This window comes from Methanomassiliicoccales archaeon, assembly GCA_013415695.1.
Taxonomy (GTDB): Archaea; Thermoplasmatota; Thermoplasmata; order Methanomassiliicoccales; family JAAEEP01; genus JAAEEP01.
In genome coordinates this window covers 1-57671 of sequence record JAAEEP010000011.1, presented here as the reverse complement: position 1 = coordinate 57671, position 57671 = coordinate 1, and the positions used below count along the sequence as shown (strand labels likewise).

The 57671-nt window shown below is 50.7% G+C and carries 54 protein-coding genes, 2 tRNA genes and 1 pseudogene (1 of these 57 running past the window's edge); 33 read left to right on the top strand and 24 right to left on the bottom strand.

The features are described from left to right. A protein-coding gene (locus GKC03_06660) for an NAD+ synthase (protein ID NYT12216.1) crosses the window boundary here: on the top strand, positions 1-348 show its final stretch. The gene continues 453 nt to the left of window position 1, outside the view; the window shows 348 of its 801 coding nt (coding positions 454-801); its start codon lies off the left edge, out of view; the stop codon is at positions 346-348. On the opposite strand, the gene GKC03_06655 is transcribed toward GKC03_06660, so the two are convergent. Then, a complete protein-coding gene (locus GKC03_06655; GenBank protein ID NYT12215.1) occupies positions 317-835 on the bottom strand; it encodes a hypothetical protein in 519 nt (172 codons plus the stop codon). The two genes, GKC03_06660 and GKC03_06655, sit on opposite strands and share 32 nt — an antisense overlap. A gap of 104 nt (positions 836-939) precedes the next feature. Between GKC03_06655 and GKC03_06650 the strand changes: the two genes are divergently transcribed. The 6 genes from GKC03_06650 (at position 940) to GKC03_06625 (ending at position 4447) form a co-directional block, all read left to right on the top strand. Further along, positions 940-1014 (top strand) — tRNA-Glu (locus tag GKC03_06650). A gap of 171 nt (positions 1015-1185) precedes the next feature. Further along, on the top strand, positions 1186-2118 hold the full coding sequence (locus GKC03_06645; protein NYT12214.1) for a zinc ABC transporter substrate-binding protein: 933 nt from the start codon (positions 1186-1188) through the stop codon (positions 2116-2118). Positions 2119-2157: 39 nt separating this feature from the next. Beyond that, the gene (locus tag GKC03_06640) at positions 2158-2940 is read left to right on the top strand and encodes a metal ABC transporter ATP-binding protein (protein ID NYT12213.1); all 783 of its coding nucleotides are present in this window, start codon (positions 2158-2160) and stop codon (positions 2938-2940) included. Further along, complete coding sequence (locus tag GKC03_06635; GenBank protein ID NYT12212.1) at positions 2933-3760, top strand: metal ABC transporter permease; 828 nt, start codon at positions 2933-2935, stop codon at positions 3758-3760. Before GKC03_06640 ends, GKC03_06635 begins: the two co-directional genes overlap by 8 nt. A 59-nt stretch (positions 3761-3819) precedes the next feature. Then, a complete protein-coding gene (locus GKC03_06630; protein ID NYT12211.1) occupies positions 3820-4203 on the top strand; it encodes a CopG family ribbon-helix-helix protein in 384 nt (127 codons plus the stop codon). A 100-nt stretch (positions 4204-4303) separates the two neighbouring features. Beyond that, a complete protein-coding gene (locus tag GKC03_06625; GenBank protein NYT12210.1) occupies positions 4304-4447 on the top strand; it encodes a hypothetical protein in 144 nt (47 codons plus the stop codon). Positions 4448-4477: 30 nt separating this feature from the next. Here GKC03_06625 and GKC03_06620 read toward each other — a convergent pair whose 3' ends face one another. Further along, entirely contained in the window at positions 4478-4942 is a 465-nt protein-coding gene (locus GKC03_06620; protein ID NYT12209.1) for an inorganic diphosphatase, read from the bottom strand. A 279-nt stretch (positions 4943-5221) separates the two neighbouring features. On the opposite strand from GKC03_06620, the gene GKC03_06615 reads away from it, so the two are divergent. Continuing rightward, positions 5222-6424, top strand: a complete 1203-nt coding sequence (locus GKC03_06615; GenBank protein NYT12208.1) for a cation:proton antiporter — start codon at positions 5222-5224, stop codon at positions 6422-6424. Positions 6425-6446: 22 nt separating this feature from the next. Here the strand turns inward: GKC03_06615 and GKC03_06610 are convergent, their stop codons facing one another. Continuing rightward, positions 6447-7400 (bottom strand): hydroxyacid dehydrogenase, encoded by a 954-nt coding sequence (locus GKC03_06610; protein NYT12207.1) that lies wholly within the window; start codon positions 7398-7400, stop codon positions 6447-6449. Positions 7401-7422: 22 nt separating this feature from the next. Beyond that, positions 7423-7653: an Lrp/AsnC family transcriptional regulator gene (locus GKC03_06605; protein ID NYT12206.1), complete on the bottom strand. Its 231-nt coding sequence runs from the start codon at positions 7651-7653 to the stop codon at positions 7423-7425. A 127-nt stretch (positions 7654-7780) separates the two neighbouring features. On the opposite strand from GKC03_06605, the gene GKC03_06600 reads away from it, so the two are divergent. The 5 genes from GKC03_06600 to GKC03_06580 all read left to right on the top strand — a co-directional run bounded on the left by GKC03_06600 (position 7781) and on the right by GKC03_06580 (position 14034). Continuing rightward, positions 7781-8680 carry a polysaccharide deacetylase gene (locus GKC03_06600; GenBank protein ID NYT12205.1) on the top strand — a complete coding sequence of 300 codons (900 nt, stop codon included), beginning with the start codon at positions 7781-7783 and terminating at the stop codon, positions 8678-8680. A 232-nt stretch (positions 8681-8912) separates the two neighbouring features. Next, positions 8913-10031 carry a glycerol dehydrogenase gene (locus GKC03_06595; protein ID NYT12204.1) on the top strand — a complete coding sequence of 373 codons (1119 nt, stop codon included), beginning with the start codon at positions 8913-8915 and terminating at the stop codon, positions 10029-10031. Between the two features lie 204 nt (positions 10032-10235). Then, positions 10236-11636 (top strand): FAD-binding oxidoreductase, encoded by a 1401-nt coding sequence (locus tag GKC03_06590; GenBank protein ID NYT12203.1) that lies wholly within the window; start codon positions 10236-10238, stop codon positions 11634-11636. Next, positions 11633-12730, top strand: coding sequence for a (Fe-S)-binding protein (locus GKC03_06585; protein NYT12202.1), 1098 nt, complete (start codon positions 11633-11635; stop codon positions 12728-12730). Before GKC03_06590 ends, GKC03_06585 begins: the two co-directional genes overlap by 4 nt. 149 nt (positions 12731-12879) lie before the next feature. After that, complete coding sequence (locus GKC03_06580; GenBank protein ID NYT12201.1) at positions 12880-14034, top strand: zinc-binding dehydrogenase; 1155 nt, start codon at positions 12880-12882, stop codon at positions 14032-14034. A 157-nt stretch (positions 14035-14191) separates the two neighbouring features. On the opposite strand, the gene GKC03_06575 is transcribed toward GKC03_06580, so the two are convergent. Both GKC03_06575 and GKC03_06570 read right to left on the bottom strand, forming a co-directional pair. Beyond that, positions 14192-14422: a hypothetical protein gene (locus tag GKC03_06575; GenBank protein ID NYT12200.1), complete on the bottom strand. Its 231-nt coding sequence runs from the start codon at positions 14420-14422 to the stop codon at positions 14192-14194. 383 nt (positions 14423-14805) lie between these two features. Continuing rightward, positions 14806-14970, bottom strand: a complete 165-nt coding sequence (locus GKC03_06570; protein NYT12199.1) for a preprotein translocase subunit Sec61beta — start codon at positions 14968-14970, stop codon at positions 14806-14808. Positions 14971-15155: 185 nt separating this feature from the next. On the opposite strand from GKC03_06570, the gene lysS reads away from it, so the two are divergent. Next, positions 15156-16703, top strand: a complete 1548-nt coding sequence (gene lysS, locus GKC03_06565; GenBank protein ID NYT12198.1) for a lysine--tRNA ligase — start codon at positions 15156-15158, stop codon at positions 16701-16703. Here the strand turns inward: lysS and GKC03_06560 are convergent. The 3 genes from GKC03_06560 to GKC03_06550 form a co-directional block, all read right to left on the bottom strand. Then, on the bottom strand, positions 16700-17794 hold the full coding sequence (locus tag GKC03_06560; GenBank protein ID NYT12197.1) for a DNA topoisomerase IV subunit A: 1095 nt from the start codon (positions 17792-17794) through the stop codon (positions 16700-16702). The two genes, lysS and GKC03_06560, sit on opposite strands and share 4 nt — an antisense overlap. Continuing rightward, positions 17787-19775, bottom strand: coding sequence for a DNA topoisomerase VI subunit B (locus GKC03_06555; GenBank protein NYT12196.1), 1989 nt, complete (start codon positions 19773-19775; stop codon positions 17787-17789). Before GKC03_06555 ends, GKC03_06560 begins: the two co-directional genes overlap by 8 nt. 98 nt (positions 19776-19873) lie before the next feature. Continuing rightward, entirely contained in the window at positions 19874-20893 is a 1020-nt protein-coding gene (locus tag GKC03_06550; protein NYT12195.1) for a hypothetical protein, read from the bottom strand. A gap of 105 nt (positions 20894-20998) precedes the next feature. On the opposite strand from GKC03_06550, the gene arcC reads away from it, so the two are divergent. From arcC to GKC03_06530, 4 genes are all read left to right on the top strand, one after another. Further along, positions 20999-21955, top strand: coding sequence for a carbamate kinase (arcC, locus tag GKC03_06545; protein ID NYT12194.1), 957 nt, complete (start codon positions 20999-21001; stop codon positions 21953-21955). After that, positions 21956-23071: a GTP-binding protein gene (locus tag GKC03_06540; protein ID NYT12193.1), complete on the top strand. Its 1116-nt coding sequence runs from the start codon at positions 21956-21958 to the stop codon at positions 23069-23071. Between the two features lie 88 nt (positions 23072-23159). After that, complete coding sequence (locus GKC03_06535; GenBank protein ID NYT12192.1) at positions 23160-24371, top strand: aminotransferase class I/II-fold pyridoxal phosphate-dependent enzyme; 1212 nt, start codon at positions 23160-23162, stop codon at positions 24369-24371. A gap of 71 nt (positions 24372-24442) precedes the next feature. Next, complete coding sequence (locus GKC03_06530; GenBank protein NYT12191.1) at positions 24443-25687, top strand: histidine--tRNA ligase; 1245 nt, start codon at positions 24443-24445, stop codon at positions 25685-25687. 1 nt (position 25688) lies between these two features. Here GKC03_06530 and GKC03_06525 read toward each other — a convergent pair whose 3' ends face one another. Both GKC03_06525 and GKC03_06520 read right to left on the bottom strand, forming a co-directional pair. After that, positions 25689-26120, bottom strand: a complete 432-nt coding sequence (locus tag GKC03_06525) for a ribonuclease HI family protein (protein ID NYT12190.1) — start codon at positions 26118-26120, stop codon at positions 25689-25691. Positions 26121-26182: 62 nt separating this feature from the next. Continuing rightward, positions 26183-26524, bottom strand: coding sequence for an aspartate 1-decarboxylase (locus GKC03_06520; protein NYT12189.1), 342 nt, complete (start codon positions 26522-26524; stop codon positions 26183-26185). A gap of 248 nt (positions 26525-26772) precedes the next feature. Between GKC03_06520 and GKC03_06515 the strand changes: the two genes are divergently transcribed. The 5 genes from GKC03_06515 to GKC03_06495 all read left to right on the top strand — a co-directional run bounded on the left by GKC03_06515 (position 26773) and on the right by GKC03_06495 (position 35334). Then, positions 26773-27693, top strand: a complete 921-nt coding sequence (locus GKC03_06515; protein ID NYT12188.1) for an ABC transporter substrate-binding protein — start codon at positions 26773-26775, stop codon at positions 27691-27693. Between the two features lie 79 nt (positions 27694-27772). Then, positions 27773-28813 carry an iron chelate uptake ABC transporter family permease subunit gene (locus GKC03_06510; protein NYT12187.1) on the top strand — a complete coding sequence of 347 codons (1041 nt, stop codon included), beginning with the start codon at positions 27773-27775 and terminating at the stop codon, positions 28811-28813. An 88-nt stretch (positions 28814-28901) separates the two neighbouring features. Next, positions 28902-29612, top strand: a complete 711-nt coding sequence (locus tag GKC03_06505) for an ABC transporter ATP-binding protein (GenBank protein NYT12186.1) — start codon at positions 28902-28904, stop codon at positions 29610-29612. 62 nt (positions 29613-29674) lie between these two features. Next, entirely contained in the window at positions 29675-30004 is a 330-nt protein-coding gene (locus GKC03_06500; GenBank protein ID NYT12185.1) for a hypothetical protein, read from the top strand. A gap of 62 nt (positions 30005-30066) precedes the next feature. After that, complete coding sequence (locus tag GKC03_06495; protein NYT12184.1) at positions 30067-35334, top strand: PKD domain-containing protein; 5268 nt, start codon at positions 30067-30069, stop codon at positions 35332-35334. A 13-nt stretch (positions 35335-35347) separates the two neighbouring features. Here the strand turns inward: GKC03_06495 and GKC03_06490 are convergent. After that, positions 35348-35444 (bottom strand) — tRNA-Asp (locus GKC03_06490). Between the two features lie 242 nt (positions 35445-35686). Here GKC03_06490 and GKC03_06485 point away from each other — a divergent pair. Further along, entirely contained in the window at positions 35687-36478 is a 792-nt protein-coding gene (locus tag GKC03_06485; GenBank protein NYT12183.1) for a CBS domain-containing protein, read from the top strand. A 43-nt stretch (positions 36479-36521) separates the two neighbouring features. Here GKC03_06485 and ppsA read toward each other — a convergent pair whose 3' ends face one another. Continuing rightward, positions 36522-38843, bottom strand: coding sequence for a phosphoenolpyruvate synthase (ppsA, locus tag GKC03_06480; protein NYT12182.1), 2322 nt, complete (start codon positions 38841-38843; stop codon positions 36522-36524). A gap of 350 nt (positions 38844-39193) precedes the next feature. On the opposite strand from ppsA, the gene GKC03_06475 reads away from it, so the two are divergent. The 5 genes from GKC03_06475 to GKC03_06455 all read left to right on the top strand — a co-directional run bounded on the left by GKC03_06475 (position 39194) and on the right by GKC03_06455 (position 42894). Beyond that, positions 39194-39754, top strand: a complete 561-nt coding sequence (locus GKC03_06475) for a pyruvate synthase (protein ID NYT12181.1) — start codon at positions 39194-39196, stop codon at positions 39752-39754. After that, complete coding sequence (locus GKC03_06470; GenBank protein NYT12180.1) at positions 39754-40035, top strand: 4Fe-4S dicluster domain-containing protein; 282 nt, start codon at positions 39754-39756, stop codon at positions 40033-40035. The genes GKC03_06475 and GKC03_06470 overlap by 1 nt, the downstream gene beginning before the upstream one ends. Beyond that, complete coding sequence (gene porA / locus GKC03_06465) at positions 40036-41196, top strand: pyruvate ferredoxin oxidoreductase (protein ID NYT12179.1); 1161 nt, start codon at positions 40036-40038, stop codon at positions 41194-41196. Then, positions 41193-42131 (top strand): pyruvate ferredoxin oxidoreductase, encoded by a 939-nt coding sequence (locus GKC03_06460; protein ID NYT12178.1) that lies wholly within the window; start codon positions 41193-41195, stop codon positions 42129-42131. The genes porA and GKC03_06460 overlap by 4 nt, the downstream gene beginning before the upstream one ends. 115 nt (positions 42132-42246) lie before the next feature. Beyond that, a complete protein-coding gene (locus GKC03_06455; GenBank protein ID NYT12177.1) occupies positions 42247-42894 on the top strand; it encodes a DUF1847 domain-containing protein in 648 nt (215 codons plus the stop codon). 32 nt (positions 42895-42926) lie between these two features. Here the strand turns inward: GKC03_06455 and GKC03_06450 are convergent, their stop codons facing one another. Then, a complete protein-coding gene (locus GKC03_06450) occupies positions 42927-43601 on the bottom strand; it encodes a radical SAM protein (protein ID NYT12176.1) in 675 nt (224 codons plus the stop codon). Positions 43602-43760: 159 nt separating this feature from the next. On the opposite strand from GKC03_06450, the gene GKC03_06445 reads away from it, so the two are divergent. Then, complete coding sequence (locus GKC03_06445) at positions 43761-44405, top strand: class I SAM-dependent methyltransferase (GenBank protein NYT12175.1); 645 nt, start codon at positions 43761-43763, stop codon at positions 44403-44405. On the opposite strand, the gene GKC03_06440 is transcribed toward GKC03_06445, so the two are convergent. The 5 genes from GKC03_06440 to GKC03_06420 form a co-directional block, all read right to left on the bottom strand. Next, a complete protein-coding gene (locus GKC03_06440) occupies positions 44380-44625 on the bottom strand; it encodes a HypC/HybG/HupF family hydrogenase formation chaperone (GenBank protein NYT12174.1) in 246 nt (81 codons plus the stop codon). The two genes, GKC03_06445 and GKC03_06440, sit on opposite strands and share 26 nt — an antisense overlap. A 9-nt stretch (positions 44626-44634) precedes the next feature. Continuing rightward, positions 44635-44991 (bottom strand): nascent polypeptide-associated complex protein, encoded by a 357-nt coding sequence (locus GKC03_06435; GenBank protein NYT12173.1) that lies wholly within the window; start codon positions 44989-44991, stop codon positions 44635-44637. Between the two features lie 98 nt (positions 44992-45089). Then, entirely contained in the window at positions 45090-46457 is a 1368-nt protein-coding gene (gene glnA, locus GKC03_06430) for a type I glutamate--ammonia ligase (GenBank protein ID NYT12172.1), read from the bottom strand. Positions 46458-46578: 121 nt separating this feature from the next. Continuing rightward, on the bottom strand, positions 46579-47904 hold the full coding sequence (glnA, locus tag GKC03_06425) for a type I glutamate--ammonia ligase (protein NYT12171.1): 1326 nt from the start codon (positions 47902-47904) through the stop codon (positions 46579-46581). Positions 47905-48082: 178 nt separating this feature from the next. Beyond that, a complete protein-coding gene (locus GKC03_06420) occupies positions 48083-49255 on the bottom strand; it encodes a hypothetical protein (GenBank protein NYT12170.1) in 1173 nt (390 codons plus the stop codon). Positions 49256-49427: 172 nt separating this feature from the next. Between GKC03_06420 and GKC03_06415 the strand changes: the two genes are divergently transcribed. After that, on the top strand, positions 49428-49898 hold the full coding sequence (locus GKC03_06415; protein ID NYT12169.1) for an Lrp/AsnC family transcriptional regulator: 471 nt from the start codon (positions 49428-49430) through the stop codon (positions 49896-49898). A 223-nt stretch (positions 49899-50121) separates the two neighbouring features. Further along, a complete protein-coding gene (aspS, locus tag GKC03_06410) occupies positions 50122-51984 on the top strand; it encodes an aspartate--tRNA ligase (GenBank protein NYT12168.1) in 1863 nt (620 codons plus the stop codon). Positions 51985-51986: 2 nt separating this feature from the next. Here the strand turns inward: aspS and gatB are convergent, their stop codons facing one another. From gatB to GKC03_06395, 3 genes are all read right to left on the bottom strand, one after another. Beyond that, positions 51987-53330, bottom strand: a complete 1344-nt coding sequence (gene gatB / locus GKC03_06405; GenBank protein NYT12167.1) for an Asp-tRNA(Asn)/Glu-tRNA(Gln) amidotransferase subunit GatB — start codon at positions 53328-53330, stop codon at positions 51987-51989. Next, complete coding sequence (gene gatA / locus GKC03_06400; protein NYT12166.1) at positions 53327-54568, bottom strand: Asp-tRNA(Asn)/Glu-tRNA(Gln) amidotransferase subunit GatA; 1242 nt, start codon at positions 54566-54568, stop codon at positions 53327-53329. The genes gatB and gatA overlap by 4 nt, the downstream gene beginning before the upstream one ends. Positions 54569-54657: 89 nt before the next feature. Further along, positions 54658-54930, bottom strand: coding sequence for an Asp-tRNA(Asn)/Glu-tRNA(Gln) amidotransferase GatCAB subunit C (locus tag GKC03_06395; GenBank protein ID NYT12165.1), 273 nt, complete (start codon positions 54928-54930; stop codon positions 54658-54660). A gap of 163 nt (positions 54931-55093) precedes the next feature. Between GKC03_06395 and GKC03_06390 the strand changes: the two genes are divergently transcribed. Then, positions 55094-55585, top strand: coding sequence for a tetratricopeptide repeat protein (locus GKC03_06390; GenBank protein ID NYT12164.1), 492 nt, complete (start codon positions 55094-55096; stop codon positions 55583-55585). Between the two features lie 276 nt (positions 55586-55861). Here the strand turns inward: GKC03_06390 and GKC03_06385 are convergent, their stop codons facing one another. Both GKC03_06385 and GKC03_06380 read right to left on the bottom strand, forming a co-directional pair. Beyond that, entirely contained in the window at positions 55862-56530 is a 669-nt protein-coding gene (locus GKC03_06385) for a phosphoglycolate phosphatase (GenBank protein NYT12163.1), read from the bottom strand. Positions 56531-56786: 256 nt separating this feature from the next. Next, positions 56787-57652, bottom strand: a pseudogene (locus GKC03_06380) (GTP cyclohydrolase I FolE2). Positions 57653-57671: the final 19 nt, after the last annotated feature.

The following is a 57671-nucleotide window of genomic DNA, read 5'->3' as shown; positions in this document are numbered from 1 at the left end:
GGTGGTTCCGATTTCCTACCCATTGGGGATCTCTATAAGAGCGAGGTAAGGGAGCTGGCCCGGAGGATAGGCATACCAGATCACATCGTGGAGAAGCCACCTTCGGCAGGACTCTGGGCAGGACAGACCGATGAGGGCGAGATGGGAGTTAGCTATGAGGATCTCGACAGGATTCTCCTTGGTTTTGAGCTGGGTCTTTCCAACCAAGAGATAGTGGAAAGGACCAGCATTGACCTGGAATTGGTCGAGAATGTCTGGAGTAAATATCTGGCAACCGTTCACAAGAGGAAGATGCCCCTCATCCCGAAAATCGGCATCAGGACCTTAGGGCTGGACTGGAGGGAGTGATCCCCCTTTCTTCCATCGCGTGGAGGAACCTGGCGTTATCGAGTGTGTCGAACACGACTCGATCCGCGGTCTTCCAAAGAGCCCACCCGAAACGTTGATCGCTTCTCAGTTGGATTTCGACAAGGTCATAGCGTCTCGTGGTGACATAGAGAACCTTTTCGAAGATCTTGAACCATATCCCGGTCCTTCTTGGACCGGAATCGATCCTTCTCACCGATTTTATGCATTCCAGAGGGATATTGGCCTTGAAATAGATACCCTGCTTCAGAACGATCTCATGATTTGAGAGCTGATGTGCGGTGAGTATTGGTGATATGGAGAATACGATTATCAGGACAATCACCAATCCGATCATGCCGGCAAGGAGCAGAAAGTCTACCCCCTGGATGGACAGCAGGACCAATGGAAGTATTATGATCAGCATGAGCAGTAGGAGTAGGTTGACCATGAACTGCTGTTTACTATAGGGGAATCTCTCGCTCTTCATCTCAAGAGTTGTATTCAAGGGGTTGCATATCCTTTTTCCGTGTCAGATATCAAATAGTAGATGGGAAAAAGGTTTATTAAAGAGGATTTGATTGCCGTGCCAAGGCTCCCGTAGTGTAGACCGGCCAATCATTCAGGCCTCTCGAGCCTGTGACTCGGGTTCAAATCCCGACGGGAGCACTATTTTTCTATCTTATACCAGTGCCATATGGGTGGCAATCTAGTTACTAGAATCGAGTTAATCTTATTCTTGAATTTTAATAAGATATTAAATTAAAATTATCATCATTTTAATAACATATAAGTATAACATTATTAAATAGTGAGAAATTGGATATCCGGTGGACCTAGATGAACGGTAAACAGTTCGGGGTGGTCCTAATTGGTGTAGTCATCGTTCTAGCTACATTAGGTGCTGCTTCGTTGGTGGCCTCCCCCGCAGATGATTCCATTGAGCTTAAGGTCGTGACCTCGTTCTATCCATTGGCGTACCTTGCTGAGAGAATAGGGGGGGAGAATGTGACTGTCAGCACGCTCATCCCATACAACATGGAGGTCCATTCCTGGTACCCATCAGCCTCGGACATTCTCCAAGCAGATATGGCTGATGTTTTCATCTACAACGGGGCAGGGCTGGAACCATGGATCGAGAACGAAATTATCCCCATAATTGACGACAATCCCAAGATCATCCTTGAAACCACTGCTGAGATAAATCTGGAGGAGGGCCACGAGGACGATCATCACGATCACGGTGGCCTGGACCCACACACCTGGATATCCCCGTTCTTGGCAAGAAAGCAGGCGGAGGCAATTTACCTGGCTTTTGTGGAGGCTGACGGTGCAAATGCCAGCTATTACGGTCAGAGGTGGGCCAACCTTGACTCGCTTTTACAGGAGATGGACGATCGATACCTTGATAGACTGGCATCAACTCAGTTCCACACAATCTTCGTCACACACACCGCATATAATTATCTTGCTGAACGATATGGATTCGAGCAAGAGGGGGTCTTGGGCATATCGGCAAATGAACAGCCAAGTCCAAGTACGATCGCAGACCTCGCTGACAGAATGGTGGATGAAGGGATATACACTCTGTTCCTTGATCCCGTCTTCTCCGATGACTATATCCAGACCCTCAAATCGGAGGTGGAAGACAGAACACTCATTTCCGTAGACGTCCTCAAGCTTTACTTGATGACCGGCCCAGCCGAAAGTATGGACTACATCGAACAGATGGAAGCCAACCTGGAAAACCTTGTTCAGGGGTTGGGTGGTTGATTTCACAAAGCAGTTCCGAAGAATGGATGAGGGGAATAAATGAGTGAGAAAGAGAGGATCATCGAAATCAGAAACCTTACCGTAACAAGGTCGAATTCAAAGGTAATCGAATCCGCTAATTTCACTGTAGAAAAATCCGATTATATCGGTATCTGCGGCCCAAATGGGGGTGGGAAGACAACCTTGCTCCTATCTATGCTCGGCGTTCTACCTCGACAGGATGGAGACATCCTCCTCTTTGGACAGAAAATCGACGAATTCAGAGATTGGAATAGAATCGCGTTTGTTTCACAGAATGCGATAAATTTCGACCATCACTTCCCAATGACCGTCAGGGAGATGGTGGGTCTTGGAAAAGTTAGCGGTCGGAATCTCGGTCGTAGATTAAAGCAGGAGGACTGGGAGAAGGTGGACCAGGCCATGGAATTCATGGGTATCACCTCCCTCGCCGACCGCAGGATCGGGCAGCTGTCTGGTGGCGAGAAACAACGCATGTTCGTCGCCAAGGCCCTGGTCAGGAACCCCGAGCTTCTACTACTTGACGAGCCACTTTCAGGGGTGGATGCCGAGACCACTGAGCAGTTCTACAAACTGCTCAGCAACCTGAACCTTGAGAACGGCACCACTATCATTGTGGTCTCACATGATCTAACAGCAGTCTTCTGCAGGATGAACAAGGTCATTTGTGTTAACCGTCATGTTCACTCAGCTTCGATAACTCCAGATCTTGATGCTGAGGGGCTCCTTAAAAAGGCCTATGGGGAGCATTTTCATTTTGCTTTTCACGAACACGAGTGCAAGGGGGCCTTCAGGAATGTCTGATTTTTTCATCGAGGAGATCGTGAGGCTCCTTGGTTATCAATTCTTCCAGTATGCTCTCATAGGGGGCGCCCTAGTGGCTTTGACCTGCGCCGTTGTGGGACTTTTGATCGTTCTGAGAAAAGAGTCTATGATAGGGGACAGTGTAGCCCATACCGCATTCGGGGGAATAGCAGTTGGAATTCTCCTGGGCGTGGAGCCAATACTCACCGCCCTGGTATTCGCCGTATTCTCAGTTCTTCTGATTGCCTACATGAGAACCAGGGGACTTGCTCACTCAGATGCCGCTATGGCAGTCATGCTGGCAGCAGGATTCTCACTAGGATTGATCGTGGTAAGTGCGGCTGGAGGTTTTACCGTGGATCTATTCAGCTACCTATTCGGTTCTATCCTCACCATCGACACCAACGAGCTGGTCGTGACCGCCATTCTGGCCATGATATCGCTTACCATCATGGGAATATTCTACAAGGAGCTACTCTCGATAACCTTCGACGAGCAGGCTGCCCGGTTAAATGGAATACCCGTGACCTCTCTGGCTGTAGCATTCAATGTCCTGGTAGCGGTCACAATAGTCATTTCCATCAAGGTCGTGGGAATAATACTGGTAGCTGCTCTCCTCGTCCTTCCCGGACTGTCCGCCCTCCAACTAAATCAATCATTCAGGAAGACATTGTTGGCCAGCATATTTCTCGCACTACTGACTACCACGTTAGGCATTTTCATCTCAGCCCTCTTCGATGTAGCTGCCAGCGGCATCATAGTGTTCACCGGCGTCGGGGTTTTCCTCTTGGCAGTGGCATATGGTAGGTTGGGAAGATGATCGTCGACATTCAATCCAAACTTTATATAGTTCTTAACAACATCAGAAGGTGAGCCCAGATGCCCGTTGTTAGTGTTTCCCTGACCGAGAAGAACATAGAACTTCTCGAGCGCATCCAGGAGTCTTTAGGCCTCACTGGAAGGAGTGAGGCCATAAGGGCATGCTTGCGCTCGGCCGAGATCGAAATGAGGAATAAAGACGAATTGAGGGGAGAGGTCGAGGGAGTCCTAGTTATTGTTCATGATTCACATCGTTCCAATAAGCTGGACGAGATGCGGCATGAATTCCAGGATCAGGTTTCCACTCAGATACACTCCCATCTAGAGAATAGCAAATGTCTTGAGGTCTTCATCGTGAAAGGAGCGGCCGAGGACATCAGGAGGATGTTAGACACTTTCCGTGGTGAAGATCATTTTGAGCATATACAATTCGTCAGCTTCTGACAGTTATAGATTGAATGGATCTCTCCAGGTTCTTGTGAATAATTTCTTATTCTTCGACCTCACTATCTATCTCTGTCCATAGAAATATTGGAGGACTTTGATGTCAGAAGAAGAGAAGAAGGGTAAGGTTGAGGAAACCGCTGAGAAGACCGGAGAGGTAGTGGGGAAGGGCCTGAAGAAGGGTGCAGATGTCACAAAAGGAATCGGTAAAGGTCTGAAGAAGGGATTCAAGAAGGAAGAGTGATCTGCGCTTCCTCCATTTTTCAAACCGGGATCAGAGTCTGTTCCCGAATTTATCATTGAACATCTTGATACCGTTCATGATGGCCTCATGGGCATCTTCGGCACCCTGCCATCCTAGAACCTCTGTTTTCTTTCCCTCTTCCAGGCTCTTGTACGTGTGAAAGAATTCCGTGATCTCACTCAGTTGATGAGAGGGGACATCATCCAGACTCCGGATCTCCGAGTATCGTGGATCCCCGACCGCAACAGCCAATATCTTGTCATCCTCACCCGCCTCGTCCACCATGTTCAGGATGCCTATAGGTCGGGCTTCGATCACGCAACCCGGAAAAGTGGCCTCAGTGATCATGACCATAGCATCCAGAGGATCACCGTCATCGTAGTATGTCCTAGGGATCAGGCCGTAGGCCAGTGGGTAAATGACGCTCGAGTGCAAGACACGGTCCAATGTTATCACTGGGTAATTCTTTGATAATTCATACTTCCAAAGTGTCATTTCAATAATACCTCTCGAATTCCTGTTTATTTCGTATCAACAAGATTTCTGATATAAAAAGGATGTTGGTGTCACTAATCTCAACTTCTCAATCGAGACGCTACGATCTCGCTCCAACGACCGCAAATGTCCCGGAAGAATCTACAAATGAATTATGTGACTACCTAGCAATTGACAGAAAATGGAGAATGGTATCGATCTTAGTGACCTCCTTCAATGACGGAAAATTATACTCATCAGCATTATATAGACAATATCAATTAACACCTGAGGTGCCCGATGGACATCGAATGGATACTATTTCAGCTATTCATTCTAGTTCTCTTTGCCAGACTGGGTGCTATCCTGTTCGAGAAGGTCGGGATGCCAGCCGTGATTGGCGAGATCCTAGTGGGCATCATCATCGGTAACACCATATTATTCGGGTATCTTCGTCTTGAGACCGACTTCGAGGTATTTCAGGTCCTTGCCGAGCTCGGTGTGATATTCCTTCTATTCACCGTTGGATTGGAAACGAGGTTCTCTGATCTCAAGATGGTTGGTAGAACCGCCACCATGGTGGCGGTGCTTGGCGTGATCGTGCCGTTCGTAGCGGGATACTTGATCATAGACCTAGCAACCCATCGACCGGTGGAAGCGTTATTCATGGGAGCCGCCATGGTCGCCACCAGCGTGGGCATCACCGCACGGGTCATCAGAGACATGAACCTCACCAATACTATAGAATCCAAGGTGATCATTGGAGCGGCTGTAATCGATGATATCCTGGGCATGATCATCCTAGCGATTGTGGTGGGAGTGGCAGCTGGTGGCACCCTCAACCTTCTGGACGTGGCGATCGTGGCCGGACTTGCCGTCGCCTTCGTTCTGGCCGTCATATTCATAGGCACCAGGTTTCTGCCCAGGGCCAGGAAATGGGCTCCTCACCGTTTCACACCCTGGAAGGAGAAGAAAAAGAAGAAGCATCTTATTTCCCCGCTCGCACTTGCCCTTATCGTCTGTTTTGGATTATCAGCGCTCGCCTCCTTCGTTGGACTGGCTGCCATAATCGGGGCGTTCTTGGCAGGCATGACATTTGCTGAGTTGGAAGACATTGCCCCCTGCAAGGAAGGTTTCGAATCCATAAGCGAGTTCCTTGTTCCATTCTTCTTCCTGTTCGTTGGAATATCCGTTGACATATCCTCCTTTGGGGAGGTCGCTTTCCTTGCTCTTATCATCACAGTAGTGGCGATCGTTACCAAGTTCTTTGGATGCGGCCTAGGAGCAATCAAGCTTGGTGGAAAATCAGCGGCTATCATCGGAGTGGGAATGGTGCCAAGAGGAGAGGTGGGCATCATCGTCGCCTCAATCGGTCTATCATACGGCGCGATTACCAACAGCATGTTCTCAATTGTGGTGGCTATGTCACTAGTGACCACTCTTGTTGCTCCTCCACTTCTCACCTATACGTTCAGGAGAAGACTGGGTCGGGCAATGATCTGAAGATCCAGAAATCCTACTGATATCACAGATATTCAGTTGGAACTCGGTTCAGTATTTTGCCCTTCTTGTAGGATTGAATTATTTCCAGAGTGGTCCTTGCTATCCTTTCCAGTGCCTCCCTTGTGAAGAATGCAGAGTGGGGGGTTATCACAAGGTTTGGTGCATTCAGTAGGGGGTCGCTTCCAGGATCGTCCTCTTCCTCTAGGACATCCACGGCCGCTGCAGCGATATGACCCGACTCCAAACCTGCTTTCAGAGCCTGACTATCAACCAGCCCACCTCTTGCCGCGTTTACCAACATGGCTCCTCTCTTCATTCTTAATATCGAATCAGCGTTGATGAGATGATGCGTCCCTGGGGTAAGTGGTGCGTGAAGGGTGATGAAATCGCTTTGCACAAGGAGTTCCTCCAAGCTCATGTAGTTGAAGCCATATTTCTCCGCAAGGGGCAGGTTCTGATAAACATCGAAGGCTACGACTCTCATTCCAAATCCATTGGCAATACGGATGACCTCCGCTCCGATCTTTCCTGTCCCTATGACTCCGATTGTCTTGTCCTTGAGCTCGGTTCCCAGGAAGGGTTCAAAGTCGAATCTCCTCCCGCTCTTCACGTAAGTATCCGCCCTAACAACATTCTTGGCTATGGCGAGTAGGAGTGCGAATGCGTGCTCAGCCACCACATGTGCTCCGTAATCCGGGACGTGGCATACCTCTATGCCTTTATCGAGAGCGTGCTTCGCATCGATGTGATCGAATCCAACGCTGCGCGTGACTATCAATTTCAAATCTGGTAACTGCTCGATGACCTCTTTCCTGATATCAGTATAAATGAAAACAGATAGAACCTCTGCTCCTTTCGCCGCCTGCACCAGCTCATCTTTTCGCAGGGGATGGTCGAATATAGTTAGATCATCGTCAGGCAGTCCTTCGATCACCAGTTCCCTGTTCTCCAGCAGTTCTGTGAACACCATACGCATGACCTTCACCCCCTCCACTAGTTCAAGGAAGCACCGTGAGAGTGGCAGTACTGATCACACAGTCGATCGCCCTGATCTCTCCGAAGACCAACTTGCCCAGAGCCTCGGAATCAGGTACCTCGGCCTTGACCAACACATCGTACTGGCCGAATACAACGTGTGCTTCCTTCACTACATCCACCTTTAGAAGTCGATCCCTGACCTCATAGGAGGAGCAAGAGGTTGTGGCGACCAATATGAAAGCGAGCACCATGGTTTCACCCACGTTAAAATAACGAAGCTCATGGTATTTCAATCCTCCACGTTCTTGATTTAAGGGTTTATTCGAGTTCCTGCATGACATCCCCGAATTACAAATCAAATGGAAGATGGGGTCAAGCATGCTTTCGTCTGCTATGGGAAACGAGATAAATCCAAACATGGTATTCCTCATAGGTGAGACCATGTGGAAGAACGGGGCTAAGTGCGCAGCATGCCTGACATTCGACTGTGACGGGGACATTTCATGGAAGAACATCATGAAGAGAACAGGTGCCGTGAAAGAAGGTGAGGAATACAACCCCGTCGTGCTCTCCATGGGTCAATACGGCCCTAATGTAGCCATTCCAAGGATCCTCAAATTCTTGGAGAACCACGAGATAAAAGGGTGCTTCTTCGTCCCAGGCCTTCTGGCCGAGCAGAGGCCCGAACTCGTTAAGGAGATAGATCGCAAGGGTATGGAGATAGGGCACCACGGCTACGCCCATCTCAACCCTTCAATGCTTGGCGAAAAGGGTGAGAGGGAGGAGATGGAAAAGGGCCTCCACGCCCTAGAGGAAATAACCGGTCGAAGGCCAAAGGGATACCGGGCACCAGCATTCGATATCAGTAGTAAGACGCTCGACATCCTGGTCGAGGAAGGCTTCGTTTATGAGAGCAACATGATGGCATGGGAGACCCCATACGTTCATGAAAGGGAGAAGGGGAAGATAGTAGAGATCCCATTTCACTGGTGTACAATGGATTGGACATACTTTGCCTTCAACTTCTTTCCTCCACTCGAGTACCAGAGTGGAATTTCCAGTCAGGAAGCAGTCTTCCAGATATGGTCCGAGGAGTTCGAAGGCCTTCGCGAGGAGGGGGCGCTTTTCACCATAGTCATGCATCCTCAGGCCATAGGGAGACCATCAAGGATGAGAATGCTTGACCGAATTGTCAAGCTTATGAGGAGTAAGGGAGACGTTTGGATCGCGACGCCCTTGGAGATTGCTGAGTACTGGATTGAGCAAGGTTACCCTTGATTCAGCAATTACCATGACAGCATATGGATATCCAGTTGACTTTACATACTACAGAAGAAACAGTGCGAAGATTCGAGGTTGGTAATTTGGACACTCCGAAAGTTACAAATACAGTTCGTTTCTTTATTGCAATGGAGGAAGAACTATCAGCTCAGGAACTAGACTGGAAATGAGCTGATCCTACCCAAAGGGGGAAAAAAAATTGCCTATGATAGACACCCGAATTAAGGTGATGGCTGCGCCGAACCGTTATGTTTTCGGTCCAGGCGCGGTAAAAGAACTGGGGAGACGCAAGCAGTTGCTTGGCTCCAAGGCATTCGTTCTTGGCGGAACACGTTCGATAAACGGCATCGAAGACGATATGAAAGCCGACTTCGCGGAGCACGGTCTAGATATTGTCGGTATGGAGAAGGGTGTTCGATACTGCACGAAGCCCGAGATAGACAGACTCGCTGCTAAAGTAAAAGAGTCCGGAGCCGATTTCGTTGTGGGAGTAGGTGGCGGGTCCATCATGGACCTTGCGAAGGCAGTGGCCAGCGTTGAATACGGCGCAGGAGTCCCAATCGCCTTGATAAACACCATTCCATCCACAGATGCTCCATGCAGCGCACTGTCGGTTCAGTACGATGCAAAGCATGCCGTTGAGGCTGTTCTGTTCTACTACAGGAGCCCAGACCTTGTTATCGTGCCGACAGATGTGACCGTTCAGGCACCCGTAAAGTGGCTCGTTGCTGGTATGGGAGACGCTCTGGCGACAAGGTTCGAGGCAGAGGCCGTCGCGATATCATACTCGCCGAATGCCCTGATCGATGGTGGAAGACCTCCGTCAGCCGCTACCAAGCTTGCTCAGTTCTGCTATGAGAACCTGATCAACTTTGGATATCTGGCCAAGCTCGCAAACGAGAAGCAGGCCATCACCGACGCATACGAGAATGTAGCTATGGCGAACACCCTGCTCTCTGGTCTGGGATTCGAGTCTGGTGGATTGGCTGCGGCCCATGCGATACATGATGGCCTTACCAACTCTCCAGGCAGATTCCAGGCTCCCAAGCCCGAGCACGGTGATCTTGTTGCTATCGGTACTATCGCTCAGCTGATCATGGAGAACCAGCCCAAGGCTCTCTTGGAGGAAGTTATCAACTTCTGCCTGACCGTTGGTCTTCCGACCACGCTCGCTGAGATTGGTACCACCTACGATGATCTGGAGATGTGCGCTTCTGCGACCTGCAATCCTGCTCATCCGTATGCACATAACAACCCATATCCGCTTACCGTGCCGCGCCTTGTCGATGCGCTTGTTGCCACCGACGCAATCGGTACCGCATACAGAGACAAGTTCATGCGACGCTAGGCGGAAAGAACAAACTTACCTTCCCTTTCTTTTTTATTTTTCTAGGTCTTTAGCGTTAGCTTTTTCCAGCGTTCTCGGCACGGATTGAATATCGTTGTCTATTATTGATTACGAAAACCAATGAATTGACTGGGAAAGGCTAACAAGAATCTTTCTTAGCAGGTGAAAATTATATATCCCATTCCCATAAGTGGAGTGGATTAGGTGGCTATCAGTATGGATAAACAGATTCTCAATGGGCTCATTGACATCTTGGGGGCAGACAATGTCTCCACTGATCCAGTGGATCTGGTCTGCTACTCAAAGGACTCGTTTGCGGTGGGGAAGGGTGTGTTCCCTGATGTCGTATGTCGTCCCAACTCAGTTGATGAGATATCACAGATCATGAAGATCGCCAATGAGCATGAGATCCCCGTAGTGCCTAGAGGCGCCGGAACCTGTCTCACAGGAGGATGCGTTCCGCTGAAGAAAGGAATTGTTCTTGACCTCACAAGGATGAATCGCGTAACCGAATTGAACATCGAGAACTTCACAGTAACGGCGGAGGCAGGGATGATATTCACCAATCTCAACGAGTTTCTCCGTCCATTTGGATTATTCTTCCCCCCAGATCCTGCTAGCGGTGATGTCTGCACCCTAGGCGGCATGGTAGCGGAGAATGCGAGCGGTATGAGGGCGGTCAAGTATGGCACCACGGCCGATTACCTCCGGGCCCTTACTATTATCCTTCCCGATGGAAGGGTTCTCAAGACGGGAAAGGGGGTCATGAAGACCGCCTCCGGTTATGATCTTGTTCACCTTTTCAACAGGTCTGAGGGCACCCTGGGCGTCATCGCCGAAATCACGCTCAAGCTCAAACCACTTCCCAAGCAGGTTGCGACCGCTGTCGCCAGCTTTGAAACGATAGAGGCGGCTGGGGTCACAGTATCGAAGACGATCACCAGTGGCATTGTTCCCGCAGCGATCGAGCTGATAGATCGCATCGCCATCGAAGTCATGAACGAGACTACGGACCTGAACCTTCCAGATGTTGCAGGCATGCTATTCCTCGAGCTTGATGGCGAGGACATGTCTGAGATCAACAGGGATCTTGACAGGTTCACAAAGATCGCCATGGAAGAAGGCTGCCTCGGTATCGAAATGGCCACTGAGAAGGAGGAGAGGGAACAGATGTGGGCTGGAAGAAAACGCCTTTACGCCACCCAGGTAAGGCTCAAACCTGGACCGATAGCCACTGATATTGTTGTCCCGCTTTCCAGGATATCCATGGCACTAACCAGAATCAACGAGATATCAGAGAAGCACGATCTCCGGATCTCCAGTTATGGACACGTGGGAGATGGAAACATCCATTCACTAATCATCGCAGATCTGCGGGTCCCTGAGGAGGGTCACAGGGCTCACAAAGCACATGATGACATCAATCGAATGGCCATCGAGCTAGGGGGAACTATCACCGGTGAGCATGGAATAGGCATAGAGAAGATGCACCTGCTCACCGAAGAGCACGGAGAGGTCGGCGTAGAGATCATGAAGCGAATCAAGAACGCCATCGACCCCAAGGGAATCATGAACCCCGGCAAGCTGTTCGAGGTGAAAAAGTGACCGAGTTCCAGAGGTTGTCGAAGCACAGGGAGCCCTTAGAGTACTGCATTAGGTGTGGTTTCTGCAAGGCCATCTGCCCGGCGGTCAGTGAGTTGGGTTGGGATTCTGCCTCTGCTCGGGGGAGAATGACCTTCATCAAGGCGATCCTTGATGGTGACATCGAGGTGAATGAAAAGGCGGTAGAGCGTCTTTTCCAATGCACCACCTGCGGTGACTGCAAGGAGCGCTGTCCTCCAGGGGTCAAGACTCTGGACATCATCGAGGACGCCCGAGCCGACATAGTTGATATGGGGCTTAGTCCTAAGAAGCACAGGATTCTCAGGGAGAGAATAGACCAGTTCTACAATCCCTATGGGGCGGAGATGGCCGACAAGAATAAATTCAAGCGGGATGCCGAGGCCGACACGCTCTACTTCATGGGCTGCACCGCCGCTTTCCGCAGACCTGAAACCGTTATAGCGACCATGGATATACTTGATGCCGCTGGAGTCATGTATCGGGTCCTGGGAGAGGATGAGTGGTGCTGTGGCTCTGTGATGAGAAGGTCCGGTTACCCAGATGTCGCAGAGGAGCTTCGAGATCACAACGTCAATGAATTTGAGAAAGCCGGAATCAAGACGATCGTCGCTTCGTGTTCAGGGTGCTACCGGACTCTCAAGGAGGAGTACGAGATGGAGGGCGTTGAGGTCTTGGACATCACAGAGTTAGTGGATCGCCTCATGGAACAAGGGAAGTTGAGCATAGGGAAGAGCGAGGATTTCGTCACCTACCATGACCCATGCCATCTGGGAAGACACATGAAGGTCTTTGACTCTCCAAGAAGGGTGCTTAATCGCATCGCAACACTAGTGGAGATGGAGCACTGCAGAGAGAACTCCCTTTGCTGCGGTGCTGGTGGCGGGGTCAAGAGCTTCGATAATGATCTTGCCATCAATATAGCCAAGAAGCGTGTCGAAGAAGCCAAGACCACCGCGGCGCAAATGATCATCACGCCATGTCCATTCTGCAGAACGAACCTCTCTGACGCTGCTGAAGGATGCATTCCCGTGGTCGATTTCGCTGAGTATGTCGCTTCGAAGATTCGTTCAAACTAAACCCCTCATTTCCTTTCATTGATGCTACCATTTTCGGATTTCGTTGACGGAATTGAAACGAGTACAAGCCCATCTGTCCAAATGATATCGCTGTATGTCGAAACATTCATAACGGTTGAGAAAAATACTAACGGTCAGGAGGAGAACTAATGCCAAAAGCAATGGTTCTGACTAAAACTGGTTCAACGGACAACTTAGAAATGCGAGACTATCCTGAACCAAAGGCCGACCCTGGCACCATTGTTGCCAATGTCAGCCTCTGTGGTGTCTGTGGAACTGATACTCACATGGTTTACGGACGGCTTCCTGTGCCCATGCCCCACATTCTCGGGCATGAGTGGTTTGGTACCGTCAGGGAACTTGGAGAGGGAGTTGAGACCGACTACACTGGAAAGCCCCTCGAGGAAGGCGACCTTATCTGCTGTTGCCTGGGAACCTGTGGAAAGTGCTGGTTCTGCCACAACACTCCTGGAAGGGAGAGCCTCTGCATGAACATGGAGGTCGTAGGAATCAGTGGCCACTCGTGCGATGAGCCACCCCACTTCTGGGGTGCCTTTGCCGAGCGGGTGTATCTGCAGCCACAGATGCCCGTGTTCAAGTTCCCCAAGGGCGTTTTCACCGAGAAGGAAATGGTTCTTGTGGAGCCCATGGCAGTGGCGACCCGAGCATTCAAGAGGATGCAGGCCGGGGGGACTGACTCCGCTGCCTTTGGTGAGGGAATCGATCCTTCCCAGACCATGGTGATACAGGGTGCCGGACCAATTGGACAGTGCCACACAGTTACAGCCAACGTGTACGGAATGAACAACATCATTGTCATCGACAGCATTCCGGCGAGGCTGAAGCAGGCCAAGAAGTTGGGAGCGACCGCTACCATCGATATGAACGAGTATCCCACAACCGATGATCGTGTGGAGGCAATTCTTGATCTCACATATGGAATCGGTGCAGACGCCGTCATGGAGGCGACGGGTGTTCCCGCTGCTTTCAGTGAGGCCTTCAAGCTGGTAAGGCGCGGTGGAACCGTCGTCGAGATGGGCCACTTCACCAACACTGGTGAGACCAAGGTCAACCCGCATGTGGACTTCTGCAACAAGGAGGTCGACTGCTTCGGTGACTGGGGATACAGCAGGTTCGAGTACAGGACCGCAATCGCCGTCATGGAGAAGGCGAAGAAGATCGGTGTCAACTTCGAGAGCATCTGCGCGGATGTCCAGCCCTTGAGCGACCTGCCTAACCAAATTCTCAGACAGGAGCAGAGGAAGGCTCCAGGCAAGATCGCTATCGACTGCAGGAAAGTCTAAACACTAACGGGCCGTTGGATACGCTATCCAACGCCCCATATCTTTAATTTTTATGCGAATCTATGACTTGCATCAATGCGTGAAATTCTAAGAATAAAATAGGGGTAAGGTCGGGTTTCCCCGTTAAGAAGTATTGAATTAGAGAAGAATTTTGGGTCTACTTGCCGACCTTGGCTTTGACCTCTTCAAGGCGAGCCTGCTGCTCTTCGTTGAGGCCATCCTTCTTAGAGAGTGCCTCCTCAACGTTCGTCCATGCCCAATCCTGAGTCTTGGGTGAAATCCTTCCCCATTTCTTCTCGACAACATTCAGCGAGGTGCCAGCGTTCATGATATATTCCATCGCTTTGTCCTCGAAAGCCTTCTCATAGTGAAATGACGCGAATGCCATGGCCTTGATGATTAAGTGGCTTAAATATAAGCATTTCGGGTGAACTTAGACCGTGGTCAAGAACCAGTAGATCGATTACGAATGTCGGTGGTTGCTACTACTTTGGTTTATTATCTGGATTCTTTTCCTCATGTTCATCGAATCCCTATGATCTGCACTTGTTCGGCGATTCTAACGTGATCTAGTGTCAATCATTGATAACGCAAGTGAGGAGATAGATTATTTGGCAAGATCTGGTTCCTGATGCGTCTTAGGTTAAAAAGATACTAGCTCAATCAATGAGAATGCCATCCAGTGTGGTCGAACGTAGAACAAAACACCGATATTCTGGAAGATTCAATGGACACGAAGGACTTGGTCACCCTGAGGAAATATAATCATAATCAGACAGGATACAGGGTTCTCAGTATCTCAACAATTGCCACGATGGCCGCACATAGGCCAACGACGAACCAAGGGTTTATCTTAAGTGCCTTATCGTCCTCGGAATCGAAGTATCTAATGAGACCGGCGGCCGACTGGAAACCATCACCTTTCTTCTTGGCCATCAGCCACTAATCCTCCATCATTATATTTATACATTGTCCAGGCCGTTCCTTCACTCCACATATTGTCATAGGCTATCGTGCAATTCCGGTCAAGGTGATTCGAAAGTCAAATTCCGCATCTTTAAGCTGGATGCGTTGCACAACAAGGTTTTATACGCAGATTTGATGTTCGGGAGTTTGATAGTATGCATTGGGCGGACGTCGAGGCAAGGAATCTTCTTGAGAAAGGTAACAGGCACCTTATCTCAACAGGTATCAGCCCTTCAGGATTCATACACGTAGGAAGTTTGAGGGAATCCATTACCGCTGAAGCCCTTCGAAAGTCACTAGCAGGAATTGGGGCTGACGTGAGCTTGATATACCTAGTGGACTCATTCGACCCCCTTCGAAAGAGGTACGCCTTCCTCTCGGAGGAATTCGAGACAGAGGTGGGAAAACCTCTGAGCCACATATCTTGTCCCTGTTCCGAACACGACAGCTACGCCCATCACTTCATTAAACCCTTCCTCGACTCGTTGGAAGAGTTGGGTGTACATTGTGATGTGCACTGGACCCATGAACTGTACGAGAAGGGGACCTTCGCGGAGGCTATCGACACCGTCATCGCCCACAAGGAGAAAGTCATCCAGATCCTCAGGGAAGTGACAGGTAGAGAGGTTTCTGATTCATTCTTTCCCTACACCCCACGCTGCGACTGTCGTGGTTGCTTTGTACCTGGTGATGTTGAGATTCTGAGCTATGAATATCCCTATGTGACCTTCAACTGTCCGTGCGGAGATGAGGAGAGGGCCGATATCAGGAAGGACGATGGCAAGCTCCCCTGGAGGATCGAGTGGGCCGCCAAGTGGAAGATCTTCGGGGTCACCTGCGAACCCTTCGGAAAGGACCACGCAGCCGCCGGAGGGTCATATGATAGTGGCGTCAGATTCGCCAAGGAGGTGTTCGACATCGAACCACCTCATCCCATAGCCTACGAGTTCATCCAGCTCAAGGGGAAGGGGCAGATGCACAAATCTTCAGGTTCGGTTGTTACGGGGATAGATGCTCTTAGGATAACCCCTGCAGAGGTGCTCAATTTCTTGGTCCTGAGGTACAATCCTGACCGTCACATCGATTACGATCCGGGATTGGGCATTATCGACTCGGTGGACGAGTACGACCGATATGAGAGACTCTACTACACGGGTGGATGCAGCGAAGTAGAGGAGGATCTGCTGAGGGCATACCAGCTTGCACAGCCCAAAGAGGTCCGCGAAAGGATGCCGGTTCAGGTGCCCTACCGTCACCTGGTCAGCGTGATTCAGATAGGGAGCGATTTCAAATCTGTACTGGATATTCTGAAGAGAACAGAGCATCTGGTGGAGATGGATGATGCCGATATGGATCTGCTGCGTGAGAGAATGCGCTGTGTCCGATATTGGTTAAACAGTTACGCCCCTGACATGGTCAGGTTCCAAATTCTAGACGACCTTCCCGAGGTGGAGCTGGATAGCAGCGAAAGAGGATTTCTCGAGTGCATACTATCCTCGCTTGAAGGTATGCAGTGGGAAGGGGAAGACATACACAACGCGGTATACGAATGCACAAAATCCTCAGGGACCGGTGCCAAGAAAGGATTTCAGGTCCTCTACAAGATATTCATAGGAAGGACCTCCGGCCCAAGGCTCGGTCACTTCCTGTCGACCCTTGACAAGGAATTCGTGATTGGCAGGATAAAGGAAGCCCTTTTCTAGATCATGCCGAGTTCCTTGAGTTTTGTGGGAAGGTATTCATCTGTCACGAAATCGAGACCGTACTTGGCGAGAGCCTGTTGTTCAGCTTTCTTGTTGAGATTCAGCATGAGTTCGATCTCTCCCTGCCAGAACTGATCATTGAACCTTGGGTCCTTGAGCTCTGCCTTTAGGGCCCTGATGTCCACCTCTGTCAGTTTATCCGTGGGAAGCTTGAACTGCTCGATGTCTGAGGCAGTTATCCCAATGTAATCAGCCGTAGGGGTGGCGAGATATTCTGAGATATGAGCGGTCTTTATGGCACCATAAGCGACTGATGCGAATATCCTGAATGACCAAGGATCACCATCGGTGAACACCAGAACAGGAAGTCCCATCTCCTCATTTAGACGCTTGATGAACCTTCTCGTGCTGCGGGCAGGTTGTCCTTTTAGGTGGACAAGGACTGAATTATAGTTCTCATCGAAGCCGTTCTCCACCAATCGATCGAACATACCGCCGGTCTCGATAGCAAGGATGAACTGGGCGTCAGATGAGATCAGTTCTACCTTCTCCTTCTCAACGTTATAAGGGATGCTGTACCCGGAGTCTCCCACATCGTCACGGCAGTTGATCTTCTTCTTCTTTCCCTTGCGATCTGTCTCGATTATAGTAAGATCGCCAATGACCCTGGCTCCATCCTCTTCCGGGCGGAGCTTGAAATCCTCCCTCATACATCCAGTAATGATCTCCAGATCCTCTGCGAGGGAGTTGGACTCGTCTTGGGAGGAGAACTTACCCTTCTCCCACCCTTCTGAGATGTAGTACATCTCCCTGAGCGTGGACGACTTGCTCTTCTCGATCATCTCCTGGATGAACTCCAGCATGTACATGGTGCGGAGGAGCATCTGAGCACCCTTGGTACGCTTTGCCGAGCGGGCGCCGCTCTCCTTTCCGTACTTCCAAACACCTGTCCTTCGATCGAACCTGATGTTCTTCTTGGTGCGAAGGGGTAGAACCATTCGAGGGATCTGCCCCTTCTCTATCTGCTCATAGATCGACTCGGCGATGTCGTACAACTTGGCGACAGCCTGATTATTCCTCTCTTCAGTCATCGTTAAGCACCTCCCCAGACTCGTCGTAATCGACCTCTTCCTCTTCCTCCTCAACCTGGTCTTCCTCGGGTTCTTCCTCCACGACAGTGACATCCTCAATGTCCCAATCACCAGGAAGGGGCTCTACACCTATGACACCCACCGGATTGATGCCACTGATGTAAAGCTCATTATCATCGTAATCGTCGCTCTCCAGTCCGATGAGATCGTAGACAATGTTCATCTGTTCAGTGGAAGATATGCGCTTTAACTCCCAGGCGACCTTCCCATCGTTCCTGATCTCCTTTGGTTTGATCTCTCCATAGCCACCGATCATCGCCCCGTTTGGAATGATCGAGTGAAGGTTGAACTTCTTACCAGTTGGAGTATAGTTATATATTGAAATACTGACCCTATGACGGTCCCCGACCCAGTCCACCGAGTCGTCGATCCACACCACATTCATTATCTTGGTGATGGTCTTGCCAAGCGGAGGGACCTTCCTTCCAACGATTCTCGCGCTCTTCTCCGCGATCTGTGGGAGCAGCTCTTTGACAATCTCGAACTTGACCCTTGTCTTGGACTTTGTCTCCTTCTTGTTGAGGTGGGTCTTGAGTTTCCTTCCGCAGGTGCGCAGGGCGAGTTCAGCCTCCGCTCTGATCTCCTCCATGTCTGCTATGGCCTCTTTGGCCTCGGAGGTGAATGGAAGCTTCGTAGAAGCCACGTGTACAAGGATTATGGCGGGCCCATATGGTATGCCCTTGCCCCCCCTTTGTTCCAATCCGTATCGCCGCCAATCAACGGCTTCGATGGATTTTGTTATGGTACACGCCCCCTGCTGATACAGAAGGGGAACTCGATTTCCAAACCGGAGGATGGTCACCTGCTGGTCCTTTGGAAGGTCTCCACCATACACTATGCCTACCTCGACAAGGAATGGATTCCCACCGTAGACCTTGGGATCCCGAGTGATCGGGGGGGTGTAGAACTCGGGTTTGTAATCGGAAAGTACGTGTTTCAATCCCTTTTTTATCAGGGTTTCCCCTATCGGGGAAAGACAGTCGGTCTGAGGTGCCATTATCTTCACCTGGGAGACTGCCTTCAACAGTCTCTTGGACTCGTCCAATTTGAGTGTTGAGGGCTTTGCCGCGGGATTGATGTCAGCTCTCTCCAATATCTCCTTGGCAACTCTGGTGCTGATCCTTGAGAAGTCCTTGGTGAGGAAACCCTGCACCTTCTTCTCCTTGGTAGATGAGGCCATATTCATCAGTGTTCCAAGTTCGATGCCCAGGGGGTGGGGTTTGATCTCTTTGCATGATGGCGGCAGCTCGTGGCTCACCCGTTCGAACAGAAATCTCCTTCCATCCGGGTCGATGAATACAAGAGTGGCATGGGGGTTCACGATCGCGGTCTGCTTCAGGTACTCCAACACAGATTGCCGTCCTGAAACGTAGCGTCCTTTCATGTAGAACTCTATCCTTGTGCCGTGATCCTTTCCGTCCCAAATCTTGAACTCCTTTCTCAGAGTCTCTGGCTTGTTCTTCTTGGTGTTGACCATGATGTCCATCTCGACGGCGGCCTCCTCACCCTCTGTCTTGGACTTCACGGTAGCATGCCTTCCCGTTGTGATCTGTCCGTACATGACCGTAGCACTGATCCCGATACCCTGCTGCCCCCTTGACTGTCTGACAGCGTGAAATCTCGAACCATAAAGCAATCTTCCGAATACGTTAGGGACCTGTCTGGCCACAATTCCGGGGCCGTTATCCTCCACAGTCACTTTGTACTCGTTGTTATCGATGCGGTCGATGCAGACCATGATCTCTGGTAGAATGGATGCCTCCTCACAGGCATCGAGGGAGTTGTCAACTGCCTCCTTGACGCCCATGATGAGTGCTTTCGTCATTGAGTCGAAACCAAGTATCTGGCGGTTCTTCTCGAAGAATTCTGAAACTGAGATCTCCTTCTGCTTCCTAGCCAATTGCTCTGCTACGGAGGCCATTAACTCATCCCATCCCCGAGCTGGATAATCTCTATCCTTTTTTGACTTATCCTTTGTGTTGTAGATAAATGTTATCGAGTGAGGTTAGCGAACCTTGTTCACTTGATCTTGGTCCCGCAGTTCCAGCACCTCTTGTCGGTCTCGACGAGGTCGGCACTGCATTTAGGGCACTTCAACTCCCCTGTCATCTTGACCTTGTCTCCCTCTTCCTCGAATGACTCTCCACACTGAGGACATTCACTAGCGTCAGATGGGACCTCCACACCACACTCGGAGCAGACGTACTTCTCCTGGATACCGGGTTCCTCGATGGGACTCTCCTCATATTCCTTCGGGAGGGCAAGCTCGTCCCTTTCTTTCTGCATTCTCTCTTGCCTCTCTCTCGAAGATTTGGTCCAGTACACCAGGCCCAGGAGTATGAAGAACAGGATGGCAATGTTGATGAAGACGACCAGGATGTCAGAGATGATCCAACTTATCGTAAATGTTTCGAACGGCACCCTAATAGGTCCTGTACCTCTGTATGAGAAGATCCAGCCATCTGTCCCTTCCGCGACATAGACATAGAAATATACATCATCATTTGGCAGGGTCATGTTCTTGACATACAACTGTCCATCGGATGTGGCTGGACCCAATGGATCCATGGTCTCGTTGTAACCGATCTCCGAACCCCAATTGTTCTCGACAATGACGAACACGGATTGGCTACCATTACCGCCATTCAGGAACACCATGTACTGGAACTGGTCACCGCCAAGACCGGTCATGGTTCCGTTGGTCAATTCCCCGTTGGGAGATTCCACGGCGTCTCCCTCATACGTTTTGTAGAGATCAGCGGTGTAGATGCCGAAGACTATTCCCAATATAAGGAAGAGCGCCACCCCAAAAAGCGCAAGCTTCTTGAGACTCTTCAATCCAAAATAATATGGAATCGCAAAGGCTACGACGGCGATGAGGGCGTAGCTAAAGCAAAGATACCATGTCGTCAACAGCAGCACGATGTTCACGATCACCGTGATCACCAGGCCGATGGGAATTGCCCACTTCGTCTTCTTGAATTCCTCGAAACGCTCTTTGAAGCCGTCTCCAGCCATCGCGCCTGGATTGCGCTTCATCATTTTAACATTTGGGATGCCTTCATATCCTGGTAGTTGGTTCGGGCCGAAGGAAATCCTAAATACTAGAAATCTTCATGCGAAGCCATTCGAGGTGTTTGGGTTATGAAGACTGCTGTCGTGGCCATAGGTGGTAATGCCATACTCAGGGCAGGTCAGCAAGCCACCTTCGACAACCAGATGGCCAATCTGAGGGAGACCTGTGTCCATCTAGCCAAGCTCATCAAGGGTGGATACGACATGGTCATTACCCATGGCAACGGCCCCCAGGTAGGTAACATCCTCCTTCAGAACGAGCTTCTCAGGGACGATGTTCCACCGATGCCGATTGATGTCTGTGTCGCCGAATCCCAGGCACTTTTAGGATACATGATCCAGCAAGCAATGAAGGAAGAACTTGAAAAATTGGGAATGGACAAAGTGGTCACTTGCATATTAACGAGGGTCCTGGTGGACCCCGACGACTCAGCTTTCGACAACCCCACAAAACCGGTCGGGCCTTACTATTCTGAGGAGGAGGCCAGAGAGATCGGGGAAGAGAGGGGATGGAGATTCATTGAAGATCTGAGGAGAGGAGGGTTTCGGAGGGTTCTACCCTCACCCAGGCCAATGGACATCATCGAGAGGGGGGCGATCAAGCGTCTGGTGTTCGGCGGCGAGGGGCAATCAGAGGTAGTGGTGGCGGCCGGCGGCGGAGGAATTCCAGTGATCAGGAAGAAAGAGGGACTAAAGGGCGTTGAGGCAGTCGTAGACAAGGATCTGGCAGCCTGTGTCCTGGCCAGTGCCATTGATGAGAAGCTTCTCCTACTTCTCACGGATGTCGACCGTGTTTACCTGAACTTTGGGAAAGAGGATCAATGTCCCCTGGACTTGGTAACAGCCAGTGAGATCGAAGAATATCTGGCGCAGGGACATTTCCCGCCAGGTTCAATGGGCCCCAAGGTAGAGGCAGCGATCGAGTTCCTGAGAGGCGGTGGAGTGAAGGTCATAATTACGATGCCAGAACTCCTTGAGAAGGCTCTTGAAGGAAGGGCAGGGACCCACATCGTGCAGGGAAGGTAGATGTCCAGCAGCATCGAGGAGCAGATAAAGGCCATCGAGGAGGAGATCTCCAAGACCGATTACAACAAGGCGACCCAGCAGCACATAGGCCGCCTCAAGGCTAAGATGGCCCGCCTCAAGGAGGAGCTTGAGAAACGTCGTTCCTCAGGAGGTACTGGGAAAGGTTACGGTGTGAAGAAATCTGGCAATGCCACCATCGCTCTTGTCGGGTTTCCCAGCGTTGGCAAGTCCACTCTCCTGAATAAGCTCACTGATGCGAATAGCGATGTGGGATCTTATCACTTCACCACGCTGGATGTCATTCCAGGCATCATGGAACATGACCATGCGAAGGTACAGGTGCTCGATCTCCCTGGGCTGATAGCGGGTGCGTCCAAGGGTAAGGGAAGGGGGAGGGAGGTACTTTCCGTAGTCAGATCTGCTGATCTCATCGTTATCATTCTGGATGTCTTCGAGACACACGTGGAGGTGCTTGTCCGGGAGCTGCAAGACTCGGGCCTTAGGTTGAATCAGCATTCCCCAGATGTGGTGATATACAGGCGTGAGCGCGGGGGGGTCACTATCAAGTCCACAGTTGAGCTGACCAAGATCGACGAAGAGATTGCCAAGATCGTGGTGATGGAATACGGTTACATCAATGCTGATGTAGTCATCAGGGAGGATATCACCGAGGATCAGCTCATCGATGTGTTGACCGGAAACAGGATCTACAGCAGCGCATTGGTTATCCTGAACAAAATCGACCTTGTCGACGAGGAGCGGGCAAGATTCTTATTAGAAGAACTTTCCGAATGGGACCCAATTCCGGTTTCCGCAGAGAAAGATGAGGGACTTGAAGTGCTCACTGAAGCGATCTTCGAAAAACTTGATCTAATCCGGGTCTACATGAAGCCACAAGGACAAGAGGCTGACCTGGATGAACCCATGATCGTCAGAAGGAGCAGTACCATTGGGGAGGTATGTGATCAGATACACCGTGGATTCAGACCTAACTTCCGCTATGCCAATGTATGGGGAAAGAGCGCGAAGTTTCCGGGGCAAACCGTCGGGCTAGAACATAAGGTCAAAGATGGAGATATAATCTCAATAATCATCAGAAGGAACGGCTCTGCCTAGCTGAATCGGCGAAACCTTATCAAAGAGGGGATCATTCTCATCTATTGTTTAAACGACTGTAGGGGAATAGGTACAGAGGGGGACTCGTATGGCTAACGGTAACGAGAGCAGGTCAGACAAGATAAAGAAGTTCAAAGGAATGGAGACGATTGCCGCGAGGTACGGCGAGTATATCGATTCCAAGATTGGAAATGTCATCACACCTATCTTTCAGACGTCAACCTATTTCTTCCCGACCGAGGATCCATTAACATGGGAGGGGGAGGTGCCCGATGGTACCTACATATACCTCCGGTACGGAAACCCAACTGAAAGGGCGGTGACAGACAAGCTGGCCAGGATGGAGGGGGCCGAGAAGGGACTGTTGTTCTCCTCTGGGATGGCCGCGATCTCCACCACCCTTCTCACATATTTGAGCAAAGGGGACCACATAGTCTCAGTTGAGGATGTCTATGGAGGGTCGTTCAACCTGATGCGCAACTCTTTCCCCAGGATGGGCATTGAAGTCAGTCTAGTTGATTCAACCGACACACAGCAGATCGTGGATTCCATAAGCGATGTAACCAAGATAGTCTATCTGGAATCACCCACCAACCCTCTGCTTAAGATCACTGATGTCCCGGAAGTTGTCAAGGTAGCCCACGAGGCCAGAGCCAAAGTGGTCATGGACAACACCTTCGCCACCCCCGTGAATCAGAACCCGATCGAAATGGGCGTTGACCTTGTGATCCATTCCTGCACCAAGTTCCTGAACGGTCACTCCGACGTTCTCGCGGGAGCGGTTGTAGGCTCCTCAAATGATATGGAGGCCATATGGGATCAGAGGATCGTTTTCGGTGGATCGCCTGACCCCGTTGCCGCTTTCCTCCTGCTGAGGGGGATGCGCACGCTCGTTCTGAGGATGAAGAAGCACTCGGAGAACGGAATGGCGATGGCGGAGTTCCTCGAAGACCATCCTCGAGTGGATGGTGTTTACTATCCTGGATTGGAGTCCAACCCGCAGCATTCTCTGGCAAAGAAGATGCTCCGCGACTTCGGCGGCATGGTCTCGTTCAACGTCAAGGGTAGCAGGCAAGACGCCGAACATGTTCTCAGATCGTTCGAGCTGTTCGCTATGGCGACCTCCCTGGGCGGTGTCGAGAGTCTAGCCAGCATGCCCTTGAATTCATCCCATCACGCACTATCGCCAGAGGACAGGGCAAAGATGGGGATCAAAGACCAGCTCATCAGGTTGTCAGTGGGCATAGAGGATATTGAGGACCTCAAGGAGGATATGGACAATGCCCTCAACAGCTTCTGAGAGGCAATCGATTACCCATATGGCAAGTGATTCTAGAAACCCTTAATATCGACCTATACATTGCTCAGGATATGATTCAGCGGCCCAGGGGGACCAGGGATTTCGGTCCTGAGGAGATGGAGAAAAGGAGATGGCTCGAGGGAATAATGCGTTCCACCGCTCGAGGCTTCGGCTTCAGGGAGGTTGCTACACCCACCTTCGAGCATACCGAGCTCTTCACCCTGAAATCTGGGCCGAACATCGTCGATGAGATTTATGCTTTCCAGGACAAAGGGGGAAGGGACATCTCGCTTCGGCCCGAGCTAACGGCTCCGGTCATCAGATTCTTCGTGAACGATCTGAGCAATAATCCCAGACCTTTGAAGGTACTCTACATAGGCCCCTGTTTTCGCTACGAGCGACCTCAGAGCGGTCGGTACCGCGAATTTCACCAATTCGGGGTCGAACTCGTAGGCACCAAGACCCCAGAGTCCGATGCGGAAGTGATAGGCCTTGCCGCCAGCATCATGGAAGCCATCGGTCTGAAGGAATACACCATCAGGGTAGGGCATATAGGAATACTGAGGAAGATACTTGAGGATGAAGGTCTCGACACGGAGTCATCCGCCATTGTGCTGCAGAAACTGGACAAGAAGCAGTACGAGGAGGCTAGGCCCCTGATGCAGGCGGCCGGAATGGAAGATGACATGATTGACAAGATATTCGATCTCACTGAGATCTGCGGAGATGCTTCTGTGATCGAGGGCATGGAGGGCGAGGCCATCGATCATCTCAAGGGAGTACTAGAAGTCCTAATCAGCTACGGAGTCGAAAACGTCCAGATCGATCTAGGGGTGGTCCGAGGTCTTGATTACTACACTGGTATCGTCTTCGAGGTAGAAGCTCCGAGCCTTGGCGCAGAGAAGCAGGTTTGTGGTGGCGGGTCTTACTCTCTATCAGAACTATTCGGAGGGGAGAGGGTGTTCTCTACAGGCTTCGCAATCGGTTTCGACCGGGTGATGTTGGCGCTTGAAAACGAGGGCCTGGAGTTGGAGGTCGAGGGCTTGGACGCCTTTGTTATCCCGGTCAAGGACGCACAGAGGAGCAAGGCTTTCGAGATCGTCTCTATGCTTCGAAGATCCGGTGTTAGGGCCGATGTGGATCTCATGAGAAGGAGCTTGGGAAAGAGCTTCAAGTATGCTGACTCGGTGGGTGCCAAGTACGCCATTATCGTGGGCGAGAAGGAGTTGGAGCAGGATTCGGTCACGATCAGGAACATGGAGTCTGGGGAGCAGAAATTGGTGGACCTTCCGGGTCTCGCAGAATTCTTCCTTTGATTCAGCTCTTCTTGATTTTCTTCAAGAGCTCATGATCGTCGAGTTCCTGGTTGAGCAAGGTGTCCGCTCGTGAGATCATGGGATCATCCCTCTTGACATGAGTGAATGTGACCTTTTCAAAATCCTTTACCCTCTTCACCACCTCATCATAATATGGCTTCAAGTTCCTTGCCTTGACCCTGTATTCTTTTCTCATCTGCTTGATCACGAGCTCACTGTCCATGATTACCTCGACCTCGAGGGCTCCAAGGTTCCAAGCGTCCTCAAGACCGGCCAAGAGGCCCGAATACTCTGCCTCGTTGTTGGTGGAGAATCCAATGTATCTCGAGCTCTCCTTAGTTATTCTCCCGTCCTCCGCGCAGATAATGTACGCATAGGCTGCATCACCCGGGTTGCCCCTTGCACCCCCGTCGCTGTAGAGTTTGACCTTGATATGAATTCCCCCGATATCAATATGCAGAAGTGTGATTAAGAAACATCAGAATTGCGACCGCATCATAGCTGTCGAACGAAGCGGTTGTCATCATCAACGAGTATCACCTTGGGTTCTATAGGATGGTCAGTGATTTCGAATCCCATGATTATGATCTCGTCTCCCACATCCACCAGTCTCGCTGCGGCGCCGTTGACTCCGATAATTCCCGAGCCAGCACTCCCCTCTATAACGTATGTCTCGAACCTATTGCCATTATTGAGATCCGAGACCAGAACCCTCTCTCCCGGCCATATGTCCACCTTCTCAAGCAGTGCTGAGTCTATCGTTATGCTCCCCACGTAATCGAGATCGGCCTCGGTGACCTTTGCCCTGTGGATCTTAGCCCTAAGGAGGCTCCGCATAGTACGCTCAATGAAGTTCATTACTTAAGATTTTCTGGCGATACCTTTTCTTGATCGGGGCGAAATGCCGGTCAATCAGAGACACCAACATCGTCCTGCATACTCCAAAATTGCGCATTCTTAATACCTTTTTTCAAGTTCTTGCTAATAAATATGCGAATTGTTTAAGAAGAGTAGCACTATTACCCCTTTCGTAACACAATATATGTTAATAGTGTTACGGATTAAATGGAAATAGGGGTAATGTAATGGCAAACAATCGTACGATGGCCGCAATCGCCATCATCATAATAGTTATTATGGCGGGTGTCGTGGGCGGCTTCATCTATTTGAATAATAACAATGAAGATGGAACTGGAGATACTGTAGAGATAACCGATTGGAGAGGTGAGAATGTCACCATCCCCAAGTATCCTGAGAGGATTATTTCCCTAGGAGGGTCTTTCACTGAGGTTCTCTTCTCCATAGGGGCTCAAGATCAGGTTGTCGGGGTTGACAAGTACAGCGACTATCCTCCAGCAGCCTTGGAAAAGATCAATGTAGGGAGCGGTTACACCCTCAATCAGGAGGCGGTGATGGCTCTGGACCCAGATTGTGTGATATGCTGGGGATATCAGACCAATACCATAGAGACCCTTGAGGGGTTGGGAGTACCGGTCCTAGTATACTACCCTGGAAACATCCAGGAGATACTCTGGACGATCGAGTCCATAGGGAATGCCACCGGAAGAATCCAAGCAGCTCAGGACCTCGTTTCAGGGATGGAGTCGATCATAGATGATATATCAAGTTCCCTCTCCAACCTGACCGAGGAGGAAAAGCCCAAGGTCTACTTTGAGCTCAGCTCAGGCAAATCCATAGGTCTAGGAAGCATAACCAATGACCTCATCGAGATGGCTGGTGGCATCAATATCTACGGAAACGCCACGACCACGTATCCGCAGCCAAGCAGCGAGTACATAATCGATGTGAACCCAGACGTCATCGTTATTGAGGATCAGAGTCTCAAGACCAATCAGGATATCGCATCCTTGGAGGGTTGGGATGCCATCGATGCCGTGGAGAACAACCAGATCTACAGGATTGATCAGAATCTGAACACGGTGACTCCTAGAATCGTCGAGGCTCTTCAGACATTTGCCCACTGGTTCCATCCTGACTTGGTATAGGACAGGACAAACCACTTTCATTTTTCCATTTTACATTAATAGGAGGAAACCTTTCACCGGACCCAAGAGGCAGGGGTAAATGGAAGAGCCCGATCTCACCACACTGTACTCGGATAAGCTTTCGAGGTGGACGTTGATTCTCGTCCTTCTAGTGTTGGCGCTGTTCATCTCAATTATTGTCACGATATCTATTGGGATGGTCAATATCTCCTTTAGTGAGGTTATCAGAATACTTCTGGGTGGAGAGGGAACGGGAAACAATAGGACCATAATCATTGACATCAGACTTCCCCGGATCATGATGGCCGGTCTGGTGGGAGCCGCACTTGCACTCTCTGGAGCGGCAATGCAAGGTCTCTTCAAGAACCCGATGGCCAGCCCTTACATCCTTGGTCTATCCTCCGGCGGAGCGTTCGGGGCTTCTCTTGCCATCGTGCTTGGGGTTAGTTTTGCCACTGGTGCTTTCGCGGTTCCGGCCATGGCCTTCGTTTTCTGCTTTCTCACTCTGTTCCTGGTCTACTCTATCTCGAAGGTGAATGGACGTACGCCGGTGGAGACACTGCTTCTCTCTGGGATAGCAGTAGGTGCGTTCTTCTCCGCCTTGGTATCCTTCATGAAGTACCTTTCCGGTGACCAGCTCGCTTCTATCGTCTTCTGGATGATGGGAGGGTTATGGGGTGCGGACTGGACCAAAGTCTTAGTGATCATACCGTTCATTGTAGCGGGATCGGTCATGGTATTCATCATCTCTAGGGATCTAAACACCATGATGATAGGAGAGGAACACGCGGTGAACCTCGGGGTAGACACTCAAAAGGTGACCATTGTGGTGTTGGTGGCCTCTTCCCTAATGACCGCTGCGGCTGTCTCCGTCAGCGGCATCATTGGCTTCGTGGGACTGATCGTCCCACATATCATGCGTATCTTCGTGGGACCTGATCACAGGATACTGCTCCCCACCACCCTCATGGTGGGGGCAATCTTCATGATATATATGGACACTCTAGCTAGAACGATAATGGCCCCGGAGGAACTCCCCGTGGGCATAATAACAGCGCTAATGGGCGCACCCTTCTTCATTTATCTTCTGAGAAGAAGGCGGCGTCTGACGGGGTGGTAATGTGAGACTCGAGGTGGACGGAATAAGCTTCGCCTACAATAGCGTGGACGTGCTATCCGATATCTCATTTCAGGTGTGCGGAGGGCAGATGGTGGGCATCATAGGTCCCAATGGTTCGGGCAAGACCACCATGCTGAAGTGCATCAACCGCGTCCTGAAGCCAAGATTGGGCACCGTGCTTCTCGAGGGAAAGAACTTGAAGGAGCTATCACGCAAGGAGATCGCTCTTGAGGTCGGTGTCGTTCCCCAGAACAACGAGATAAGATTCCCGTTCTCTGTCATGGACGTTGTGATGATGGGTCGTTCACCTGCCCTACAGACATTCCAGCGGGAATCCAAAGAGGACATGGAGATCGTTGAGAGGGCCATGCGAATGACAGACGTCCTCAGGCTAGCGGACAGGGAGATAGATCAAGTAAGCGGGGGTGAGAGGCAGAGGGTCATCATTGCCCGTGCCCTGGCACAGAGGCCTAAGGTCCTGCTTCTGGATGAACCCACTCTTCACTTGGACGTCAACCATCGGCTTGAGGTACTTGATCTGGTCCAAGACTTGGCCAAAAGTGAAGGACTCACCGTGATAATGGTTTCCCACGATCTCGACTTGGCTGCCAGGTACTGCGATCGCGTGATCATGCTCAGCGAGGGCTCCATCAGGGCAGCGGGTAAAGTGGAAAAAGTCCTCACATCCGAGAATCTTGAGGCGGTGTTCAAGATACGAGCATATGTGAAGTATGACGAAGAGATAGGCGCCCATAGGGTTAACATCATCAGCGTCTGCAATAACGGCAAGGATCTCTGAAATCCAGACCGTTGAGCATCAAGGACTTATACCCAGTTGCTTATTCAAAAGTGGATGATAACATGACATCCAAGGTTAGAGTCGACATGCCCCTTTGCTCCCACGAGACCTCGATCGAGGTCGAGGATTCGGGGGATGGTACCCTCCAAGTAAGAATAGAAACCACCTGCGAGGACGTTGCCCGATACGCGGAATTGATAAAGGAGCTGGGAATACAGGATTACTCAGAGTTCAGGGACTCGAAGATACTCGAGAAGGCTGCTGAAGCCTTCTTAACCCCTACCTGCCTTGTACCCAGCGGGGTATTCAATGCCTGCTGGTTGGAGACAGGGATGATCTCCAGGAATCTGGTGAAGAAGCTGGATACACTATGCATACGATTCGAAGCATGAGGGCCAGCCGATTCAATTCATGAGCCAATCTATTTCTAGCCGGATTGTGTTCTATTGTAGCCATGCCTCTGAGGCAGAGTGCCCATGTCGCAATTCTGGTTGTGTCTCTATCAGCTATCGTGCTCCTATCGAGCTTGGGCACATCTTTCTCAGCAGGAACAGCTGAAAACTCTGCTGAATCTTGGGTATGGGGGGACGATCTTACTTTTCCCGAAATATCATTTGAGAGCGAGGAAGGGATATGGAAGGTTGTGATGGAAGATCTCCCACTTTATGGAGGGATTGGGGAGCCGCTTCTTCCGTTTGAGAGTGTAATGGTACCAATTCCAACTGGCTTCTCGGTCACTGAGGTTTATGCTGAATTCATCGATCTCGAGCCGATTGGTCCGTTTGATCCTATTGCTTCAAACATAGAGGAAATTCCGATTTCGGGCGAGGATGATTTCAAATTCATTCATTCAAAAGCAATCGCACCTCAGAGGTTTTTCCCTGATGAAAGGGTCGAATTCGTGGGCGTGCAGATGCAGCACGGTTCTTCCTATGCCTTGGTCAAGGTTTACCCAGCGATCTACGACTCGGTCACTAATTATTTGACATATGCCAAGGAGGCGAAGCTAACTCTAGAGGCTGTGCCACTAGATCAAGAGTTAGCTACCGACAGTAGTGAGAGAACCATGAACAGCATCGGTCTTGCACTCGATTCCTTAACGGCCACAGCAGAGTATGTCATCATCACATCCTCATCGCTGGAGTCATCTTTCGAGCCTTTGCTCGAATGGAAGATGGAAAGGGGCTCCTACTCCCGTTACCTTCAGAATATTACTGGGGAGATTGTGACCATTGAGTCAATAACCTCCAATCCTCTTTACTGGGGCGATCCTCAAAGCCACAAGGACACTGGCAATGATACCCAAACCCAGATCCGCAACTTCATCATTGACTATTACCAGACCAAGGGAACTGATTATGTATTGCTAGCCGGCGATGTAGAGATCCTGCCCTGCAGGGAAGTGAGAGTGATACACAGCCTGTCCAGCTATATTCCCGCAGATGCATACTTCGCAGGTCTGGACGGCAGCTGGGATGATGACAATGATGGTATTTACGGAGAAGGGGGGAACCAAGGCGGGGGAAGCCTAGGGGACGAGGCCGATCTCCTGTTGGAGGTCAATGTGGGCAGAGCCACAGTAGACTCTCCTCAAGAGGCCGTCAACTTCGTCAACAAAGTCATCGATTATGAGAAGGCTATCGACTCGCCGTATCTGAACTCCGTTCTTCTAGTTGCAGAGAAGCTGGACAGCAAACCAACCTGGGGAGCTGACTACAAGGATGAGATCAGAGATGAGACATTTCCGGAAGGAGACCTGGAGATTGAGGTGAGGACTCTCTACGAGAAGGATAGCACCTTCTCTTCGCAGGCATTCATCACAGCGATGAATGATGGTGTTCAACTGATCAACCACATGGGACACGGGGATTACGATAGCTTTGCAGATCTTTCAATATCCAGCGTGAATTCTCTGAGCAACGACCAGTACTTCATCCTCTTCTCACAGGCGTGTTTCATAGGCGGATTTGACCATAATGTGGACACCATCGCCGAGGAGTTCCTGTGCTCGGAACATGGTGCGGTTGCCATGCTGGTGAACTCCAGAGAGGGCTGGTATTCTCCTGGTGACACTGACGGATCTTCACAGCAGTACGATAAACAGTTCTTCGATGCCATATTCCAGGAGAACATACGAGGTCTTGGTCCCGCCCTTGTCGACGCAAAGACCGACCTTGTCCCCATGATCTCTGACACGGGGTCCATGAGGTGGTGCTTCATGACCCTCAATCTTCTCGGTGATCCTGAGGCCCAGATCCACTTCGTGGAAGAGAGGGTGCATGATGCAATCGTTCTCGATGTCGAAATAGATGAGTCATTCGCAGGGGAGGAATGCAGCGTTCATGCGTTGATAGGCAATCTCGGTAGGGTTGACGAGTTCGGGATACCGGTCGAGCTGGAGATCGGAGGGGATGTCGTCTCTTACACCAATGTTGATGTTCCCATGAACGGAACCGCTGAGGCGAATCTAATCTGGACACCCTCAAATCCTGGGATTCAGACGTTGACCGTCAGGACAAATCTCACATCGGACAACTGGACTTCCAATGACCAGCTCTCACTCCAGGTGGAAGTAGGATGCAGGGTTACAGGACTAGAAGAGATTCGTGATGTCGTATCTTATCAGGACTTCTTCTTCTCAATTGAGGAGAACGGGACTTTGAGGATAATCAATTCCACCTTATTCATCAATTCCACATCCCAGTATCCCTCATTTCAAGTTCGGGGCAACTTGGAGATAATCAATTCCTCCATCCATTTCAATATCGAAAACGATCTCGCCATAGTCTGTGAAGAAGGATCCAATCTGAAGGTCGTGGGGGCTAACCTGGAAACGCTTGATTCCAAACTCCATATTATGTTGGTCCAAGGTACCTTGAACCTTGAAAACTCCTCCTTCACCGGCGGTGGACTATACATCGAAGGAAGTCACCCCACGATTTTCAATGCCACATTTGAGGATAGTGAGATAGGAGTTCACGTCGCCAACTCCACCGGTGTGAACATCGATGTCCTTGTTGCGGCTCAGGTAAATGCTGCGATGATCATCCAGAATTCTACAGGGTCGATTCGTTCCATCGTCGTAGAGGACTGCTCCACCGGGATGAGTATTGAAGATTCAAGAGATCTATCAATTGAGAATTGCTCCATCCTCAACTGTGACGAAGGTCTGAACGTGGACCGATCAACGAATCTCACACTCGTCAACAACACGCTCATCGATAGCACCAGAGATCTTTCCTTCAATGGAACTGAGCTTTCGCATTTCATACATTTTGTGAGAGGGAACCAGGTCAGCTCTGGGGAGGTTCTCTACATGATGGGTGAGGATGATTTCACGATAGAAGCGAACTCTTCACTGGGTTATATTGCGATCGTATCATGCTCTAATGGAACTCTTTCAAAACTTGACCTTCATGGCAACGGAGAGGGTCTTCTTCTGGTCGACTCAACATCGATCGTGGTCGAGAGCTGCTCCTTTCACGACAACTTTGCGGGTATGAGGATAGTAGGATCCAGCAACTGCACCATCATCGGGAACGATTTCACAACGAACAGCCGTGATGTATTTTGCGATTCAAACGCTGCTTTCAACGGCTCCTATGAACAGGGTGGTAATTTCTGGGACTCCTACACCGCTGATGATAGGTATTCTGGACCCGATCAGAACTGGCCCGATGCTGATGGCATTGGGGATGACCCCTATGACATTCCTGGGACTATATGCGTAGATAGCTATCCGCTGATGTTTCCGAGCACAGAACTCAACTCACCACCCGAGGCTCTTTTCGATTCCACCCCATCTTCTCCCTACTCTGGGGATGTGGTGAGGTTCGTAGATAACTCCTGGGACACCGACGGTGAGATTCTCAATAGAACTTGGGATCTTGGGGACGGCAGTATGGAATACGGTGATGAAGTGCTCCACGCCTACTCGGAAAGCGGGGACTTCACCGTCACACTTTGGGTAATGGACAACAATCGTCAGTGGGGCTCCGTTTCTAAGATAATTACAGTCCAAAATCGTCTTCCCGTTGCTGTAATTCACTATTCACCAAGTTTCCCTGAGGTGAATGAGACGATATCGTTCACCGATGGATCATACGATCATGATGGTCAAATCGTATCTTGGTTGTGGGAGATGGGTGATGGAACGAACACCACGGAGCGGAATCCAAGCCACTCATACTCTGAAAAAGGAGCATACTCTATCAAATTGACTGTATGGGACGATTGCGGGGGAACAAGTTCTAGTCGGTCCAGCATTGTTGTGGGAAACGAAGCTCCAGTGGCCGATTTCTCTTGTTCTCCAACCGATCCGCTGACTTTACAGGAGATCTACTTCCACGATCTCTCCTACGATATTGATGGGGAGGTCGTTGGATGGAGCTGGGACTTCGGCGATGGAACATACTCCTCACTAAGGAATCCCACGCATTCATTCCAGCAATGGGGTTCTTATCACGTTACCTTGGAGGTTATTGACGATTCCGGAGAAGATGCCAGCGCCTCGATCGTCATACAGGCTACCAACAGGCCACCGACTGCTCTTTTTGATGTCAATCCCTCCTTATTATTCTCAGGAGAGGAAGTGAGCTTCATAGACCTGTCTCAGGACTCGGATGGGGCAATCATGGAATGGTACTGGGACTTCGGAGACGGTAGTTTTTCCAATCTGCGCTATCCTGTCCACTCATTCACCGAGGCTGGGAATTATACTATTAGTCTGACCGTATGGGATGATGCCGATGATTGGAACATCACAATGATGGAGTTGAGGGTGGAGAATAACTCTCCCATCGCGAATTTCATCATCTCCCCTGAAAAGGTCTACAGCCTTATGGAGGTCTCTTTCCATGACCTTTCCCTGGACCAGAACGGGATCATTGTCAACTGGTCCTGGAGTTTTGGCGACGGAACCGGAAGTCACACGCCCTCCCCCAACCATACTTACGATAGACCAGGCGTCTATCAGATCACACTGTCTGTCGTCGATGATCAAGGCTTCCAGTCCAATATCTCCCATGTGCTCGATGTGCTCAACCTGGCTCCAGTGTCGAACTTCTCCTGGTCCTTGGATCCCTCTTCACCATATATGATTCATCTAAGCAGCACATCGTATGATCCAGATGGAAATTCAATATCCCATCATTGGCACTTCGGAGACGGTCAGGTCTCGACCGAAGTCAATCCAATTCACACCTTCACTCTAGAGGGTTATTACACGGTCTCACTCATAGTGATAGACGAGAATGATAACTCCTCCCTGTTTCAACAGGAGATATGGATACGGGTATCCGAACTCGTCTTGGGAAATGATTCCATCCAGATGGACCAGACCCCGGTCGCGGGTGAGGCAGTGACCATCTCGATCGTGGTGATTAACTCCGGTTCCTTGGATGTGGAACAAGCCATCCTCGTATTCACACTGGACGGTTTGGTAGAGAGCACAACGACCTTCTCTTTGGAGAGCGGATCGAACGCCTCTTTCGTTTTCGATTGGGTGCCGACGGTAGGAAATCACACGATCGCATTCCAGGTCGATGCTGGGGTTGTCGAGATCAGCGAGGACAACAACCTCGTGTCCATCGAAGTTGCGGTGGAATCACAGCAAGTCGATGAGGGAGATGATCCACAGGACTGGACACCGTTCCTGGTCATCATCGCCCTGATGGGCTTAGGAGTGGTCGTGATAATGGGATTGCGCCTTCGCCCGAATTAAAATGGTAAAGGAGTGGCGCCCCGGTCGGGATTTGAACCCGGGTCCCAGGCTATCTGCTCCCCCAGGGGAGAACGACAGGCCTGGATGATAGGCCGCTACACTACCGGGGCCTTCGTGTTGTCTCGGAAATAGGATACCTGTATTTAGTCCTATTGCTCGGACAGGTGATGACTGGCCATCCATTCTGACCTCGGTCACCAAGAGGTCCAAGGACTTCAGATGATTCTACAGGAGCAAGCAACCCTCATCGTCTAAACCAATGATAATATGACATCGAGCATAAGTTGGAGATTGATATGTTGGACACAACTTATTTGAGACCCCTTTGACTTAGGGAGAATGGGAGCGGAAAATGGAGAAGAAGGTTCTCGTCGAGGATTACATGGTCAGGAACATCGTGACCATTCCCCCAGACTTCACCATAGAGGAAGCCACAGAGAAGCTGATATCAACCGAGTTCCACGGATTGCCAGTTGCAGAGCATGGCCACCTGGTCGGCTTCATAACCGCCAAGGAGCTTCTCAGGGCTGCCTCAAACCCAGAATCCAGGGTCAAGGATATCATCCGAAGAGGAACCATCACTGTTTCTCCCAAGATGAGCATCGATGACGCTACACGCGTGCTATTTCGCTATGGGCTTAGGAACCTGCCCGTGGTCAACGAGAGAGGAAATCTGGTAGGAATAATATCCAATATAGATATCGTGCGCTCTCATATCGAGAAGGCAACCCCCAGCAAGGTACTGATGGTGAAGACCTTTCTAGAATCCAAGAACCAGGTGCGTATCAATGTTCGCCGCAAGGTCGTCCCTATCGAATCACTCAGACCCACTCAACACGAGATCTACGCCGATGAACTGAGAGGAAGGCAACACGAGATCAAACGGGGATTGGTAGAACCGATAATCGTGATCCAGAAGAACGATCATTTCGTGGTAGTGGACGGTCACCATCGGGTTCTCGCAGCCAAGAACATGGGTGTCAAGCAGTTCTCCGCCTTCGTTCTGGAGCCTGAGGTCCAGATCGACCTTGGCATGGAGAAGAGCGCAGAGGAGAGGGGCCTCAAGACCATGGAGGATGTCGAGATCATTGAAGGCTCCAGACATCCATTCGTGGAGATAACCACAAGACTTCTAAGGGATTAGAAGCTGCGCTGTTTCATCGTTTTTCCGTTATCTAAAGGCAAACTCAATCCCTTTTGCGAAGCGACTCAAGGATTATCCTCTGCTCCGTAGATGCGACCATGGAAATGGTCTTGATCACGGTATCTGGGTTCAGGGAAATGCTGTCGATGCCCTCTCTCACAAGGAACTCGGTGAATTCGGGGTAGACCGATGGGGCCTGACCGCATATTGAAACAACCTTGCCCTTGGAGTGAGCGACCCTTATGAGGTGGCTTATGGCTCTCTTGATCGCCTCGTTCCTCTCATCAAAGTAGCCCATTCTCCCAAGTATCTCTGAGTCCCGGTCGGCTCCCATGATCAGCTGGGTCAGATCATTGGATCCTATGGAGAAACCGTCACAGTGTTCGGAGAACTCCTCTGCCATGAAAATGTTGCAGGGCACCTCGGCCATGAGATAGAGCTTGAAGTCTCTGTCTCTCTTGAGACCAACCTCGTCCATCATCGCGGTGATGATCCTTAGCTCCTCGATTGTGCGGACGAAGGGGAGCATTACCCAGAGATTCTTGAGCCCCATTTCCTCCCTTGCCTTCTTTATCGCCATCAGTTCCAGCTTGTAGGCCTCGTGGTACTCCTCAGATACATATCGGGAGCATCCTCTCCAACCTATCATTGGATTGGATTCCTGGGGTTCGTATGCCTCGCCTCCCTTCATTTCCCGGTACTCGTTGGTCTTGAAGTCAGATGTTCTCACTACCACTGGACGAGGATAGAAGGCCCTGCCCACGATGGCCAGACCATTCGCGAGTTTGTTCACCAGCTCCTCACCCCTTCCCTGCTTCATTAGGCTCAGGGGATGCTCCTCTACGAAGCTCGTAAACAGGAACTCGATCCGCATTAGACCGACTCCCTGAACTGGCAGCCTAGCATATTCTTCTGCCTTCTGGGGTATTCCAATGTTGACCAGTATCTTGGTCCCGGTGACCGGTGTAGCCTGCGCCATGATGGTCGGCTTCGGCTCTTCCTTGACCTCCTCTACGCCTTCGATGATGACCCCTATGTTGCCATCGACGGTGACCAACTGACCGTCATGGATGAGCTTCGTGGCGTTTGTGGTTCCCACAACGCAGGGGATGCCGAGTTCTCGTGCGACGATTGCCGCATGGCATGTCATTCCCCCTTCGTCAGTCACTATCCCGGCGGCCCTGGTCATGGCTGGAACCATGTCCGGAGTGGTCATCTGAGTGACAAGAATATCGCCATTCTCCACCAAGTCAAGGCTCATGTCGCCCTCTAGGAGGATCACCTTGCCAGATACCCTTCCTGGACTGGCAGCAAGCCCCTTGGTGATTATGTTCTCGACCTTGGTCTCATCTTTCACGGTCATCTCGGTACCTCCTTTTGAAATCCGCAGATGGTTTGAAGAATTCGATTTTAAGGTGGTAACAGGCCTAGCCTGTACAAGATATAGCTCACCGTCCTCCATCGCCCATTCGATGTCCATGGGACGGTCATAATGCAGTTCGACCTGATTCCCCACCTCCGCAAGAGAAAGGATTATCTCATCAGGCAGTTTCTGGGCATTCTGCTGATCTTCTTCGATATCGAGTCTTATGGTCTCCCCGGTTTCTCCTCGAACAAGCTTCCAGGTCTGGCTTGCAACCCGCTTGTTGATGATGCGCTTGTGAAACTTTTCCACGACATAGGTGTCGGGAGTGACCTTTCCGCTCACCAAAGCCTCTCCGAGACCATAGCCCGCCTCGATGATGATGTGGGGAAGTTCGGAATTGGGATCCACCGTGAACATGATTCCGGAAACATCCGACCGCACCATCTTTTGAATGATAACTGCCAGCTTGATCTTGTCATGTTCGAATCCTTGAGTAGCCCGGTAGGACATTGCCCTGGGAGTGAACAGCGATGCCCAGCAACGCTTGACCTTGTTCAAAAGATCCTCGGGTTCAAACACGTTCAAGAAAGTCTCCTGCTGTCCCGCGAAGCTCGCAGTCGGGAGGTCCTCGGCAGTGGCACTGGATCTTACGGCGACCAGGCCGTATTGACCGTTTCCCCCGAAGAGCCTATTGAATTCATCGATCGTCATCTTTGTGAGCTCAGACGGCATCTCTGCATTCTCGAAGGCATCGCAGATGGCTTTCGATGTCTTGTGAAGAGACTTGTCGGAAGTCTCGTCAAGCTCTGACAATATGGAGTGGAGTCTTTCCTCCAGATTATTCTCTTCCAGGAAGTAATCATAGGCAGCGGTGGTGAGCACGAAGCCAGGGGGGACCTGGAACCCGGCCTCGGTAAGCTCCCCAAGGTTCGCACCCTTACCGCCCGCTATATCGATGTCGTTGACGCTTAGGTCGGATATGCTGAGTATTTTCTTCATGATTCATCCCCGTACCGAACGCATCCCAGCGGCAAGCCGGAGTCACAACTCCAAGCCGGTATTTAACCATATGACCTCTTGTCGGATAAAGGATATGGTCTTTCCTAAAGGTACCTCCTAAGCAGGATTGTCCTTCAGTCATCTTAGCGATATTAGGCGAGGACATTGCGAGAACTCTCATAATGCAAACGGTGATTTTCGAGTATGCTTTCTCTCCCTGTGATTAATGACAATCGTTTCCGAGATGACATAAATCGAATGAATTAATCACATTAACGATTAATCACGACTTAGGTTCGATAGAAGAATTTAAAACAAACTTAGCTGTTCTGAATCTCAGAGGGTTTGCTGTGAAAACCGTTGAAGTACGTTGGCATGGACGTGGCGGTCAAGGAGTAGTAACTGCTAATGAACTCCTTGCGGGAGCCGCCATACGAGAAGGCAAATTCATCAAGGCATTCCCTGAGTTTGGCCCAGAAAGGATGGGCGCCCCTATCAAGGCGTTCTTCAGGATATCCGACGAACCGATTAAGGTTCACAGCCAGGTGTACAATCCAGATTATGTGGTCATATTGGATCCCACACTGGTTGGGCATGTGGACCTCACCGGCGGATTGAAAACCGGCGGTGCAATCATTGCGAATTACCCCGAAGGGAAGGAGAAGCTCCTGGAATCCCTCGGCGATGGTGGCGAGATCCACGTGGTCAACGCTACAAAGATCGCTCTGGAAGAGGTTGGGCGACCCATTGCAAACACGGCAATGTTGGGTGCTCTCGTGAAGGTATCGGGTATAGTGTCGTTGGATAGCATTCTCGCCGAGCTTCAGGCCAAATTCTCAGCCAAGTTCCCGGATAAAGTAATTCAGAAGAATATCAATAGCGTCAAGCGGGCCTACGAGGAGGTAGACTGATGGCTGGAGATACTGCACATGATGTTCCAGAGGGCGGTGTGATCCTCGAAGCGGGAAAGGCAAGGGAATACGAGACCGGTTCCTGGCGTTCCAAGAAACCTGTGTTGGATAAGGAGAAGTGCATCGACTGTCTGACCTGCTGGATATACTGTCCTGATGATAGCATAGTGATCAAAGAAAAGAAGATGGAGGGGTTCAAGTACAAGTACTGCAAGGGATGCGGCATCTGTGCAAAGGTGTGCCCCAAGGAAGCCATCGAAATGGTAGAGGAGGGAAAGTGAATGGAACTGATGGCAGTCAACGGGGACACCGCGATAGCATATGCCTGGAAGCAGGTGAATCCCGATGTTGTGGCGGCCTATCCAATAACGCCTCAGACCATCATCGTTGAGGCATTTTCTGATTATGTCGCCGACGGCGAGGTAGACACAGAGTATGTGTGTTCTGAGTCTGAGCACTCGGCCATGACCATCTGCATAGGCGCCTCGGCTGCTGGTGCGAGGTGCGCAACCGCCACCGCCTCAGCTGGACTGGCTCTCATGTGGGAAATGCTGTACGTAGCAGCATCCATGAGGACACCCTTAGTGATGGCAGTGGCCAATCGAGCGTTAAGTGGACCGATCAACATACATTGCGATCACAGCGATTCGATGGGTGCCAGAGATTCTGGCTGGGTGCAATTATACGGGGAGAACGTACAGGAGGCCTACGACCAGTCGATAATGGCTTTCAGGATCGCAGAGCACCCCGATATCCAGCTACCAGTGATGACCGGGTTGGATGGATTCATAATCACTCACGCGATCGAGAACCTGCAAGCCCTTCCCGACGATGTTGTAAAGGATTTCGTTGGAGAGTTTAAGCCCAAGTACCCTTTGCTGGACGTGAAGAACCCAGTGACCATGGGTCCCTTTGACAATTTCGATTGGTACTTCGAGCATAAGTATCAGCAGGTTGAGGCAATGAATAGGGTGCCCAAGGTAGTGAATCAGGTCTTCGATGACTTCGAGAAGATCAGTGGAAGACGCTACAATGTCGTAGAGCCCTACATGACGGATGATGCCGACTATGTCGTGATGGCGATCGGCTCCACTGCAGGCACCCTCAAAGCCGCCGTTGATGAACTCAGGGCCGAGGGTATGAAGGCGGGTAGTGTCAAACTCCGCATGTTCAGGCCATTCCCCGAGAAAGAGATACTGGAGGTGCTGGATGGAAAGAAGGCGGTCGCGGTCATGGATCGTGCCATTAGCTTCGGTTCCTCTGGACCCGTGTTCCCCGAGGTAAGGTCAGCGATGCTCGATGCCAAGGATGCACCAAGGGTCGTCAACTATATTTACGGACTTGGAGGGAGGGACGTGCCTCCAGCGGACATTAAGAACGTGTTCCGTCAGCTTGCGGCCGGAGAGAGTGAGAAGATCAACTTCATGGGGGTGAGAGTTTGAAGATAGCCGATTTCGTCGACAAGCCCCAGAGGCTCACTTCCGGGCACAGGCTGTGCGCCGGATGCCCCGAGGCGATAATTGCCAGGCAGGTGCTGCTGGCAACGGATAAACCAGTAGTCGTGGCCAATGCGACAGGCTGTTTCGAGGTTTCAACTACCGTATATCCTTACACTGCGTGGGCGGTTCCGTGGATCCATACCGCCTTCGAGAATGCGGCAGCCACAGTGGCAGGTGTGGAGAGCGCATACCGCGTCCTCAAGCGCACAGGGAAGGTGACCGAGGATATTCGCTTCGTGACCTTTGGGGGCGATGGCGGAACCTACGACATCGGCCTTCAAGCCTTGTCCGGCGCGGTGGAGAGAGGACACAACTTCCTCTATGTCTGTTTCAACAATGAGGCCTATATGAACACCGGTATCCAGAGGTCCGGAGCCACCTCATTGGGTGCTCAGACCACGACCTGTCCAGCTGGTACATGCATACCGGGCAAGAAGGAATTCCCCAAGGACCTTACCCGGATTATCATCGCTCATGACATACCCTACGCAGCACAGGCCTCACCTCACAACTGGAAGGACCTGATAACCAAGGCGCAGAAGGGTTTCGAGGTTGAGGGTCCCGCCTTCATCAACACCATATCGCCGTGCCCAAGGGGATGGCGCTATGACTCGGCCGATTCCATACAGATCGCCAAGCTCGCGGTGGAGACATGCGTTTGGCCTCTTTACGAGTTTGAGAACGGGGAGTATGAGCTCACTGCGGAGAGCAAGCGAATCGCCGAGGGCAAGAAGGAGAAGAAGCCGGTTATCGATTACCTCAAGACTCAGGGTCGTTTCCGACATCTTCTTAAAGAGGAGTGGACACCTGTCATCGAGGATATCCAGAAGAACTTAGATGAACGGTGGGAGAGGCTCCTGAAGCTCGTCAGCTTGTGAAGAAACCACTTACTCCGTTTTTCATTTTTTAATATCATCCTGCCCAAGCTTGAGCTATCTTGTACGGGGAACAGGTTTTAAAATACGATTCCGATTCCAAGAAAAGGTTGAGAATATGGACTACCCCAGATGCGATAGATGCGGTCGAAATGAATGCCGGAGCGGAGAAGAGCCCATCAATCCCAATTGCCCAATCCTAAAGGAGGGCATCGATGAGAGCGAGATAGTATCCAGGTACCTTGAGGAAAAGGTCGCCCCAATGTACCTTGTCGCATCCAAGATCGAGAAGGAGACCTACAGGGAGATCGATGGAGCTATCACCCCAATTCGCCCTCGGATTGCGGAAGTCATTGCCTTCTGCAAAGAACTTGGCTTGGAAAGAGTGGGCGTGGCCTTCTGCGCCGGACTTGTCTGGGAGGCAGGAAAGATATGCAAAATCATTGAAAAAGGTGGCCTTGACGTGGCATCGATCATGTGCAAGTGTTTTTCAGTGGAAAAAGAGGAGCTGGGGATCCCTCGAGAATCGTATATACGGGAAGGGGAGGAGAAAGGCTGCAACCCAATTATGCAGGCTGAAATGCTGAATCGGGCTGGGACAGAGCTCAACCTCATCGTTGGCTTGTGCATAGGCCATGACATACTCTTCACCCAGCACTCAGATGCTCCTGTAAGCACTCTCGTGGTGAAGGACAGAATGTCCGGCCATAATCCCATTTCTCCACTATACAGCGCTTATTTCTTAGAGATACTTGATCGAGAATGATTAATGGAGAATGACCTTGGGTATCTCCAGGACTAGAATACGCTTTGTAATCTGAAATCCCTGAAATGCTTCCTTATCTCTTGCATATCAGCTTCTTTCAAGGGTGAGATTCCGCACCTTCTCAAAGGCGTGTTCAGATATATGACGTCTGGATCAATCTCATTGCATAAGTCCCCCAACTGATCAACCTCGTTCTTGTTGGCCTCCATGAACATCAGCTGAAGTCTGAAACTCCCAGGGAATTCGGCAGCCGCCATTCGAATCCCTTCCAACACCCTTTCAAAGCTGATCGAACTGTGAGGCCGATTGACTTTGTTGAATGTCTCCCCGGTGGCAGCATCCAATTTAGCAATCACGATGTCGAACGGTTCCAGGGCTTCCATGCTCCCGTTGTTGAGGAAGTGACAGGAGTTGGTCAGGATCGCCAGGGACACATTCTTCCTCGCCTTGATGGCCTCCGCCATTTCCTTAAGATTCGAGGCAAGCATGGGCTCTCCTGTTCCCGAAAAAGTGATGAGATCGACTTCGTCCATTCTCTTGTGTTCAAGCTCCTCCATCAGTACCTTTGTCTGAATGAACTGGCACTTCTGCTCGCCAAGGATTCCTCCTTCACCTAGCTCGCAATAGATGCAGTTGAGGCTGCAGACTTTTGGACTAATGCAGATGGGATCAACTCCAAGATATGTTCCGATTTTCCAGGATCTCACTGGACCATAGACGACGCTCATCTCTAAATCAGTTATTCGTTTAGGCAGCAACTTGTAGAAATGCCTGTCCCCTTCTTTCCGCATCCTTAGCGTCAAGTCTCCGCTGATGATTCCGAATCTCCATAAAGTTGATGAGCGATTCAGCACTTCATAATAGGGATGAAGAATCCCTTCGATTCCGTTTCCAATGAATTCGATGAATGGTACAAAGATCATCCAATAATACTTGCCTTGGAACGAGGAGCGATAGGATCCATGAATCTCGCAGGAAGCGGCCTTGATATTGGTTGTGGTACTGGTGCCCTTTCACCGGCGGGAACCTTGTGCCTTGATCCCTCATTACCCATGTTGCATAAAGCCAAAATGCGAGGGTTCGAGTCCATATTGGGAATGGCGGAGAGCTTACCATTCCATGATCAGAGTTTCGACTTTGTAATCATGACGACCACGCTATGCTTCCTCGAGCACCCCCAATCGGCGATAATCGAATCAACCAGGGTTCTAAAGACAGGGGGTTACCTTGTGATATGCATAATACCCAGGGACTCATCATGGGGAGTCCATTACATCAGGAAGGGCGAGTTGGGACATCCCATTTACTGCCACGCCAGATTCTTAACGGTGAAAGAAACCGAACGAATGATGGAGAACGCCTCCATTGAATTGGACAAGGTGGCATCTTGCCTTCATTCTTCGCCGGAGGCTTCTCTAGATCATGATACTGTTCTACTAGGTGATGATAAAGGGGGCTTCGTCTGCCTGCGGGGCAGGAAAAAACTCAAGCAAGGGGATATTCGTCGTTGAAGTCTTCTTCTTGGGCAAGAAGCTCTTCCCAGAGTTTCAGGGTCTCAAGGGCTTCCTGCTCATCCATGGTCTGAATGGCGAATCCAGCATGGACGATCACCCATTCGCCCACGGACACCTCCACCATGGAAAGATTGACCTTCTTGTTGACTCCTCCAAAATCGACATCGGCGATCTTGCCCTCGATCGAAACCACTTTTCCGGGAATGGCCAGGCACACATTCTCACCTTAGGATGATACTATCTTCAGAATGGCCTCGGCGGGTTGTCCGTCGCAGGATGTAAGGGCTTCAATCGCCTGTTCCCTGGTGCAACCTGCCTGCTCCATTACAAGGGTGATGTCTTCTTCGGGGATGATTGGCCCAGCCTCCACATCGCTTCTCTCCCTGATCTCGTAGTCCCCGAGTATCTGGAAAGTGACCTGTCCCTGGACTTCCATCATGGTCACAGCAGGATCGCTGATGACGTATTCGCTGGTGGATGTCCGTATGACGACCTCTTCCGCATCCTCAATCTCCTCCGTCTTGATGCCAAGCTTCTTCATGGCTTGCTTCATCTGACGGGGATTCATTCTTCCACCTGGCATCATGGTCTCAGCTAATGTGATGAGCCATTCACTATTAAACCTTTTGAAAGCACCAATACAGGTTGCGAGAAAAAGGGAAAGATGATTGAATGAGCCGTTCAGATCTTCATGAGGTACCTGTCTAGCTCCCAATCAGTGACCTGTCGGCGGAACTCAGTCCACTCCTTCTCCTTGATGTGGAGGAAGTTGTAGAACGCATGGTCGCCTAGCGCTTCACGCATCAATTCGCTCTCCCTCATGTGATCAAGCGATTCTCCCAGGTTCTCCGGTAGCCGCTGGATGCCCTTTCCGCTGAGTTCCCGCTTGTCCATCTTGAAAGTGTCCATCTCGAATGGATCTGGCGGGTATATGTCGTTCTCGATTCCATCCATACCGGCGGCTAGCATCACTGCGAACTGGAGGTATGGGTTGCCCGCCGGGTCGGGATTCCTGTGCTCGACTCGGGTCTTGGAACCTCTTCCCGCTGGGACCCTTATCAGTGCGCTACGATTCATGTTGGCCCAGGTGATGCAGTAAGGAGCTTCGAACCCGGGAACCAGCCTACGGTACGAATTGATGTGCGAGGTGAGTATCGCGCAGGTTGCCTTGGCGTGCTTCAGCAGCCCACCGATGTATCTCAACGCCAGGTCACTCAATCCGTACTCGTTATCGGCATCATAGAAGATGTTCTCCCCCTTGAGGTCGGTGAGAGATTGATGGACGTGCATCGCCGATCCGTATTGATCCGTGAATGGTTTGGGCATGAAAGTGGCGTGGAGACCGAACTGACGGGCAATGGTCCTTATGCCCAGCTTCATGGTCATCATCCTGTCAGCTATGGTCAGGGCATCGCCGTACTTCAGATCGATCTCCTGCTGCCCGGGGGCCACCTCATGATGGGATTCCTCCACATCGAATCCCATCTGATCGAATGTCAGCATGATGGTCTTCCTCACCATCTCCCCCTTGTCAAGAGGCATCAGGTCAAAGTAGCCGCCCACATCGGAGGGTTTCTTGAAAGGCCTTTCATTGGCGCCAAGCTTGAACAGGAAGAACTCGAACTCCGGTCCCACGTTGAAGATCCAGCCCTTCTTCCTCACTTTCTTCAACAATCTTTCAAGGATGAGTCGGGGATCCCCCGGAAACCTTGAATTCCCGTTGTCGTCGAGGGACGGATCCAGGATGGTGCACATCAATCTCGCCGTTTTCATCTGACCGTTCTCGGTCCAGGGGTAGACCTGAAATGAATCCAAAATCGGCTTGGCCCTCATGTCAGATTCCTCGACACCTGAATAACCTTCGATCGAGGAACCGTCGATGTAGACACCTTCCTCAAGAGCATTTCCTAGCTTCCGGGCGGGAATGGAAACGCTCTTGACCGTACCCAATAGATCCGAGAACTGCATCTCGACGAACTTGATGTCATTCTCTTCCACTTGTTTCAACAGAGTCTTCGTCTTTTCCGGCTCATCCGCTTCTGATTCCATATCATTTCCAATTAGTGACCTTAGAAGTAATTTTTCGATTAGATATATATATGAAGAAATATGAAAAATAATAGCCAGAATTAAATATATAGATATAAAATAAAAGAGGAGCGTTGGCTCCTCAGAGGATATGAAGGAACTTCTTGATCTCCCAATCGGTCACCGAGGTCCTGAACTCGTCCCATTCCATATTCTTGAGGTAGAGGTAGTGCTGTGATATGTGATCCCCGAGTGTCTCCTTCACGAGCTTGCTCTCGGACATGCGGGTAAGCGCCTCTCCCAGGTTCTCCGGTAGGCTGTCTATGCCAAGTTTCTTCCTCTCAGCCGGACCCATCTTGTAGATATCCTTCTCGATAGGGGCTGGAGGATAGATTCCTTTCTTGATACCATCCATTCCAGCCGCGAGCATTATCGCGAACTGAAGATATGGGTTACCTGCGGGATCAGGGTTCCTGAGTTCTACCCTCGCTCTTGCACCCCTTCCGGCGGGAACGCGGATAAGTGCGCTCCTGTTCATATTCGCCCATGAGATGTAGCACGGGGCCTCGTATCCTGGTACTAGCCTCTTGTACGAATTCACATATGCGTTGGTGATGGCGCAGGCGTCACCAATGTGGTGCAATAGGCCGCCTATGTACTTGAAGGCGTTCTCGCTGAGACCGAACTCGCCTGTAGGATCGTCGAAGGCGTTCCCTCCGTCTTTCTCGATGAGTGATTGATGAACATGCATTCCCGAACCGTTCTCACCGAAGACCGGTTTTGGCATGAACGAGGCGTGGAATCCATGTGCCAGCGCGATAGTTTTTATGCCGAACTTGAGGGTTACCATCCTGTCCGCTACGGTCAGTGCTTCATTGTACCGAAGGTCGACCTCATGCTGTCCAGGTGCTACCTCGTGATGTCCAGCCTCGACATCGAATCCCATCTCATCAAATCTTAGCATGATGTCCTTCCTAACTTTCTCACCTTCGTCCATAGGCATCAGATCGAAGTATCCACCTGTGTCGGCGGGAATAGGCAGGGGTATTCGGTTCTCATCCAGCTTGAAAAGGAAGAATTCGAACTCGGGCCCGACATTGAAGGCCCACCCCATCTCCTTGGCCTTCTCCATTGCATTCTCAAGTACCAGGCGAGGATCTCCCTTGAATCTGTGACCGTGGTGGTCGTAGATCTTACACATGAAGCGAGCGGTCTTGGCGGAACCATTTGCCGTCCAAGGATATATCTGGAACGATTCGGGGATAGGCATGGTTCTCATGTCCGATTCCTCGATTGTGGCATATCCCAAAATCGAGGAGCCATCTATGAAAACACCCTCATCCAGAGCTCTCGCAGCCTTGTCCGCGGGAATCGAGACACTCTTGACCGTGCCAAGAATGTCTGAGAACTGCATCTCAATGAATTTGACCTTCTCTTTGTCTATTTTGGAGAGAATGGTCTCTTTCAACTCCGGATCGATATCTGTTGGTGTCATCTGTTGATGTGATAGACAAATGTATAGAAAAACCTTTCTATACACTATATATGAATTGTAATTCTTATTGGAATCGACATATGTTCATAGGAATCAAATCAAGGTGTCCAATTGATAAATCATAGATTAGAGAATCAAAGTGTGTCGACTTCTACGAATTGAAGATCCGCAGTATTCTATTAACGGCTTCCTCTGCATCTTCGGTCGAAGGAGCGCCTCCCGTGGCGAACTCTGGTTTACCGCCACCCCTTCCGCCTATCGGATCCAATGCCTCGGAAATGAGTTCCCTGCAATCGATTGTCAGGTCGGGACTCCTAGCGACTACCATCATCATTCTATCATCCACATTTACAAGGACGCAAAGTGTCCTTTCTCCCCTCACAAAGCGGTTTGCAGCAATCATCAAGGTCTTGTTGTCAAGACCATGGTAAATTCCCTTGTAGATATTCAATCCATAGACGCTCTCAGGCGTCAGGGAATCCAGCACCTGGCGGCCGTAGCGTTTGAGAGAATTCCTAGCCCTCTCTACCTCATCCTTCAGATTCACAATGGCCTTCATCAGGTCCTCGGGGTGAGATCCCGTCAGATCCGAGGACTTCAGGGCGATGGTAGCCAGTTCAAGCGACCGTTCAATGGCCTTTTCCCCAACCTCGAACTCGATTTCCACCGCACCCTTGGGTTTTGCCACAGTCATCCTTGTAACAAGTATCCGCACAATGTCACCTGTGCATGGAACATGGATCCCAGAACATGCCGCGGCATCATAATCTCCTATTCTGACGATGCGCACCTTATCATCTGAGATTCGATCCATCTTGATCCTGATTTCTTGGAGCAAACGATCCGTTCGATCCACCCAGGAACAATCGACATCAATTCGTCTCGCAATGGTATCGTTCACTTCCCTCTGTGCAAGAGAGATGATGTCCCAATCAATTCTTCCCTTCACTATGAATGACTTCTTCTCCTTTCCGATGGATATCTTGATGAGCTCTATATCTTCCACCAGATTTGAAAGGGCAGAGAAGAGCATATGTTCGGCCGTGTGCCCTCTCATGAGGTCAAGCCTTCTCTCCCAATCTACTGAGGCTTCCACTTCCTGCCGCTCTTGGAACCTATTACCAGGAACTTTGTGAAGCACGTTTTCCTCCTTCTTCATTTCAATGACCTCAAAGCCATCGATCCAACCGGTATCTGCTTCCTGACCACCTCCTCCAGGATAGAACGCTGTTTGATCCAGCTCGATCCAATCCTCATATACGTTCTTGATCTTTGCCTTAAAGGACTTGAGACAGGGGTCCTCTAGGTAGAGGAGGCGAGTCATGCGAATTCAAATGGGCCGATGGCTCATAAATCTTCCCCGGCTCTTAAGGGGAAATTGCTTGATTTCCATTTCATTCGCGGAGCAGTTCCTGAATACCAAAATGACATATACTTTCATCTTGATTGAACATCTGCGTCTCTGTCGCATACCAGACTCGATGAATGGTGATATTATGCTTGATGAACTAGACGAGAGGATTATCAAGGAGATCTGCGTTTCAAGCCAAGGGTCATACAGGCAGATCGCCAAGAGGCTGGGTGTGCACCCCACCACACTGATCCAAAGGATGAAACATCTGGAAGAGAGTGGAGTCATACTTGGATACAGGGCCAACGTCGATTATCTGAAGCTAGGCTACGAGTTCATGGCCCTTGTACATGTTTACGTTGAGGGGGACCTTCTTGAAATTCAGGGAAGGATGAGGCATATTGAAAATATTGTGGGGATCTTCGACGTCACGGGCGAATGTGACTCGATTGCCTGGGTAGCCTGCAAGAATCGGGATGAGTTCTCCGGGGTCATAAAGCAGATGCTGACCATTAAAGGGGTGAAGAAGACTAATACTTACGTGATTCTCAATGTCATTAAGGAGCCTCATGAGTTCGTACCGCAGTTCGATCAGGACGAGGAAGATGCCGACTGATCTTGCCGTTTCAAGGCCAGGATAGCATATCGCAGGATCGTATTGTCATCATAAACGAAAAAATACCGTATTATTTCGATTTATTGGACAATAATCAAAAATTTTACGAATTCAACATGCAATCATCCAATGTCCATTGGTATTGGCAGTGCAAAATGTTTAATACCTTCTCCTGTTTAAAGGGAATTTACTCATCTTGAGTTATTCCAAGAAGGGGAAGCATATGATGAGAACCCACACATGCGGAGATATCAAAGAAGATGACCTGAGAGAGCGTGTCACCCTTGCAGGATGGGTGAGATTTGCACGTGATCATGGGGGCGTTCTGTTCTTCGATCTCGCCGATTCCTATGGCTCGACCCAGGTCGTTTTGGACCCCGAGGCATTGGAAGATGGCCTGGACCTGGCGGTCCTAATGGACACGCTTAGCTCCTTCGGCAGGGAGTTTGTCATCCAGGTGACCGGCGTGGTAAGGAATCGCGTCGAGGGCACTGAGGATGATCGGAATCCTACTGGCATGGTGGAAGTTCTCATAGAGGATGGAAGGTTACTGAGCTCCTCGAGGCCCATCCCGTTCGAGGTGGCTGAGCAGAAGAACTCTATGCTTCCGGGGGAGGACCTAAGGCTCAGGTACAGATACCTCGATCTGAGGAGAGCTAGGATGCAGTCCAATCTCCGCTTCCGTCACCGGCTGATCACTGCCGCCCGGGAGGGGTTCGATAAGCTTGGATTCATCGAGGTGGAGACCCCCGTGCTCACCCGGAGCACTCCTGAAGGGGCCAGAGATTTCATCGTCCCCTCAAGGACAATACCCGGAGATTTCTACGCACTTCCCCAGTCACCCCAGCTTTACAAACAGATGCTTATGGTGGGCGGGGTTGACCGCTACTTCCAGGTAGCAAGGTGCTTCAGGGATGAGGACTCCAGAGCTGACAGACAGCCGGAATTCACCCAGCTTGACATGGAAATGGCCTTCGTCGACGAGGAGGACATTCGGGAAACCATAGAAAAGGTGCTTTCTCATGTCTGGAAGAAGGTATTCAATCAGAAGCTGGTTACACCCTTTCCAAGCATTTCATATCACGATGCCATATCGCGCTATGGTAGCGATGCTCCAGACATCCGATATGGTTTGGAGTTGACTGATGTCTCCGACATTGTCCGGAAAGCGCCATATGAGATATTCCAGCGAATTCTGAAGAATGACGGTGCGGTAGTCTGCGTGAACCTCCAATCTTCGCTTGTGAAGGATCCGGCTGAAGGTGAAGATAACATCGGCAGGAAGGAGATCGATCGCCTTATTGACTGGGCCAAGTCCCAGGGCATGGGTGGCCTAACATGGATGAGAGTCACTGATGAGGGATTGAATTCCAACATAGTGAAGTACTTCACCGATGAAGTTAAGGAGAGTCTGTTAAAGGCGATGGATGCGAAACCCGGAGACCTTCTTCTATTCCTTGCAGGACAAAGGGTGCAGACATTGAAGGCAGGCGGCGCTCTGAGGGCCAAAATTGCCAGGGATCTCTCTCTGATAAGCTCAAATGACCACCGCTTTGTTTGGGTGGTGGATTGCCCTCTCTTCGAGGTCGATCCTATAACAGGTGGTCTTGAGGCCTTCCATCATCCCTTCGTCTACCCGGTTGAGGGCAAGGTGGAAGGCGATCCTAGGAATATCAGGGGAACTTCATATGACCTTTGCCTTGACGGAGCCGAGATCGGGTCTGGGTCCATCAGGAACCACAACCCAAGGGTACAGAGACGCATCCTGCAGATGCTGGGTATGAGCGAAGAGAAGATCGTGGAGGATTTCGGCTTCTTCCTGGAAGCATTAGAGTACGGCGCCCCCCCTCACGGCGGCATCGCTCTAGGCGTGGACAGACTCGTTTCCCTTCTGCTGGGTTGTGATAGCATCCGAGAAGTCATCGCATTCCCCAAGAACAAGAAGTTCCAGTCACCTGTGGACGGATCACCGACTCCGGTTGAAGAATCCAAACTCTCTGAACTCCAGCTCATGTCTCTCGCTGAGGGAGATATGGAATTCCTGGATGAAGAGATCGATCTTGAGGACGCGGAGGAGGCCAAGTAGCCTTAGACCCTCTTTCTAAGTTCTATATGGACGGCGTCGACCACTTCAGATGAGGAGTATCTACCCTTCACCGAACGCATTACCTGGCCGATGATGAAGTTGGCAGCTTTCTCGTTCTGTTTGTAGTCTTCGATGATCGAAGGATTGGCGTCGATCATATCGTTAATGAGCTGTCCGAGCCCGGCGGATATCTCTTCAATATCCTGGTCCAAATCCTCACTGAACAGAGCATCGATGCGCCTCTTTGCCTCGAGATCCGTGATCTTCCCAGATGAAAAATCTTCCACTATCTCCGAGATGAATCCAGATACCTCTTCGAAGTTTTCTGAAAGCTCATCTGACCTGGACGAGATCGGTCCCATGATCCAAGGAAGTACCTTCTCGGGCGGTAACCTTGCGCAAAGCTCTTCGGTCAGGTCAGCGAGCCGATCCGATGTAAGGACGATCTGCCTGGCCGTTTCCGATGAAATGGAGAACTCTCTGGAGATGCGTTCAGCTCTGGCCAATGGGGTCTCCCTGATCTCCAGCCTCTTGACCATCTCTTTTAGGTGGAATACGCCAAGATCTGGCTCACCGATGTAGCCGTAATCCTCTTCGAATTCTTTCTTCCTGGCGGCCAAGGTGACCTTCCGCTCTTCGTCGAAGCGTCTGGTCTCCCTCACGACCTTCTTTCCAGCCTTTAAAAGCCTGGCCTGTCTGACCGCCTCGAATTTCAACCCGCGCTCGAGATTCTTCAAGCCTAGAATGTTCTTTATCTCCACCCTCTCCTTTCCCACAGAGATATTTGCATCCACCCTAACCGTCTGCTCATCTGAACCCTTAAGGCCCACCAATCCTCGGAGCTCAGTCAGGAGATTGGACATGAACTCCCTCGCCTCGCCAGGGGTCTTGAGGTCAGGCTCGGTGACGATCTCGACCAGCGGTATTCCGCTCCGGTTGTAGTCCAATAGCGATATCTCCTCACCAGGCTTCCCAATCCTTTTTATCTTTCCTGGGTCCTCCTCCAGATGGACCCTGGTGATGCGGATCGTCCTATCTCTGAATACGAATCTTCCCCGCTCTCCGATGGGTGAATCATACTGCGTGATCTGGAAGTTCTTTGGTAGATCTGGATAGAAGTATGTTTTTCTTGAGAACCAAGTGACATCGGGGATCTCGCATTCAAGGAATGATGCAATGGACAACCCCATCTCCATGGCACGCAGGTTAATCCTTGGCCTGGAGCCAGGAAAACCCAGGCAGGTTGGGCATATCGAGCTGTTCGGCCCATCCGAGGATGTGGGACAGGAGCAGAACATCTTCGATCTCGTTGGAAGCTGAAGGTGTACCTCAAGCCCGATCTTCACAGGATCACCTCCGGATATTCTGGCGCGAAATGATCCTCCCAACGCAGCATCATGTCTGCTAGTAGTCCTTCCTCCCAGTGAGGCGCCACGACCTGTACTCCCACCGGCATTCTCCCGACATAATCTGATGGAATTGAGACGTGTGGAAGGCCGCATAGGTTAGGTGGAACAGTCAGAAAGTCGGCCTTGTACATGTCGAGAGGCCTCATCTGATCGACCTCATCGAACCTGGGAGCCACGAATGGCATCGTAGGCGTCATTACTACGTCGTGGTCTTCGAACACCTTCTGGTATTCGCGTATGATCAGCGATCTCACCTGGAGCGCTTTCATGTAATAGCGATCCCTGAAACCCACCATGCGGGAGAAGGTTCCCAGCAAGATTCGCCTCTTAGCCTCCTTCCCGAACTCTTTGGACCTAACTTGAGAGAAGAATTCGTTGAAATGACTGCCGTAGTTGTCGTTTCTCACCCCGAACCTCATCCCGGAGTAGCGGGCGAGATTGGTTGAGGATTCCGAGGTGGCCAGGATGTAGTAGGCGGGAAGTGCGAAACTCAACGAGGGAATGCTCACCTCATCCACGTTCATTCCCAAGGATTCCATTTCCTTCAATGTCCTCATGAATGTGTCAGATATGTTCTCATCTAATCCCTCCAGGGCTTCCTTGGGAATCGCGATGTTCCTCGCTTCTCTTCCATCTAGTATCAGTTCAGGCTGAGCACACGAGGTGGGATCCTTAAGGTCCATTCCGGATATGGTAGGAAGGTGTTTCACTATCTGCTTTGCTGATCGCGAGAGCAGACCGATCTTGTCCAAGGAATTGGCGTAATCCACCAGTCCGTAGCGAGAGACCCGTCCATAGGTTGGGGTAAGACCGTATACTCCGCAGAATGCAGCTGGGCAGGCAATCGAACCGCCCGTAGATTCTCCTAGAGCCAGGTGCCCCTCTATCAAACAGGCAGCCGCTGCCGAACCGCCGCTGGAACCACCGCAGCACCTCTCTTCATCATACGGGTTGCGGGGGACGCCATAGGCACAGTTGGTGGAAAATGTCCCGAATCCGAACTCGTCCATGTTGTCCTTGGCCACCAGTATTCCTCCCGCCTCCTTCAGTCTGCTGATGGCAGTGGCGTCGAAGGGAGGTCTGTAACCATCTAGGATCTTGGAACCGGCGCGAGTCTGCATCTCTAATGAACATAGGTTGTCCTTTGCGGAGAAGTGGAAACCGTCATCTGGCATCTCCCAGTCATCACTCTTCACCACGATCTCTGAGAAAACTTGGAATCGCTCGTTCAGCTTATGAAGCCCTTGGATGAATAGAGGGTCGGTCACGCTAGCCTCGGCCCCCTTACCCAATCTTGATATGTGTCCAGTAGCTCCCTAAGCTGCGATGGGTCAATGTCCATGAATGGCTCATCCTCCCTCATTAAGTCCTCAATGGGTATAGGATTGAATCCATATTCCTCTGAAGATGGCGCCTCATCCAGTCCGGAAAGATACTCCAGTATCTCCTCCAGATCTCTAGAGAACTCTTCAAGCTCATCTTCAGACAGTTCGAGCCTGGCTATTCTTGCGACCTTCCTCACAACTTCCAAATCCATGTGCTCACCCTTGGAATGGGACAGCATCGATTATCTGCTGAGAATATTTAACTGTTCGTCGTGGTTCGACATTGTACACATTGTTTCCTGATTATCCAAGCACTTATAACTTGGCGAAAATCTTTATTTCCTAGTCTTGATTTACTCCAGATAAGGTGCTTTGATGGAAGGCTCTCAGAAGTTGATCGAACAGGCATACCAGCTTCTCGGTCAGGGGGATTACAAGAAGGCCCTCTCGAAATTCGATAAGGCTATTAAAGAGGACCCAAACAACGCCGAGGCATATTTCGGAAAGGCTGAGGCTGGCATGCTAGTGCCCAAGGTCACATCCGATGATATTCTCCTTGCGTATAGGAAGGCCATAGAGTTGGATCCAGAGAACGCATATTACTACAGTTCGATGGGCGCCTTCTGCATGGATGAGGGAAGATTCAACGATGCTGAAGGGGCATACAACAAAGCGGCAGAGCTGGACAGCGACAATTCATCGAACTACTACTCAGAATTCGCCGTTGCATATTATAGAAGGGCTCCTGAAGTGCACGAGCAGTTTTTGGACGATCAAGGATTGTTGATCATTAAGCGAAAGGCACTTCAGTATCTACTGAAAGCCCTAGATATGGACATCGAAGAGGTCAAGAAGATCCTAGGCTGAACTCAGACCAAGGGTCGCTCCGGAGTGTCCGTGGGCTTCCTGCCCCTGCAGTACTGACAGAGCCCAGTTTCCCTGTCGCGGTGCTCTGCGCAAACAAGTCTCCCACACAAGGGGCATGTGTGATCCGTAGGTTTTCCACATTGGCTACAGATCCCAAGCATTTTCAAGGTATCTCGTCTCCATTTCACTACTCGGGACCGAATGATCCCGGTGGAATAATATAAGGTTCTATTGTAGTAATAAATATCTGGATATACGACTTCTATGGATTCCTTGCTAGAGTAATCGGAGCCATTTGAGGCCCTCGACTACTCCCCCTGCATGGGGTTCCTTCGAAACGTAATCGGCCGCTCCCTTGGCCGCCTCGGATGCGTTGCTCACGGCTATGCCGTAACCGCATCCCCTGAGCATCTTCACATCGTTGTCCGAATCACCGAAGGCAGCCACCTCGTCAACGTCTATTCCAAGGAATCTGCAGGCTTCCTTGACCCCAGACATCTTGCTTTGTCCCTTCTCCATCAAGTGGATAGCGAAACCAGTGGTTTCGATCTCTAAGTCCCAACCTGAGAGCGCTTGCCGAACGTCCTCTTCTTTTACTGATAATCTTAGAGCGACCTGGGTTTCCCTCCACTTATCTGTGAAAAGGCGCTCAACCGGCAAGACTCCCTTGAGGTACTCAAAGGCCTCAAGAGGCCTCTGGTTGGAGTTGACCTTATGCACTTCCTCACCATATGCCACAATACCGCCGTTCTCAGCGATGATCGGACCGTTCAGGCCTATGAAGATGTGCAGGCCAAGCGCAACAGGAAGTACGTTACCGGAGGCTATCATCACCTGAATCCCATTATCCTGGAGCTCCCTGAAAGCCTCTACCGCTTCCCATTGGACCCTCCGGCGACTGTCAGTGATGGTACCGTCAATGTCAGTTACAATGGCCTTGATCATGTGCACACCTCAATTCTCCACCATTCGCAAAGGTCGTGCTTGTCCATCGCGATCGGGTTCTGGACAGTGAACGTTTGCTTTCTAGAAAAGATTAATCCCTATTCTTAGGTCCCCATGTCCCCGATGGTAACCGAGACCAAGGATTTTGAACACCGAAATAGCTCACCATAGCAATAGTCATTACTTTGTTGCCAAAGGAGACAATCCAATCTTAAATGAGGATCATTCGAACAAGAAATGTGAATCAGACCAGAACTCACTCTCTCAGTTCACCAAGAGTTGTCATCCTCTCCGCGAGTGCGTTATGCTTGTGGATTGACTCCTCGCTCTCGCTTCTTACGGTGACCAAAACGTTATCGGGTAGATGACGTCCTCCACGAACTTGGGGTTCCTGTGTGCCCTCACCACCACCTCTGCCTCAGCATTTCTCTTAAGGATCTCGTAGGTGGGACTGCTGAACGAATTCTCCACGATGTCAATTAGGTCATTCGCCTCGACATCGTATTCCTCTGGCACCTCCATGATCACAGATGACACGTTCCGCTGGTTATGGCTGATGACTGGGGTATGTGGACCCCCGTTGGGAACAAATTCGTCATAAGAGGTCCTCACGGTCTCCATGGCGCATGGACAAGCGGTCATTCCCACTACCTCGACACCAATGAGCTTCATGAGTCCGTCCCCTCTCTTGTTCCTCGCCTTGGCCATGAGCTTGAATGATTCCAGGCTCTTCATGCCACTTGGGGATTCCCTTTCCAGAAAATAATCGCCGGTGATGTTCACCTCGGCCCATGAGGCGTACTCGTGTTTCTCAAGCAGCTGCCTGCAGATGTCGGCCGCCAACACTTCCAGGCCAGATACTGGTTCCCTGACGCTCATGTCCACTAGTTCCGATATGACCTCGAGGTTCCGGGAAAGATGTGACCCCTTCTGCGTGGATGGGAGGTCAACGAAGACGTCGATCGATGAGTTGATGACTATCACATTGTCACCCCTCCTTACCGTGACCGGTTTCTTCACTCCTGTAACGCCGACCTTGGTCAGCTTGTAACCATTGTTTAGGTATCTGTTTTGGACGTCCGAGGTGGGAATGCTCTCACCGGAACCGGCATTGGAACGCATGACTTAAAGATTAGCCGTC

Coding starts and splice junctions, on each gene's coding strand:
- GKC03_06655 (NYT12215.1), bottom strand. CDS start 835: ATGAAGAGCGAGAGATTCCCCTATAGTAAACAGCAGTTCATGGTCAAC.
- GKC03_06645 (NYT12214.1), top strand. CDS start 1,186: ATGAACGGTAAACAGTTCGGGGTGGTCCTAATTGGTGTAGTCATCGTT.
- GKC03_06640 (NYT12213.1), top strand. CDS start 2,158: ATGAGTGAGAAAGAGAGGATCATCGAAATCAGAAACCTTACCGTAACA.
- GKC03_06635 (NYT12212.1), top strand. CDS start 2,933: ATGTCTGATTTTTTCATCGAGGAGATCGTGAGGCTCCTTGGTTATCAA.
- GKC03_06630 (NYT12211.1), top strand. CDS start 3,820: ATGCCCGTTGTTAGTGTTTCCCTGACCGAGAAGAACATAGAACTTCTC.
- GKC03_06625 (NYT12210.1), top strand. CDS start 4,304: ATGTCAGAAGAAGAGAAGAAGGGTAAGGTTGAGGAAACCGCTGAGAAG.
- GKC03_06620 (NYT12209.1), bottom strand. CDS start 4,942: ATGACACTTTGGAAGTATGAATTATCAAAGAATTACCCAGTGATAACA.
- GKC03_06615 (NYT12208.1), top strand. CDS start 5,222: ATGGACATCGAATGGATACTATTTCAGCTATTCATTCTAGTTCTCTTT.
- GKC03_06610 (NYT12207.1), bottom strand. CDS start 7,400: ATGCGTATGGTGTTCACAGAACTGCTGGAGAACAGGGAACTGGTGATC.
- GKC03_06605 (NYT12206.1), bottom strand. CDS start 7,653: ATGGTGCTCGCTTTCATATTGGTCGCCACAACCTCTTGCTCCTCCTAT.
- GKC03_06600 (NYT12205.1), top strand. CDS start 7,781: ATGCTTTCGTCTGCTATGGGAAACGAGATAAATCCAAACATGGTATTC.
- GKC03_06595 (NYT12204.1), top strand. CDS start 8,913: ATGGCTGCGCCGAACCGTTATGTTTTCGGTCCAGGCGCGGTAAAAGAA.
- GKC03_06580 (NYT12201.1), top strand. CDS start 12,880: ATGCCAAAAGCAATGGTTCTGACTAAAACTGGTTCAACGGACAACTTA.
- GKC03_06575 (NYT12200.1), bottom strand. CDS start 14,422: ATGGCATTCGCGTCATTTCACTATGAGAAGGCTTTCGAGGACAAAGCG.
- GKC03_06570 (NYT12199.1), bottom strand. CDS start 14,970: ATGGCCAAGAAGAAAGGTGATGGTTTCCAGTCGGCCGCCGGTCTCATT.
- lysS (NYT12198.1), top strand. CDS start 15,156: ATGCATTGGGCGGACGTCGAGGCAAGGAATCTTCTTGAGAAAGGTAAC.
- GKC03_06560 (NYT12197.1), bottom strand. CDS start 17,794: ATGACTGAAGAGAGGAATAATCAGGCTGTCGCCAAGTTGTACGACATC.
- GKC03_06555 (NYT12196.1), bottom strand. CDS start 19,775: ATGGCCTCCGTAGCAGAGCAATTGGCTAGGAAGCAGAAGGAGATCTCA.
- GKC03_06550 (NYT12195.1), bottom strand. CDS start 20,893: ATGAAGCGCAATCCAGGCGCGATGGCTGGAGACGGCTTCAAAGAGCGT.
- arcC (NYT12194.1), top strand. CDS start 20,999: ATGAAGACTGCTGTCGTGGCCATAGGTGGTAATGCCATACTCAGGGCA.
- GKC03_06540 (NYT12193.1), top strand. CDS start 21,956: ATGTCCAGCAGCATCGAGGAGCAGATAAAGGCCATCGAGGAGGAGATC.
- GKC03_06535 (NYT12192.1), top strand. CDS start 23,160: ATGGCTAACGGTAACGAGAGCAGGTCAGACAAGATAAAGAAGTTCAAA.
- GKC03_06530 (NYT12191.1), top strand. CDS start 24,443: ATGATTCAGCGGCCCAGGGGGACCAGGGATTTCGGTCCTGAGGAGATG.
- GKC03_06520 (NYT12189.1), bottom strand. CDS start 26,524: ATGCGGAGCCTCCTTAGGGCTAAGATCCACAGGGCAAAGGTCACCGAG.
- GKC03_06515 (NYT12188.1), top strand. CDS start 26,773: ATGGCAAACAATCGTACGATGGCCGCAATCGCCATCATCATAATAGTT.
- GKC03_06510 (NYT12187.1), top strand. CDS start 27,773: ATGGAAGAGCCCGATCTCACCACACTGTACTCGGATAAGCTTTCGAGG.
- GKC03_06505 (NYT12186.1), top strand. CDS start 28,902: ATGGTGGGCATCATAGGTCCCAATGGTTCGGGCAAGACCACCATGCTG.
- GKC03_06500 (NYT12185.1), top strand. CDS start 29,675: ATGACATCCAAGGTTAGAGTCGACATGCCCCTTTGCTCCCACGAGACC.
- GKC03_06495 (NYT12184.1), top strand. CDS start 30,067: ATGCCTCTGAGGCAGAGTGCCCATGTCGCAATTCTGGTTGTGTCTCTA.
- GKC03_06485 (NYT12183.1), top strand. CDS start 35,687: ATGGAGAAGAAGGTTCTCGTCGAGGATTACATGGTCAGGAACATCGTG.
- ppsA (NYT12182.1), bottom strand. CDS start 38,843: ATGAAGAAAATACTCAGCATATCCGACCTAAGCGTCAACGACATCGAT.
- GKC03_06470 (NYT12180.1), top strand. CDS start 39,754: ATGGCTGGAGATACTGCACATGATGTTCCAGAGGGCGGTGTGATCCTC.
- porA (NYT12179.1), top strand. CDS start 40,036: ATGGAACTGATGGCAGTCAACGGGGACACCGCGATAGCATATGCCTGG.
- GKC03_06455 (NYT12177.1), top strand. CDS start 42,247: ATGGACTACCCCAGATGCGATAGATGCGGTCGAAATGAATGCCGGAGC.
- GKC03_06445 (NYT12175.1), top strand. CDS start 43,761: ATGAAGAATCCCTTCGATTCCGTTTCCAATGAATTCGATGAATGGTAC.
- GKC03_06435 (NYT12173.1), bottom strand. CDS start 44,991: ATGCCAGGTGGAAGAATGAATCCCCGTCAGATGAAGCAAGCCATGAAG.
- glnA (NYT12172.1), bottom strand. CDS start 46,457: ATGGAATCAGAAGCGGATGAGCCGGAAAAGACGAAGACTCTGTTGAAA.
- GKC03_06420 (NYT12170.1), bottom strand. CDS start 49,255: ATGACTCGCCTCCTCTACCTAGAGGACCCCTGTCTCAAGTCCTTTAAG.
- GKC03_06415 (NYT12169.1), top strand. CDS start 49,428: ATGCTTGATGAACTAGACGAGAGGATTATCAAGGAGATCTGCGTTTCA.
- aspS (NYT12168.1), top strand. CDS start 50,122: ATGATGAGAACCCACACATGCGGAGATATCAAAGAAGATGACCTGAGA.
- gatA (NYT12166.1), bottom strand. CDS start 54,568: ATGCCAGATGACGGTTTCCACTTCTCCGCAAAGGACAACCTATGTTCA.
- GKC03_06395 (NYT12165.1), bottom strand. CDS start 54,930: ATGGATTTGGAAGTTGTGAGGAAGGTCGCAAGAATAGCCAGGCTCGAA.
- GKC03_06390 (NYT12164.1), top strand. CDS start 55,094: ATGGAAGGCTCTCAGAAGTTGATCGAACAGGCATACCAGCTTCTCGGT.
- GKC03_06385 (NYT12163.1), bottom strand. CDS start 56,530: ATGATCAAGGCCATTGTAACTGACATTGACGGTACCATCACTGACAGT.